The organism is Rhizobacter sp. Root404 (assembly GCF_001425865.1).
Taxonomy (GTDB): domain Bacteria; phylum Pseudomonadota; class Gammaproteobacteria; order Burkholderiales; family Burkholderiaceae_C; genus LMDS01.
Window position 1 is genome coordinate 1063423 of the sequence record NZ_LMDS01000005.1, and the last position, 55977, is coordinate 1119399.

Below are 55977 nucleotides of genomic sequence, written 5' to 3' on the forward strand. Positions count from 1 at the left end.
CACCTACGCAGCCACCATGAAAGAGCTGTGCGGCCTGCTGCCAGTGTCCGAGCAGACGAAGGCCATCTTCTTCGAGAACCGCGCCCTGACCATTTACGAGCGGCATGAGTACCTGTTGCAGGCTGGCTCGCCGGAGGTGCTCAAAGAAGTCTCCGGCCCAGGGCGCGCTGGCTGAATTATTTCAACGTTGAAATCTCCGGCGGCCGTGCGTACTTCTGAAGGCCCTTGTAGCCGCCCACGAAGAGAATCACCTTGTGACGGGCCAGGTAGTCCACCTGGGTTCTGCACTCTTCCAGTGAGACGCCGGCAGCTCGGGCAATGGCAGGAAAATCCAGCGCTACGAAGTCCTCTGTGTTTAGCAGCGGCCATACGGCTGCGTACACTGGCGACGCAAGAGCCTCTTGCATCCGCTGGGCCATCTTGCGTTGGTGCTGGTTGAGCGTGGTTGTTTCCATCAGTCCCTCCAAAAGAAGGCCTTATCGGCAGAGGGGGTCACAACTGAAGCGTCCGCTCCCCAAAACACCCACAACCGCCCGCCTCTGCGGGCTTTTTTACGTCTGCTCGATTGATTTTTTCTATCGGGTTGATAGCCTAAATACTGCCGAATATAAACCCTTATAAATCAAGGACTTGTCAGAGTAGACGTGTAAAGGTTGAACCCAGTTGAACCTGGACATCCTTGTATTAACCAAGAGAAAACCATGGTTAAACCAGGTTAGGAGGGGGCTGGAAATATAAAGACCCGGTTCACCGGTGACTACACGTGGAAACGCCTTCAAAGGCGCAACCACGAATCACCGGAGATGAACCATGAAAAACCCAACCACCCAAGTATGCAACGCTGTCGCCCTGGCCCTGGCAGATATTGGCCGCTACGAGCGCCAAGAGCAACGCGAGCAGCAAGGCATCGTCGACGGCGAAACTCGCTACAAGCGCGCCATGGCCAAGGCTGAAGAAGCTGGCCGTGCCGGCGCCATGCCTCCGGAAGTCGCCATGACCAAGCGCCTCGTGCAGCCGGTCGTCATCGCCCTGGAAGACTGGGTGAAGGACGTCGAATCGGGCCACGCCCGCCAGTTCGCCACGCACATTCTGATGATTAAGGCCCTTGGCATCTACAGCTGCGCCTACCTGGCCCTGACCATCATGATGAACGACGTCACCCGCCTGCAGACCAGCACGATGTGCCACAAGCTGGCCAACGCCCTGCGCCTGGAAATGGAAGCGCGCGCCATCAAGGCCAAGTTCGAATCGACCATTGATGAGGACGGCAAGAGCAAGGCAGGCCTGTGGGGCTGGCTGGCGCAAGAGAAGCTCCGGCAAATGGGCAACGCGCCACCATCGGCCAAGAAGCGCTTCCTGGCTGACTGGCACCTGAAAGCTGGACTGACCGAGGAGTTCCAGGAGAAGCAGCTGGGCGTCGCTCGTTTGCTCATCGACCTGGTAGTGGACTCGACCGAGATGTTCGAGCGCCGCGACGAAAACGAGATGGTCCAAGTCAGCAAGAACGGCGAAATCACCTACAAGCCGCTGGTGCGCTCGTACCTCGACTACACCGACGAGCTCGAGCAAATGCTGAAGGAAGGCCACGAGACCATGGCTCGCCTGCGTCCGATGTATCCGGCCATGGTCGTGCCACCTACGCCCTGGACCGACCCCTACACCGGCGGCTACTTGACCCCGCACTTGAAGCTCGAGCTCATCAAGCGCCCGCACAAGACCGCCTACATCCGCCAGATGGCTGAGCGCGAGGAGTTCGGCAGCGTGCTGGCCGCGGTCAACGGCTTGCAGAACACGGCCTGGCGCATCAACACCCGCGTGGCAGAAGTCGCAACCCTGTTTTTCAAGGACGGCGTGCGCATCGGCACCTTCCCTGACCTGCGTGACAAGCCGGCGCCGACCATGCCGCAGTCGCTGCACGACGAGAAGGCAGCCGCCCGCGCCAATGGCGTGAAGGTGGCCGACTGGAAGAAGGGTTCCGACGCCTACAAAGCCTGGTGCAAGAAAGCCATCCCGGTGTACGAGCACAACGACAGCCTGGAGCGCAAGAACAACATCAAGAAAACCGCGGACACCTTGGTCGAAGCCCGCAACCTGGCCGAGGAAGGCATCGTCTGGTTCCCGTGGAACCTGGACAACCGCGGCCGCATGTACAACGCGTCGAACTCGCTGTCGGACCAAGGCGACGACTTGAACAAGGGCATCCTCGAGTTCGCCCAGGGTGAACCAGTGGACAACGCAGACGCCGAGGAAGACCTGGCTGTCCAGGTTGCAACCGCCTGGTCGAACGACGGCGTCGAGAAGGGCACCTTCGAAGAACGGTTGGCCTGGACGTACGAGAACTCGGACAAGATTCTGGCCGTGGATGCTGACCCGGTCGGAACGGTCGACTGGTGGAGCAGTGCGGACTGGGACAAGACCGAGAAAATCGGCAACACGGCCTGGACGTTCCTGGCTGCGTGTTTCGAGTGGGCTGCGTTCCTGCGCGCCAAGACCGAAGGCCGCACCCACGTCAGCCACTTCGTCTACCGCGTCGACGGCTCGTGCAACGGCCTGCAGCATTACGGCGCCGCCCTCCGCTGCCGCACCACTGGCGCAGCCGTGAACCTGGTGCCTGGCGAGCGGCCTGCGGACGTGTACCGCGAAGTGGCAGCGAAGACGCAGCTGCTGGTGACCAAAGACCTGCTGAGCACCGACGAGTTCACCGCACGCGCCGCCCGCACGTTCAACGACAACGTCGGCCGCAGCTTCGTGAAGCGCCCGGTGATGACGACGCCTTACGCTGTGACTTCGCGCGGCATCGACAGCCAGATTCGCGAAGACGTGGAGAAGCTGCTGCCTGAACTGAAAAAGAAGGCCAAGGAGCTGATGAAGTTTGTCGTGTATGCCCGCACCCACATCCAGGCCGCGCTGGCCGATGCAGTGCAAGGCGCCCGCCTCGGCATGGACTTCCTGCAGCTGGTGGCCCGCTTCGCAGCGGACGAGCAAGTGCCGGTCAAATGGAGCATCGAAGGCTTCACCGTGCTGCAGGCTTACCAGCGCACCGAGCTCAAGCAGGTCCGCACGTTCCTCCACGGCAAAACCAAGGTGCTGAAGCTGAAGAAGGAAAAGACGACGAGCCTGGAAATCGACTGCGACAACGACGAACAGTTGGCCCAGGTCGAACAGCTGGCCGAGATGCTGCTGCTGCAAGCCAAGGCCGACGGCAAGAAGAATTACGGACTGCGCAAGTCGCAACAAGACGCAATGAAAGCGCTGAAGCTCGAAGGCAAGCACTCGACGCGCGAGACCATCAGCATCCAGCGTCCAACTGGCAAGCTCGATGTACGCCGCCAAGCCGCAGGAATTGGCCCTAACTTCATTCACGCCGCCGACGCAGCGCATGCCCGGAACACGATTGTTTCGCTGCTCAAGCATGGCGTGACTGCGTTCAGCTTCGTGCACGACAGCTACGGTGTTCCGCTGCGCCACGCTCGCTTGCTGGACCGGGTGCTGCGCGAAGAGTTCGTGAAGCTGCATAAGAAGCCACTGCTGCAGATGTTCTTCGACGAGGTCAAGGAAGTGATGACGGACGAACAGCTGGCCGGCCTGGACGCAGCACTGAAGGCGCACCCGACCCTGGGCAAGTTCAACGGCGGCGTGCCAATCATCGGCGACCTGGACCTGGACGATGTGATGAACAGCAAATACTTCTTCGCACCTTGAGATATTTATCCCTTACTGTATAAAAAGACGAGGCCTCCGCAAGGGGGTCTTGTCGCTTTTCAGGCTCACCTCGTCAGAGTAGACGCGTTATGAAGAAAAGCGCGGCCGGGCCGTTGTTTCGTTCTCCGTGGTTGGGTGTGTTTGCTGCCCATAAGACCGCGCTTTTCTTCCTCGTTCATGGGCCGCAAGGCAGAGGGGCACTCCTCCCCGCAGCAGGTGAAAGCCCTGCCCTAACAAATCACCTCGTCAGAGTAGACGCGTAATGAATTAACCCGGGCGCCACGCCCTCACCCAACCAACTCAAACGGATATCCAAATGACCAAAATCTTCTCCCCCGTAGTCACCTTCGACTATTGCTTCTTCAACAAACCCGCCACGAACCTCGAGCCCACCGGCATGTACGAGTCAACCTGTCTGCTCGACCCGTCCCTGCCTGGCGCTAAGGAATTCGTCCAGACGGTGCGTGCTGCATGGGAAGCCGCTGTAGCTGCCAACCCGAAGCTCAAGCCCGCTGCGCCGCCGCTGTCGAAAGACGCTGAGACTGGCTGGGTGAAGTTCAAAGTAAAGACGCGTGCCATGGTTCCCGACAGCAACAACAAAGGCCAGACGGTCCCTAACAAGCCGGGTGTCTGGGACCCCTTCAACAAGCCATGGGACATGTCGAAAATCATCTGCAAAGGCTCAGAAGGCATCGTCAACATCATGCTGGCGCCTTATACAAGCAAGGGCACCATCGGCCTCACGCTGCGTCTCTACCACGTGCAAGTCCTCAAGCACGTCGGCCCGGAGGACAAAGGAGCACCGTTCGTCCCAGCTGCGGACGACGAGCGCGTCGACCTGGCCGCCGGCAGCCCCTTCGGTGGCACCCCCGCCGCCAAGCCAGCTGCACCCGCCGCGAGTGACATGAGTGCGTGGGACTTCGCCTAAGAAGTCAGTCAAACGTTCCAAGTTCGAGGACCGCATTGACGCTTCACTAAAGGCACGCGGGGTCACTGCTCAATACGAGACGGTGACCCTTCACTTCGTGCCGGCGGTTCGCCGCTACAAACCCGATTTCCTGCTGCCCAACGGCATCCTGGTTGAAGCCAAGGGCTGGTTCAAGCCTGAGGACCGAACAAAAATGCTCGCCGTCCAGGCTCAACACCAGGACCGCGACATCCGCTTGCTGTTCCAGGACGCGACCAAGTTCCTGAGCAAGAAATCCCAAACCACATACGGTGACTGGGCGACCAAACACGGTTTCGTGTGGGCGTCCGGACACGACATACCTGACGACTGGCTGAATGAAAAACAATGAAAACAAAACTGTACTTGAAACTGGCGGGAACGACTCCGGATGAGCGCTTCGACAAGAAGACCTGCATCCGAGCGGCCCTCGCCGCGGGCTACATCGACACTGGCGCCCACTTAATCGTCAGCAACACCGGCGACATCCAGGCTGACCGCAGCGTGAACCGCAACGCCGAGAACTCAGACACCCCCTACACCGACGGCATCCTGGTTCTCGTGGCCGGCGGTGCGCCTGGGTCGGACCCGGTTGTGCCCCTGGACGCCCTGGTCACCATGGCCAAGTTCCTGATTGCCCATGGTGGCAAGTTCGACCTGGTTGGGTTGGACCCGGACATCTTCCAGTGGAAGGCCTGGTACGCCGAGACGGTGGTGCCGTTCCTGCCCAAGTAATACCGCAGCACCCGACGGGGTTTCGTCCTTCTATTCATAGAGGGATGGAACCCATTTTTTCGTCTATAGGCGACCGCACAGGTCAACCAACCAATAACGGAGACAACCATGAAAGCAACCGAATTAAATCAGACCCGATTGGCAGCCATCGCGCCAGGGTACGGGGTCAACACCATCATTCTCATTGACAAGAACTACAACGTTAAACGGATATCCGTCAGCGTTGACCTGCAAGAAGCAATAGCTTTCGAGAAATTGCCAGGAAGTAAGTTCTTCGCCTGCGTGAGTGACCCCCATGAGCAGCTCGGCCTGACCGTCGACCAGTACAGCGGAGCAACACCGCGCGTAAATAAGTTCCCTCCATGCGACCTCCAGCACTGGGCTGAAGTCGCCGTCCGCGCCGCTCGATTCGCTGTTGTAGAGCGCGAAGGCGAGGAGCGTGGCATTCCCCCAATACAAATGCTCGAAGAACTCGACGCGCTCTACCCCATCAACTGACCTCGTCAGAGTAGACGCGTAATGAAATAACCACGGGCATCCCGCCCAAAACCCAACGGAGACACACCATGAAAACCATCAAATCCCCCCGCGTTAAAACCCAGTTCCGCAACGCCCTGGAAACCAGCCTCATCGCCCACCTGGCGCGCGGCGGCAAGAAAACCAAGGTGACCGGCGGCGTCTACAACGCCATCAAGTCGCCCAACGGCTATTTCCACGACCAGCACTACGTCCAGGCTTAAGCAATGAGCGCCGCCGACATCAGCCCGCAGGGCTCAACGGATGTAGAAGAGCTCATTTATTCCATCGAGTGCGCAAAGGACGAGTACGTCCTGGGCAACCTGGAAAAGCACATCGGCAACAGCGCCGCGGCGCGCAACGCCTACGACGCACGCATGGCCTGGTTCCTCGAGGCCGACCTGGAGCTCAACGGTGCCTACAGCGTCGACGAGCCGGATGAGGATGAAACCACGTCCAACCCGGTCACCCCAGTTGCCGCCCCGGTTCCAACCAAGATGACAACGACGATGACGGAGGTGAACATGGATTCATCCTTCGACTTCATTCCAGGACAACTGCCGTTGGCCAACGTTCGCGGCATCACGCCCGCCACGTTCAAGCACTGGAGCTACATGTTCGGGTTCGACAAGTTCCGGAACCCCGTGCACCTGGCCCAGCACCTGAAGGACGGCCAGCTCGTCGGCCAGCACGTGCGCCAGAAGGACGGCCGCACATCGTTCCTGGGCTCAACGGCCAAGCTGCAGATGTATGGGCAGTGGCTGTGGCCCGCCGGCGGCAAGAAGGTTGTCGTGACCAGCAGCGAGCTCGGCGCCTTGAGCGTCAGCCAAGCGCAGGGCCACAAGTGGCCAGTGGTGGCACTGCCTACCGACCAACAGGGCGGCCTGGCGGCGTTCCGTCGCAACTTCGAGTGGCTGAACTCCTTCGAGGAAGTCATCCTGGCGTTTGAGTCGGACGAGCGCGAGCAAGCATTGGCGCAGCAATTCGCCGGTCTGTTCCGACCGGGCAAAGTTCGCCTGGCCAAGCTGACGGACAGCCTGACCGACATGCTGCAAGCTGGCCGCACCGAGGAAATCAAGTCGGCTCTCTGGCAAGCTGAAGTCTGGCGCCCGGGCGGCATCATCGAAGGCAGCGACATCACTATCGAATGGCTGGAGTCGGACGAAGGCGTGGTCGGCTACGAGCTGCCCTATCCCCGTCTGAACGACGCCCTGCGGGGGCTGCGTGCCAAGGAGCTCACGTTCCTCGTCGCCGGTTCCGGCATCGGTAAGTCAACTATCGCCCGCGAAATCGGCGCCCATCTGGTCATGCGTCACGGCCTCAAGGTCGCCAACGTGTTCCTGGAAGAAGGCCCTACCAAGTCCGCCAACGCCTACATGGCAATCGACTGCAACGTGCCCTTGGGTGAACTTCGGTTGAACCCGAAAATTCTGACGCGTGACCAGAAGCTGGCAAGCATGGCTAAGTGGGCTCCGCTGACCATGTTCTTCAACCACTTCGGTTCGCTGGATAGTGCCGACTTGTTGGCCAAGCTGGAGTACTTCGCAGCCGCCGGTTGCAAGTTCCTCATCCTGGACCACATCAGCATCGTTGTCTCCGGCATGGCCTCCTCAAAAGAGGGCGAGCGTAAAGACATCGACATCCTGGTCACTGCACTTCGTTCGCTCATCGAGCGCACTGGCATGGGAATTATCTGCATTTCGCACTTGACCAAGGCCGATGGCACCCCGCACGAAGAAGGCGGCCGCATCAACCTCGACGACCTGCGCGGCTCTGGCTCCCTCAAGCAGCTGGCCGACAACGTCATCGCTCTGGAGCGCAACAGCCAGGACGAAGAGGCGCCGAACGAAGCCGACATTCGCTTGCTCAAGAACCGCGAGTGGGGAGACCAAGGACTCATGGACCGCATCTCCTACAACAAGGAAACCGGCCGCCTCCTGCCTTGTCCACGCAAGCCGAAGGAAGCCAAGGAAAAGGACGGCAGCCCATTTGCCGCTCAGGACAAACTGCTTCGCTCCAAGGCGGGCGCCACCAGCAAGAAAAAGCCAGACCCGACGGACCTGCGCATGCAGCAGTACGCCGCCGGCCAGCAACAACTCCCTGTCGACCCCGACGCGGACATCCCATTTTAATCCCTTAGGGGATTCACCCGGAGAACACCATGCAAAACGAAAACCAAGTAATCGGCGCCGAAGTGGCCGCCCCACAGCTGGACGAGGCCGCCCCGGCCGTCACCCGCCCCGTGCGCAAGTACGTCGAGATGCGCCACATGAGCCGCGCCGAGCGTCGTGCCGCAGGCTTCAAGGTCGGCCACATCCTCAGCAACGAAACCACGGTCAACGCCCAGGGCGAACTGGTGCAGAACATCCTGAAGGTTGTCGACAACAGCCAGCTGGAAGGCAAGCACACCCCCGGCCCGCAACCAGCGCCAGCCAAGCAGGCCAAGCGCATCCTGTTGCCGAACATGTTGCTGGCGATGCTGTTCATGCGCGCCGGCATCCTCGGCTACGACTTCTCCCCAACCAACTACCTCGAGGTGCCAGATGCAATTGCCTAACTGCAAGGAATACGTCGTGACTGTCAGCGAATTGCAGGCCGCAGCCCAAGCGGGCGTTCGTGCCCACCTGCTCAACGTCTTCTGGGCTGGTCAGCCTAGTCCAGAAGGCCACTACTTGACCGATGCCCTGGTTGAGCAGGTTGCAGCCGCAGAACGATTCGTCGCTGCTGGCCAGCGTCACTTCACCCTGACCGTCGGGCTCAACGCCAGCGGTGTTGAAGCCCTGTTGAAGCAAGCCCAGGAGGGAAAGAAGAATGACTAAGCCAACCAAGTCCACCCTGGTCACCCAAGTTGCAGCCCTCACCCTGGTCATCCAGGAAATGGTTGCAACGAAGTACAACGTCGAGTCCACGGCCGTCAAGGTTGACTTCGATGAAACCGGGCGTGTCCTGGTCGACGTCCAAGGTGAGCCCTCGAGCGAACCAACCGAGGCCGACCTGGACCGCGCGCGTGCCGAGCGCACCAGCAAGGCACTGCGGTCGACCCTGGACATTCTCCAGGAGCCCCTGGTTGTCTCCGTGGGCTACGAGAGCGGCACGCTCGAGGTCCGCGACGCCAGCAACGACAAGACGCTGATTCGCCTGAAGCCGGATTTCTTCGCCAACCCGCCCATGAAGTCTGTGGTGTGGCGCTTCGGTTGCTCGAAGTATTCAGTAAGGGAAGCAACGCCCGAAACCCCGCAGTAAATCCAACAAAACAACCCAACCCCACGGAGAACCAAATGAACAGCCAAGTCAAAACCCGCACCGCTCACATGCGTGGCAAGGGGCGCTCGATGCGCCTGGACCCACCGACCCCGGCCGGCGCCGACATCTTGAGCCTCGAGCTCAACCCCAAGACCCGCACTGCGGTCATCACCTACGTCATGAAAGGCGTCAAATGAACCCGATTGAACAAACCCGCTTCCAGCAGCTGCGCATGCAGTTCGGCTGCTTCATGGCCCGCGTGCTGGCCCGCTGCGGCCTGGTGCACAAGTCGAGCTTCGACCTGCTCGGCGCCTACGTCGACAACCTCGAAGCTGAGCACGCTGCTCAACAAGAACGGCTGCACCGTCAAATTGACACGGCGCGTGAACATCGGGACATCTCCCACCGCGCCAGCCTCGCAAAGAACACCGCCCTCGAAGCCGCCCAGCGTTCCTTCGACAACAAGGTTCACGAGCTGGAAGCCACCCGCCGCAAGGTCATCGAGCTCGACCAGAAGCTGGTGCAGACGAAGTTCGACTACGACAGCGTGCTGCGCGCTCGCGCGAGTGACCCGCGCCCGGCCGAGCACCAGCAACTGCTCGACAGCTACCTGCAAATGACCACGGCCTTCGAAGGCTGCCTGCGCAAAACCAAGTACGAGGATGCAGACACCGGCGTGACGTTGCGCCGCGGCGACCTCGTCACTGTCAATGGCTGCGACGCCGAGTACCTCGGTCAAACCAAGACGCACCTGGCCCTGTTCAGCCCTGATACCCGTCGGTGGATTGTCGAGAAGAAGGAAGACTTCTACCCGGCGGCCGTCGCGGCACAACCAGTTCAGCTGATTGTCAGCCGTTCGGAGGACTAATGAAACTCGAAGAAGAAATCCTGTCGCTGGCCTGCGTGGAAGCACGCGCGGCAAAAGCAAAGGCGGACGCAATGGCTGATGACGTCACGCTCCACATCGTACAGACCGCAAAAGAGGCCTCCGCAAATCCATTGGGAGCGACCATCGAGCTGCTTACGAAGGTGGACTTCGACCGGCTCATCACCGCCGGCTTCAAGCCCGACGCCGATGGCACTCTGTGGGTGTTCAACGTAGCAATCAAGCTGGCAGGAGGCTACCAATGAACTACTTCGCAAACCTGGCCGCCCTCTCCAGCGAGATGCCGCGGCTGTTGCAACTGGGGGTGGGCCACGTGCTGCCCCTGTATGCAACCATCTGGGCCATCTGGTCCATGCGCGGCTCGCTGCGCTCCGAGGCGTTCGTCCGGTATGCGTTCGCGCTGCTGGCCGTGACGCTTGTCATGCTCCAGACGAGCCACTTTCAAATCAGCCGCACGGCATCCGGAGGCGCAAGCCTTGGCCTGCTCGTCTACTGGGGCATCAGTGTCCTGGCCGGCTGTGGCGTCGCGGTGGGAATGAAGCGCTGCGACTGGCGTGCCATCGTGCCCATGGCGTTCCTGCCAATCTGGTTCACGGACCTGGTGCAGGCCATTCCCCTGCTGGCGTACATGAACCCGCTCACGGGCATCGGCGGCGCCGGCCTGGCTGACGCGCTGGTGATTGCGCCGGTGGGCGCCATGCTGTTCGCACCCATCGTCATGTCGGTGTACAGCCGGGCAGTTCGCTGCTTCAAGCGGGGGGTGTGATGCGTCACTTCCTCCGCGAGCTCATCACCGATGCACGCACGGGGAAGCCTTCGCTCTCCAAGGTGTTCTCGCTGTGCACCTACACCATCGTCCTCACGTGCTACGCGCACGCTTCCTGGGTCGGCCCCATGTCATCGGAGCTGACCCTGGTTGTGCTGGGCATTGTCGCGGGCAACGGTGCTGCATCCAAGTTTCTCTCAATGAAATTCAACCCTCCCAAGGAGACGCAATGAAAAAGCAAAAGCAACACGACAAGTTCTCCGCGATTCTCGCAAACATCTACAACATGAGCCAGTTAGGAACGAGCTACTACAGCGCCGTACAGGGATGCGAGGTGTGGGTGGTAGGCGATACCGACGCACCGAAATGCATGCTTGTCCAAAAGGGCACCGAACTGGCCATCACCAAGCCGTTCAAGAACGTGTCCGAAGCCATCCTGTGGGCTCACCAATTCGGCATCAGGGTCTGGTCTGACGACATGCTCGATGGCGAGGCGGAGGACTAATGCTTGAAATCGCCCTGCTGTTCCTCAAGAAGCACTGGCAGGCTGCCTTTCTCATGGGCACCATTGTCTTCTTCACGGGCCTCAACGCCTACAACCGCTACCAAATCCACGGCCTGGAGAAACAGGTCACCACCCTCACCGCCGACAAGGCTCGCATCAACGCTGACCTGAACGGCAAGAACGCCCAGCTGTTCGACCTGGCCACCAAAACAACCAAGTTGAAGTCCGACCTGGTTGCAGCTGAAGAGCGCGCCGGCCAGGTTCGCGTCGTGACTGAAACCAAGGTCCGCCGCATCCTGGTCGCAGGCTTGCCGGCTGTGCCGGCTGAGTGCGCGAAGCAGGTGCAGCCCGTGGCCGACGCTGCGCGCGACACCCTCAACACTATCTGGAAGGAGCGGCAATGAACTACCTCTGGCTTTTACTGCTGCTCCCCCTGGCCTATTACGGGCTGAAGGGGTCGTGGTGGCTCGCCAAAACTGATGGCGAATACTGGATGCGCTATTACGCCTACCAACGAATCACCAGCTTCGAGAATCAGCTCATCCGCCAGGTAAGCCTCGGAGAGCCCATCACCAGCGAACAGCGTGAACAACTTGCGCAGCTTCGACAGGAACACAAGGAGATGCCATGAAACGCATCTACGCAACCATCGGAAATGAGTACGGCACTCCCTTCGTTTATGACGAGGACGGCCTGTTCGTCTTCATGCTGGAAGGCGCCATCGAAGACAGGGCCACCGAGGTCTCGAAAGAGTTCTACGACGCATTCGTGAAGGAGTTCGGCCATGACAAACGAAACCAATAAGGGCGGCTTCCTTCAGCGCGTGTTGCTCGGCGCACTGCACGACTTCTTCCTGGTGTGGCTGCCGGTGACCCTGGTGGTTGTGGCCCTCACCGGCTGCGCAACCACCCAGGTTCCACCCCCGGTTGTCTACGTCACCGAAGTCGCACCGAAGGTCGCACTTCCCGCCGAGCCCAACTGGGTTTCCAAGGGTATCCCGGAGCAAACGCCGGTCAACCAGGTGTTGAACTTGGTCCTGGCAGACCTCCAGGCGGCAGTCGGCTACATCGACGAGCTGAAAACCAAGTTCAAGCCGTTCACTGCAACCAAGGAGGTTAAATGACGTTATTTGAACTGAGGGCCGCTCGGGGCGCCGTGCACTTCCTCGAAGCGTATGCCCTGGGCGCCATCCCGGTCGATGAGAAGATGGCGAAGAAGGCGGTAGAACTGCTCCGTGAAGCACTCAAGCACATCCCCGTTGAAACCGAGGAGACCAAATGAAACCCGTCACCACTGCGCTGCACGTGGCGCACATCATCAAGCACCAGCAGGCCATGGAAGAGCAGCTGCAGCATGGTTGCCTGCTCCTGGTCACATCCGCGTTCCTGAAGGCCCTCGCGGCCGACCACAAGGACCCATGGCATCAACGCGGTCACGCCCCAACCGAGTTCTACGGGTTGAAGGTTGTCGAGTTTGACGAATCCATGGCTTACCCCCCGGGTCAACCATGGCGAATCGTCACGGCGACCGAGTTGGCCCGTGGCTTGGCCGTGGTTGACATGTACGGCTTGAACCGACTCTAAGGAGGACCAATGGCTAAGTTAAAAATCGGCGATTACGTCCTCGCAACCAAGTGGAGAGACGGGGACCCTGGCGACCCGTGGGCAGTTGGTATCTACGGCGGCATTGTTCACGGCGCCCACCTCGTCAACGACACCCAAGGCAAGCCCATTCGGTGCTTTCGCCATGCGTCGCGCATCTCTCATGAGCTCGGCCAATGGTTGCTCACTAACGCTGCTGCGTTGGAAGCGTCGCCAGGCTGCCTGCTCAATCTCTGGCGCATCGCGCGCCGTCGGCCCGTAACAGTCGAACGTACTCCGCTCTAGGCAACAACAAACCAAGGCGCCCCCGGTAGGACTCAGTTCTACCGGGGGCGCACCCATTTCAGGTCAGCGTTGCGCCTCGGCGCCATCTTTCTATCTGGTACAAAAACAATGAAAACCCTACTGATTGACGCCGACATCGCGGCATACGTCGCCGCCCTGAAGAAGCCCGACGAAGTTAAAACAGACGCACAAGTGGCCGCCTCCATTGATGGCCTGGTCAAGTTCTGCCGGGACTGGACGCAGTGCGAGGACGTGCGCATGTGCCTGTCGGACCCCCTGGTCAACTTCCGCAAGACCCTGGTGACTGCGACCTACAAGTGCGGCATTCCGGACGAGCACCGCGAACACCTCGACGTCGACTACAAGGCCGGCCGCGGGGACAAGCCGGAGCTCTACACCGTGGCGCTGCGCCACATCCACGACGCATACCCCGTCCTGCAGCTGCCAACCCTGGAAGCCGACGACGTGATGGGCATCATGGCCACCGCCGAGCCGGGCAAATACATCATCTGCTCTAGCGACAAGGACATGCGCTCGGTGCCGGGACCCATCTTCAACTTCCATGCGAAGCACTACAGCAAGGGTGTCGAAGAAATCAGCCTGGAAGAAGCGAACTACAACTTCTACCGCCAGGTGCTGACCGGTGACCCAGTGGACTCGTACCACGGCATCCCGGGCTGCGGCCCTGCCAAGGCCAACAACCTGCTCGGCCCCGTTGGCCAGGCCTCCGAAGCGGTCATGTGGGCTGCCATCGCGCGCGCCTACAAGGCTTATTTCAGCCTGAAGCTGGTGGCCGCGGAGGACTCGGACAAGTTCGCCATGGACTACGCCCTGACCCAAGCCCGCCTGGCGCGCATCCTGCGCTGCACGGACTACGACGTGGCCGACGACACCCTGACACTGTGGACGCCGCCGGCATGAAGTATCCCGTAGTGCATTGACCCCGACGCCGCCCTGGTGCCGGGGTCAATGCCATAGGCGTGTTCTATTGGTTTCCGTTTTTTCATAGCAAACTCAACAGAGTAGACGTGTATGGAAGAAAAGTGCGCGTCCCCCTTTTTCGATTCACTTCTAACTCGTCAGAGGAGACGCGTATATATGAAAACTTTCCCCCACAAATCCGAAGACCTCGTGAAAGAGCTGAACAAGCTCTACCCCGAACGTAGCCCCCGCATCCAGCAGTCCGAGCGTGAAATCTGGATGGAAGCCGGCCGGCGCGAGCTCATCAACCAACTCATCGTGCGCCTCGAGCGCGAGCAAAACGGAGGTTCCTGATGTGTCTTAGCTCCCCGGACGTGCCACCAGCACCGCCGCCACTGGCCCCTTCGGCCGCCCCGAAAATCAAGAATCCGACCCAGCAGGCCCTGAACGTGAACGCGTCCGGCCAGGCTGTGCGCCGCGTCAATGGGCTCAGCTCCCTGCGCGTTGACCGTATCGGCTCCAGCTTCAATATCCCTCAGTGAATGGAACGGGCCTAATGGAAATCAAAACTACCGCAAAGGCCCGCTACCAGGCTCTCGAAGCGCACCGCCGCCCGTATCTCGACCGTGGCCGCCGCAACGTGAAGCTCTGCATTCCGAGCCTGCTGCCCCCCGAGGGCTACAACGGCAGCACTGACCTGGACGAGCCGTACCAGTCCGTCGGTTCTACCGGCCACTCGCACCTCGCGTCCAAGCTGACGATGACGCTGCTGCCCGCCAACTCAGGCTTCTTCAAGCTGCAAGCCGACATCGCCGAGCTGCGCAAGGAAGGCCTGGACCAGGCCGGCATCACGGAAATCGACTCGAGCCTGGGCGAATCGGAACAGTACATCCAGACTGCGATGAGCTCCGGCACGCTGCGCGCCAAAGTCACTGAATCGCTGCTGCACATCTTCGCAGTCGGCTCGAACTTCATGCACGTGACCGACCCCGCGAACGTCGTGCTCTACCGCCTGGACCAGTACGTCGTGCGCCGCGCCCGCAAGGGCCGCCTGCTCGAGTTCGTGCTGTTCGAGGAACTGGACATCGAAGAGCTGACCGCCGAAGAGCGCGCCGCCACTGACCTCACCCAGCACAAGGGCGACCAGCCGCTGGAGATGTACACCTGGGGCAAGCTGCGTGACGGCAAGATGGAAGTGCACAAGGAAGTCAACGGCAAGCTGATTCCCGGCACCGAGGAAACCTTCCCGGAAGACGAGTGCCCCTACATCGCGCTTCGCTTCCGCAGCGTGGACGGCGAGCACTACAGCCGCAGCCTGATTGACGAAGTCTACGGCGACCTGAACGCGCTGGACGGCCTGAGCCAGGCCCTGCTAGAAGGCAGCCTGATGGCCTCGAAAGTCATCTGGCTGGTGAACCCGGGCGTGACGACGAAGCTGGAAGACCTGGTGCAGGCCCGCAACGGTTCCTTCATCTACGGCAACGCCGGCGAAGTCCAAGCCCTGCAGATGCAGAAGCACGCCGACTTCGCGACCGCAGCGCAGCACATGGCCAAGCTCGAACAGCGCCTTGCCATGGCATTCCTGATGTCCGCCGCAGTGCAGCGCGATGGCGAACGTGTCACGGCCGAAGAAATCCGGACCATGGCGCGCGAGCTGGAAGACGGCCTGGGTGGCCTCTATTCGCTGCTGAGCCAAGAGTTGCAGCTGCCGCTGGTGCGCATCGTGATGTCTCTGCTCAAGCGTGAGAAGCGCCTGCCGCAGTATCCGAAGCACGTGGTCAAGCCGCAAATCGTGACTGGCATCGAAGCACTGGGCCGCGGCCACGACGCCGACAAGCTGCGTGAGTTCCTCAGCGAAATCGTGCAATTGCCAGGTGCCGCCGAGCGTCTGAACATCGGTGAAATCATCACCCGCCTCGCTACGGCAGGAGGTGTCTCGACAGAGAACCTGGTTCGTTCGGACCAAGAAATCGCCGCTGAGCGCCAGAAGCAAATGATGGAACAAGCCGCGATGAACGTGGGCCAACAAGTCGGACCCGGTCTCATCCAGGGTGCGATGGCCCAGGCGCAAGCGCCGGCTGAACCACAAGCAGAACCCCAGGCCCAACCGGCCTAACCCCCTTACGGCAGCACCCGCTGATGCTGGTGCTGCCGTTCCCCCAACACGCATAAATGGAGACGACCATGAGCGACCAAATCGAGAACCAAGAAGCACCTGAAGCAAAGCCTGCGAAGACCAAGGCCAAGACGAACACGTCCACCTTCGTCATCAAGGAAGGCAAAGCGCCGACCAATCCCCCGCTGAAGCTGGGCGCGCCTACCTCGGTTGAAACCAAGGGCGGCATCAAGGTGAAGAACTACTAATGAGCGGCTTCGCCATCGAAGGCGGCACCGCCGCTGAAACCGACACCACGAGCACCGCAACGACCCCGGCAGCCGGCGCCCCCGCCGCAGCTGCCACGGGCACGCAAGCGCCAGCCGTGCTGTCGAACGCTGAAATCGCCAAGCTCGACAAGAACAGCGATGCCTACCGCGACGCCATCCTGGCCAAGACTGCGGCCACCCGCACGCGCCAGGGTGACAACGCAGGTGACGCCGAGACCAACCCGGACAACGCCGATGCCCCAGATGCACCCGCGCTCATCCTGGGCAAGTTCAAAACCCAGGCGGACCTGGAGAAGGCCTACCAGGCAGCCCAGGCTGAACTGACGAAGTCCAAGCAAGGCGCCAAGAAAGAAGCTCCTGCTGCTGGCGATGCTGCTGCTGACGAAGGCGGCGAAACCGCTGCTGCCGGCGACGCTCCCGACTTCGAAGCCCTCGGCCAGGAGTTCAGCCAGAACGGCATGGACCTGACCGAAGACAGCAAGGCGAAGCTCTACAAGCAATTCGGTCAAGGCGTGGTGGATTCCCACCTGGCTGGCCTGAAAGCCCAAGTCGAACTGGCGCAGTACAAGCTGCTGGAAACGGTCGGCATGTCCAAGCCTGAAGTCACGTCGCTGCTGCAGTGGGCGGGTTCGAACCTGCCAGCGGGTGACCGCGCCGTGTTCAACGCCTCGCAAAACGGTGGCCCTGAAGCCGCTGCTGCTGGCCTGAAGATGCTCAAAACGCAGTACGAAGCCGCCAACGGCAAGACTGCAACGCGCACCTTCGACGGCGGTGGCAACGGCAATGGCGGTCCTTCGGGCTTCACGTCCAAGGCTGACATGAAAGCGGCCATCAACGACCCACGCTACAAGACCGACCGTGCCTACGCTGCAAGCGTGGCCGCGCGCATTCGCGTCAGCAAGCTGTTGTCCTAAAGAGCACCTGGCCCCCGTCCTGTGCTTGTCGTCTCCCGGGGGCCAAAAGCGCAGCGGTGCAGTCCGCCAAAGGGGTGAAAAGCCCCTCCCGTCTGGCACCTGACCGTACAACGGAGAAGAAGAGTAACCGCTGTCGCTGGTGCCCAAGACTCTTCACCAATTCAAAGAGATTCATTACCTAGTTCCCGCGCCTCGCGGAGCCGTCTTGCCGACCTCACTGGTCGTCCGCAGGGAACTAGAGACAAAAAGCAGACATGCCCCCAAGGGGCGCACCAGACAGCCACCCGGCTCGAGGTTGCAGCGAACTACACAAGCGTGACTTGGCCCGGCTACGGTCGGACAACCCTGTGCCAGCGGTGTTGCTTCGGCAATCGAGACTGACTCATCAGTCTGGAAAACCAAACCAAACCCTCTACCTTTTACAGGTGAATAAATGACTACCGTAATCCGCACCGGCCAAGACAACAGCGCCGGCGACGTTCGTGCCAACGTCAAAGATATCGCGCAAGCCGAAGTGATGACTCGTTTCGAGACGAAGAACATCATGTCGACCCGCACCCGCAAGGAAACCATCACCGGCGGCGAGAGCGCATCGTTCCCGCACACCGGCGCCAGCGAAGCCGAATACCACACCATCGGCGCTGAAATCGAAGGCTCGACTTTCAACGCGTCGGAAACCAAAATCATGGTTGACGACGAGCTCATCGCTTCGCACTACACGTCGCGCGTCGACGAGAAGATGCTGTCGTACTCCATCCGTGGTCCGCTGACCGAAGCCATGGGCGATGCTCTGGCCAAGGCGTACGACCGCACCGCACTGGCTACTGGCGTTCTGGCTGCTCGCTCGGCGAACAAAATCGTTGGCCTGCCTGGTGGTTCGCAAGTCGAACTGGCTGGCGTGTCGACCGACCCGAAAATCCTGGCCAAGGCAATCTACAAGGCTGCTGAAATCCTGGAAAACAAGGGTGTTGGCCGCTCCGACGTCTGCGTGTTCGTGGACGCCGGCCAGTACTTCGCCCTGGTGCAGAACCTCGACGCCATCAACAAGGACTTCGGCGGCATGGGTTCGTACGCTGACGGTACCATCGTCCGCATCGCCGGCATGGAACTGGTCATGGTCGCGGGCAACGTGTTCCCGAACAAGGACCTGTCCACCGACGCCGCCATCACGGCCGCGCTCATCCCAGGTGTGAAGCCAGCGAACTACCTGGCTAAATACCGCGGCGACTTCAGCAAGACCGTTGCACTCGTGATGCACAAATACTGCATCGGCACCGTGCAACTGTTCGACCTGAACTACAGCCTGGACTGGATTGCCGACAAGCGCATCGACCTGCACGTGGCAGCGTACGTCATCGGTCACGGTGTCCTGCGTCCTGAGTGCGCAGTGGAAATCTGCGAAGAGTAATACAAGTATCCCTACGGGGATGCAACTAGGGGAATCCGGGTCTAAACCTGGGTTCCCCTTTTTTCACTTCCCGACAAGGAGCCCAAATGAGCCTTCCGCTCGACCTCACTTCCGAGCTGGACGTTGTGAACCTGATGCTATCCGCCATTGGCGAAGCTGACGTAGACGCCCTGCCCTCCGACCTGCCAGAAGCACAACGCGCCATGCGTGTTCTGGGGGTCATCAACCGCAGTGTCCAAGCCCGCGGCTGGCACTGGAACACCGACCTGGACGTACCCCTCACGCCCGACGGCGCCGGCGAAATCGTCCTGGCCGGCACCACCTTGAAGGTGGACCCGATGGACCAGAACCGCGACTTCGTGCAACGCGGCACCAAGCTCTACAACCCGCGCACCCAGACCTACACGTTCACCAGCGCCATCAAGTGCAAGGTGGTCGTGCTGCTGGACTTCGAGCTCCTGCCCGAGAACGCCCGCTACTACATCGCCGTCAAGGCCGCCCGCAGCTTCCAGACCACGGACCTCGGCTCGGCCACGCTGCATCAATTTACGGAAGCCGACGAACAGCTCGCCCTCATCAACCTGCTGCAGGCTGAAGGCGACACGCGCGGCGCAACCATGCTGAATGACTACAACCTGGCCTCGCGCCTTCGGAGGTCTTAATGAGTGAACTCGTATCGGGCGGCATTCCGTCCCTGCTGAATGGTGTTTCGCAGCAGACGCCAACCTACCGCCTGCCGTCGCAAGCTGCTGCGCAAGAGAACGCGCTGAGCTCGCCCGTGTATGGCCTGGCCAAGCGCCCTCCGACCGAGCACATCGCCCGCCTGGACTCGCGCCAGCTGGTCAAGCCCTACATCCACGCCATCAACCGCGACAACCGTGAGCGCAGCGTGGTGGTGGTCGAGAACGGCGACCTGAAGGCCTACGACATGGTCACGGGCGCGCCCAAAACCGTCAACTTCCAGGCCAGCAAGGACTACCTGAAATGCGCCTTCCCGCGCGACGACATGACGCTGCTGCAAGTGGCTGACAACACCATCGTGGTCAACAAGACCGTGGCGCCGTTGATGTCTGGCGAAGCCTTCGCGAGCGACCGCTCCACCGGCACCCTGTCCATCCCGCGTGACTACCGCGCCTCCGACCAGAAATACACCTACTGGTATTCGGACTGGGCGAACGGCATGGCCATGCGCGAGAGCGCCACCGTGTACGACACCTTCGCCGCAGCCGAGGCCGCGCTGTATGCCCTGCTGCTGGGCCACTACCCCGACCTGGCTGCGCCAGCGGCCGCCGTGGTCGCGCACGACGTGTTCCCCTTCTTCGCGCAGACGACCGCCCGCAGGTTCAACCGCGTTGACAACGTGACCATCAACCCGGGTGGCACTTATGTGGTTGCACCAAATGGAAAAGTCCTGGTCGGAACCGGGACGCCCTACGTTCACCGGACGACCCGGTTGTTCCGGGATGAACGCGAGGCCTCCTCGGGTCACACCCAGGGTTCCCTGGCAAACGTCGGTTGGCCCGGGGCGCTGTACTACAGCTCCACGGCCGCGGCGACCATCGGGGGCACGTTCCAAACGTTGCTCTCGGGTGGTCAAAAGTGTGGCGTGGGTGTCTACCGCAAGGACATCACCACGGTCGAATGGACGACGCTGACCCCGTCGCGGTGGGCAGCAGCCTGCCTGCCTGATTGCCCGGTTGGCAACTTCGACCGTATCCGCACGTCGTTCAAGGTGTTCGACAAGGCCGGCAACTTCTTCGTCGGTTCCGATGAGCGCTGGTTCCCAGGTGGCACTTACGCTGTACCGGCCACGGGCTACCCCGCGGGAACGTCGGTGGCAACCATGCTGGCCGATATGAAGGCCACGGTGCTGGCGCTTTACCCAACGGTCGTGCCGGTCATCGTGGGCAACCAGCTCATCATTGATTCGCCGATTGCCTTGAATCGCCAGTTCTACATCTACTCAGGTTTCTATTCTGGTGCGCTGTCGCAGCCGGCCTTGCGCTGGTTCGCCGGCACCACCGAGCAGGTTCTGGCGCCGACGGTGAACGAGTTCTCCAATGGCTACGCGATGTCGACCACGTCGCTGTATGACGCAGTGCAAATTGCGCCGCCGGCGCTCTACAGCGCTTCCACCATGCGCTTCACCTACTTCACCAAGGACGCCACCGGCGCCTGGGTGGAGAGCGACGACAGCTACGACACGTTCGGCCATGCAGTTGTGGCCCTGAACAGCGCCAAGAGCCTGGCGCTCACCCTGGTGGCGTCGAGCTGGACCGTGGCCGCCGTGCCAGACGTCATCCGCAGCAGCCGCTTGGACCACTCCGAGCTCAACGGTGCGGGCGTGCAAACGCAGACGATTGGCTGGCCGGGCCTGGCCGCGACCCTGGCCGGCAGTCCCGACGTCTACATTGGCGTGTTCCGGACCGACGTTGACCTGGTAGGCAGCAGCACGATGGGCACCCCCATGCGCAGCTACTTCTGGGACAACGCCACCGGACCCGTTCAACCGGACGGACTGGCTGGCGACGGTGTGACCTACACGGTGTCCTACGGCACCACGAACGTCACGCGCACCGATGCGGCCGGCACCACGCCCACGACAGTGGCTGGCGCACTGGCAACGTCGTTCACGGCAGCTGGTGTGCCAGCAACGGCGGTTGACTCGTGGACGCGCTCGCGCAGCAATGGCGCCGGGACGTTCTCGGTCACCGTTGGCAGCTACTCGCGCACCTACCCACGTTCGACCCGGGCGCCTTACGGCCTGGCGTTCACTACGGTGGATGCAGTCGGCGGCGCGGTGGTGGAAGGGCTCCGCAAGGACCGGCTCTTCATCGTCGTCAAGGCCGGCGTGGCGGAACAGACTTACAAGGTCAGCATCAACGGGCGCCAGGCGTCCTACACCGCAGGCAAATCGGACAACGCACCTTCCTACCGCCTGGACTACGTGGCGGCCAAGCTGGCGCAGCAAATCGCGGGCTGGAATCTGTATGACGTGCAGCGCTTCGGCAGCTTCATCATGGTCGAAGCGCGCACGGCCGGCAGCGTTCTGTACTTCGACTACTCGGACACCTGGAACAACCAGGCCCTGTATGCGATGAAGAATCGCGTGCAGACGTTCACCGACCTGCCCCTGAACTTCGTGCCGGACACCCCGGTCGAGGTCGTGGGCGAAGGCGGTGCCGAGGGCTACTTCGTGCGCTTCAGCCGGGACGGTGAGGTGCGCAAGACGAAGTACACGGGAGACACGGTCGGTCTGTCGGGCGGGTTCCTCCTGCACACCACGAGCTTCGGTTCAGACTGGACCGCACTGGAAGGCCAGGAGAGCGGCCAATGGGAAGAGTGTCCATCGCTCGATGTATTCCTGAAGTTCATTCCGGAGCTGATGCCGCACGTTCTCGTCAGCGAGGCCGATGGCACGTTCACCTTCAAGGTGGCGGACTGGTCCCAGCGCAAGGCCGGCAACGAGGTCAGTGTTCCGCGCCCGAGTTTCGTGGGCCGACAAATCAAGGATGTGTTCTACCACCGCAACCGCCTGGGGTTCCTCACGGAGTCCTCGGTCAGCATGACCAAAGCAGGTGAGTTCTTCGACTTCTGGCCCGAAAGCGCCAAGGATGTCCTGGACTCCGACCCAGTGGACGTCGAGCTGGCCACGACGCGCGTGGTGAGCCTGAAACACGCAGTGGAACTCAACGACGCCATGGTGCTGATGAGCGACGGCGCGCAGTTCAGCATCACCAGCAATGGTGTGTTGACCCCGCGCACGGCAAACATCCAGCAGCGCACGGCTTACGACAGCGCAGGCAATGCACGCCCGGCCAACGCCGGCAAGCGGCTGTTCTTCCTGCACGAGCGCAGCGGCTACACCAGCGGCTACGAGTACGTGAGCGTGGACAACGCGCAGAACTACGAGGCCAATGAAGTGACGGGGCACGTGCCCAACTACATCCCGGGCGGCGTCTGGCTGCTCAAGGCGACGACCGGCGAGAACATGGCCGTGGCGGTGAGCGACCAGGAACCAACCGCGCTCTACGTCTACAAGTTCTTGCACGGCTCGGCCGAACAAGGAAAACTGCAGGAGAGCTGGAGCCGCTGGAGCTTCGATGCAACCGTGTTGGGCCTGGATTTCAACCAGGGTCTCATGAACATCGTGGTTCAACGCGCGGACGGCGTTTATCTGGAGGTCGTTGACCTGCAGGAAAACAAGGTGGATGAGCCAGGTTTCCGTGTTCATCTCGACAGGAAAACCAAGGTCACCGGCGTCACAACCGGGTTGACCACCAGGTTCGTCCTGCCGTATCCGGCCACGTTGGACCCGGTGTTTGTTTCACTGGGTGGGACCAGGTTGGACGCGGTTCGCGTGGATAGCACGACGTTCGATGTCAGCACGACCACGGCATCGGCACTGGTGGGCTTCGGCTACCGGATGCGCTACCAGCTGAGCCCGATTTACCTGCGCAACGACAAGGGCCAGGCCCAGACCGATGCCGTGTTGAAGCTGCGCAATCTGGCAGTGACTTACGCGAGCACCGGTGAGTTCCGCAGCGAGGTCACGCCGGTGTTCCGCAACACCCAGGTCAAGCAGTTCGCGCCCGCGGGCGTGGAGGAGGTCGGCCAGTTCCGATTCCAGGTCATGACAGATGCAGCCACCGTTAAGGTGGAGCTGGTGAGCGATGGGTTCGCACCAGTTCGGCTGCAAAGCATTCTGTGGGAAGGCGTGTACGTTCAGCGCGCCCGCAGGATTAACTAAACCCATGTGGGCGGGGTCGTTTCACAGGGCGGCCCCGCCCACTTTATCCCTTAATGTATCGGAGACGACAATGAAAAAAGCAATCCGCATGACCCATCCGAACATTCGGCCGGCCATGTTGAAAGACGCACGCAGCATGGCCGAGAACATCCGCCAGCAGGACGTGCTGGAAATCGTGGCCCTGTACGGCTACAACCGCAGCTGCACCACCCTGCTCGAGAACAGCATCCGGGACAGCCGCGACGCCTACGCCTACGTCGTTGATGGACGTGTGCTGGCGCTGGCCGGCTGCGCCTACGACTTCAAGCGCTGCGGCGGCGTTCCCTGGCTCATCTGCTCCGACGAATTCGTAGACGAGCACGCCAAGATTATTCTCAAGTTCGCACCCCTCATGGTCGCCCGCTGGCTCAAACGCTACGGCCACCTCGAGAACATCGTGCACGCCGACAACACCGTCGCGCAACGCTGGCTCAAGCACCTCGGGTTCGACATCCAGGTGCAGTACGGCGCCACCTCCTACCGCTTCGTGAAGGACCAATAATGTGCATCCCCCTCGCCGTTGGCGGCATGGCGCTCAGCGCCTTCCAGGCTGGCAGTCTCGCGCTGACCGCGGCCACCACCGCCTACTCTGCCTACGCGCAGAACCAGAACGCCCAGCACCAGGCTGACGCCATCAGCAACAACTACAAGGCGCAGCTGGGCCAGCAAGCCGTCGCACAAAAGCAGATGGCCGACCAGGCCGCCCAGCAGGAGAGCCAGGTGGCGCGCGAAGCGACGCAGGAGCGCGCCAAGCTGACCACCACCGCCGGCGAGATGGGCATGACCGGCGGCGTGCTCGACCGCCTCAACTCCGAGCTGTCGTTCCGTGAGTCCGACGCCCTGCAAACCATCGCGACCAACCGCGGCAACGCCCTGCTCCAGTCCGGCCTCGAAGGCCAGGCCATGCGCGCCCGCGCCGTCGGCCAAATCAACAGCCTCTCTGCTCCAACGTGGCTCGGCACCGGCCTGCAGCTCGCCGGCCTGGCTGGCGACAAGTTCGGCGCCGGCAAGAAGATTCCGAACTCGACTTACACCGGCCTCATTGGCTAAGGAAGGAAACAATGCCAACCAACACCAACCTGAGCGAACGCCAGTTCGGCTTCGGCGAGCAACAGCTCAATGTGGCCGCACGCCCGGTCGACGTCGTCGCGGCGCCCAGCGCCAGCAAGACCCAGGACCTCCTGCAGTCCATCCGCGTGTTCAACCAGGGCGCCAACACCGTTGCCGACAACCTGCACCAGGAGTTCGTCAAGGCCGAGCAGGCCCGCGCGCAAGCCGACGCCTTGAAGAACCCGGACGGCGCCGAGCCGGTCTACACCACCGACCAGACCCCCTGGTACACCGAAGCGCGCGTAAACACGTGGGCCAAGGTCAAGGGCATGCAGGTGGCCGGCGACATGAATGCGCAGTACGAGGCCCTGAAGAAGAAGCCCGAAGAGTTTGCCAACACCGACTTCAAGAAGTGGACGGCCGACTTCATTGCCAAGAACACGGCGGGCCTGAAGGACCCCTCGGCAATCGCCGGCGTCATGCCGCACCTGATGCAGCAAGCCATGACCATCAACGGCGACGCGCCGGGCCTGCAGGAAACGGTCCGGCACAACCAGCTGGTGAGCACGTTCAGCAACGGCGCCGAAGCGGAAACCATTAAGGACAACTACAACTTTTCCACCATCGAGACGCAGTTGGCAGACGCCAAGGCCAAGGGCATTCCGATGTCCGAAATCGTGCCGGCCTATCTGTCGGCGGCGCGCTACGGCATGGAAAAGGGCAACTACCGCGCGGCCCAAATCCTGGACCAGCCGATGAAGGCCCTGGGCGGGCTGACGCTGCGCATGGTGTCGGCGCCGAAGGACCGGGACAACATCGACGCGCTGCTCGGCAAATCGACCAAGGAAGGCAACACCGCCAAGGCCGAGCTGCTCAGTTCCGAGGCGTCCGACCTGTTCTCCAAAAGCGGAGTGACCGAGGCGTCGATTTCGCAAGTGCTGGCCAAGGCTGACGAGATGGGCGTCAAGCGCTCGGAAGCGGCCGCCATGGTGGCTTCGGCTGTCAATGGTATTCAGGAAACGACGGGCGACCCGAGCATTGCAAAAATCCTCAACGCCCCGCTGGCAGCCCTGAACGGCAAGAGCATTCGCAGCGTGTCGGCCATCGAGAAGCAAGGCGGCATCGACAACATGCTGGGCAAGGTCACGCAAGAGCAGAAGAAGCAGATGGAGGACGAGCGCAAGCGCGTCGAAACCCTGACGCAGACGCAGCTCGAAGACGCGATGGAAACCAACCCGGACGACCCGATGTTCCAGGACGCCGACGCGTGGGCCAACAAGACTGTGCTGAACCCTGCTTTCGACCTGACCAAAACCAAGGCCGGCATGGAGCTCTACATCAAGGGCCGCAAGCTCGCCGCCAAGGCCAACAAGGACGCAGCTATTCAGGAAGCTTATAACTCTGGCACGTTCCGCAACCTGCCGGACGTCACCGCCGAAGACAAGCGCAACGCGCAAATCAAGGCGGAGAAGGCGATGCGCTCGAGCGGTCTGAGCGAGACGGACCAGGTTCGCCGGATGATTGACCTGGGCGTCAAGAACGACATGCCGAGCCCGACGCTGTTGGCCAAGTTCGAGAACATCGAGCAGATGCCTGGCAAGGTGAAGGATGACCAGGGCAAGGAGGTCGTGAACCCCGCGCTGGTCCAAGCCATCGTCACCATGGACGCGATGCGCAAATCGGGCAACCCGCAGGCGGCCGCGCAGTACCTGAAGGGCGCTGGCTTGGCGTACATGAACGCGCTTGACGTGCAGGTGAACCTGATGGGTCGCTCGCTGGAGAGCGCAGTCGACAACGCCAAGGTCTGGTCCTCGCCCGAAAAGGTGGAACAGCTGAAGGAAATGGTCAACAACACCAAGCAGGAAGTCCTGGACGGCATCGCTTCAAGCATGTCCAGCACGGCCAACAACACCAGCACCATCTTCAACACCAACATCCACAACACGGAAGCGGTGCGGGCGTATGCGTCGCAGCTCTACCCCCAGTATCTGGCGGCGGCGGGCGGTGACCCGAAGGCGGCGCAGGAAGCCATGACGAAAGAGCTTCAGAGCCGCTTCGTTGGTGTGTCCAACACGCATGACTGGCTCAGCCGCGATGAGGGCTACGCGGTCATGCTGCCAGTTGGCGCCACCGCGTCCCCTGCAGTTGCCAAGGCGTTCCAGAAGGTGCAAGCCGACCTGGACGTGAAGTACAAAGCTTCGGGTCCAGTCAAAATCGTGCCCGCTTCCGAGCGCCGCGGTGAGACGACCTACCTGGTCTATTCCGGGATGCAGCTGATGCCCGAGCGGCTGAGCTACCAGGACATCATGGCGGCCGATTCCAATGCTGCTGCACAGAAGGCGCTCGACGCCGGCTTGCAGTCAAAAGGTGTGGACAAGGACACCCGGGCCTACGCCACCGGCAAGATGACCCCACAGGCTCTCGAGAAGCAGCAGCAACTCAAGACGCAGGCGGAGGTGGCCAACCTCAATGCGCTGATGAGCAAGACCACCGATGCCAACCAGGCGATGCAGGCCAACCCGGCTGCACCGGTTGCAAAGGGCACCGGCCCCCGGTCGAACTACCAGTACGCTCAAGAGGCTGCGCACACCGACCCCGCCTGGGCTATTGGTGTCGCCAGCGAAGGCATTCCGAAGCGTCCCTACAAGGACAACGACGGCGGCATCACGATTGGCCTGGGCTACAACACCAAGCACCAGTCGCCCGAGCAGATTGCCAAGGACTTCAGCAAGGCTGGCATCCCGAACACCCCTCAGTTCATCGAGATGGTCAAGGGTGGCCAGGTCAAGCTGACGGTGCCGCAGATGCAGGCCCTGCACAGCGTGGCGTTCACGCGCTACCAGGACAAGGCCAAAGAGGCCTTCGACACCTCCTACCCCGGCGCATGGGATGGGCTGAACCAGTACCAGAAGGCGGCCATCGGCCAGCTTGCCTACAACACCGGCTGGAAGTCGAAGGTGTTGAAGGATTTCCTGGGCAAGGTTGGCGCCGGCAAGGAAGAGGACGCGCTGCGCGAACTGAAGGTGGTGTGGCACGACGACAAGGGCAACCCCCACGTCAACACCGACCTGATGCGCAACGTGCGCGCGATGTGGCAAGGCCCTGACGCCTTCAAAAAAGCCCTGACGCTGGGTTGAGCGTACACGCGGGGGACGGCTTCGGCCGGGCTCCCGCCCCTATTCAAAACGACAAGCACAGAAGGATTCCAATGACTGACCTTATTTTCAACCCGGCCATCACGCAGGACTCCGTGAAGACGGTCGTGCAGCAGGAAGCGGCCAAAGAGGCTGCAACCCCTGGCGCGTTCGACCACTATTTCGCACGTGCACGTCAGAACGACCTGGACACTGGCCGAACCACGCTGACGACTCGCATGGCCATCAATGGCGTGGAGCGCTTACTGGCAGCTAGTCCGACCGGAGATGATGCCGTAGGTGGCGTCCTGCGGATGTACGGCGTGCAGCAGTTCCAGCCGGACCCCGATTCCCTGCCGCAAACGGCGGATGAGCTGGAGACCTACTTCAAGTCCAAAGGCATCCCGCAAGACCGCTGGGAAGGCATTTCGAAGCGAGCTGTGTCGCAAGCACACCTGGACTTTATTATTTCCAATCAGCAGAACGAGTTTGCTGCAACGGACCGTATGCAGAAAAACGGCTGGCTCGGAAGCGCCGGTGAAGCCACTGCCATGTTTTTTGACCCGGCCGCCACAGCACTGACGCTGGGGTCTGCAGGGGTTGTGCGCGGTGTCACCGGTATGGGTGTGAAGGCGTTCTCTCAAGGCGTCAAAGAAGTCACTAAGGCGGGTAAGTTTGCAGCCGGCGTAGGCGGCTCTGCCGTTGGTGGGTATGGCGTTGCCGCCCTCGAGGCCGATGCCAATGACCAGGAGCTCACGTTCAGCCACGGCACTTCCCTGGCCGCTCAGTTCGTGGCCATGCACCTTGGTATGGAGGGTATCGGCTACGCCGGCAAGCGCTACATCCAGCGCAAGAAGTCCGAAACCGAAGTGGGCATGGTCAAGGATACGGGCGTCGAAGTTCACCAAGACAAGGCTGACGCCGCCATCCACGGTGAAGGCCACCCTGTCAGCCCGGAGTTCAAGGACTCCGACATCCCGAACGGCAAGGGCAAACGCCCGTCCGACCCGGACCTCCAGGTCGAACCAAAGGCCGAGAGCGAGCTAGCCGACGCCGTCAAGCAGGCGAAGGGTGAACCAGCGCCAGCCAAGGCCGAGCCGAAAGCCAAGGACACCGAAATTTCAACGGTGAAATCTGCGGCAAAGGATGAGCACCTGGCTGAGATGGAAGCCGGAGCAGGTATTCAGGAACCGCATAACTCTAAGTTGCCAGAAGGCAAGCTTTATACGACCAAGTGGGGCCGGACCGACAGCGCGCCCATCAACCTGCGCTTCGAGAGCCAGCTGGACGCCGACATGTTCAAGTTGTCGTTCGAGAAGCAGGCCACCGACCACGCTGAAGTGCTCTCGCGCGTCAAGGCTGCCATGCCGGAGCTTACCGAGAAGGAAATCCTGGACGTGGCGCGCGACTTCAAGGCCACCAGCCTGCGTCACATGGTCGAGAACCACCCAACCGTGGACAGCTTCGACATCCCGGCTCACTTCGAGCAGGCGCTGGAGCACGTCCGCGGCACCGCCGTCGAGAAACCGAGCATGTTTGCCAGCAAAGCTGCGCGGGCAGGCCTGGTAGCCGTCGGTGTGGGGGCTGTGGTGACTGCTGCTGACAACGCCAACGCCTCCGTCGGTGGTGTGGCCGGCGCCGCGGGTGCCGTTCTGCAGGGCGCTGCTGGCGCTGCCGCAGTTATCGCAGGCAAGGGCAAGAAACTGTTTGTGCCGAAGACGGCGCGGCCGCAACACGGCTCGCTGGGCGACCTCCCGTTCGGCTCACGCCTGTCGGAGCGCCTGCAAAACGTCCCGCTGGGCTCGGAATACGCGCTCATCCCGGGGCTGTCGAAGTCCGAGACCGCACGCTTCCTGAGCGACATGTCCCTGACGCCCCTGGGCGGCAAAACCGGCCGTGCAGTGCAGGCCAACGGCGCCGACATCCTGAAGGACAACATCGTTGAGAGCTTCATGGGCACCGTCAAGCTCGAGCGCAGCAATGCACTGGAAGCCTGGGCCAAGTCGCGTGGCATTGCCAAAGTCGGGCTGGACTACCGCAACGACCTCATCGAACAGTTTGAAACGGAGGCCACGCTTTACAAGAAAAACCCGGCCATGAACGCCGACCCGGCGCTGCGCAAGTACGCCAACGAGGTCGCCAAGCGCGAAGCCCAGGCCCTCCAGGAATTCCAGGCCGTTGTAGAGGCCCACAAGGCCGCCGGCACGAAGTTTGAAGCTGACAGCCCCGCCCTGGCGCTGGCAGCCCTGCAGGCCGACCCGGCCTACGTACGTTTGATGCACAACTACGAGCGCGCGCGAGACATCGCCTCCACGCACGGGCAGGACCGCATGGTCGAGGGCATTGGCGAAGCCATCCGGCTCAAACAACCCACCCTCACGGTGGAACAGGCCAACGCCAAGGCAGCCGTCTTTACCGATATCGTCATGCGCATGGAAGCGGACCCGACGCTCAGCCGCATGGCGCGGATGGACGTGACGGAAACGCTGAAGGAACTGGTGGCCCGCGGTTGGGCTGACAAGAACAAGTCCGAGGACATCCTGTCCATCTTGCAAATGATGCAACCCGAGGGCAAGCCAGGGGTCACGCAGCAGCGTCTGAAACTGGACCGCGACTACGTGCACCGCTGGACCGACGACGCCGGCAAGCCGCAGCAGTTCGCCATCAACGACCTGTATGTGAACGACCTGAGCATCACGTCGGGCGACTGGATTGAGCAACTGGCGGGAAATCGCGCGTTTCTCGAGGCATCTCTGCCACACAAGATTGACATGTCGAGCCAGACGGTATTCGAGGCCTACATCCACCAGGCATTGCAGGAAGGCGCCACGGCGCGCCAAATCGAAGTGCTGCGTGCGGCCCGGATGAAAATCAAGGGCGACGCCGGCCACACCACCGTGTTCGGAGAACCCACCGCGTTCGGCGCCACGCTGCGCCTGGTGACGGCCATCCAGATGGGCAAGCTCTTCGTCGCCAGCACGATTCCGGAAGGTATTGCCGGCCTGGCGGGTGCCAAGTTCGCGGCCAGCCACCGGCGCTCGATGCCGGGCCTGATGGACACGTTCCGCACCATCGCAGGCATGCAGCCCCACGACCCAATGACGCGCTCCATCATGGCGGCCATGGGTATCGGGGCGGAGGGCGTCGGCAGTGTTGCAAGGCACCAGATTGAGCATGGCATCGAGCAGCGCGTGATGCGGCCAGTCCAGGTAGCCGCGAGCAAGGTGTTCCGCTTCAACGGCCTGGTGGGTGCGTCCAACTTCTTCAAGGCGTTCCACGCCCGCGGCGTTGCGCAGTTCATTGCTGACATCACCCGCAACGGTGTGAAGGTGACGGACGAATACATCGCCAAGCAGCTGCACCCTCTGGGCATCACGCGCGAGATGGCAACTGAGCTGGGCAAGCTGTTCGAGAAGCACGCCAAGTTTGACAGCAAGGGCATTTTGCAGGACATGAACTTCAACGCCATCCAGGGTGAGAACCCGTGGCTGTCGGCGCAGTTCGAAGGGGCCATGCGCAAGCACGCCAAGCTGAACGCCTCCGAGGTGCCAAGCCTGGGTGGCGGAACGCCGTTGATGCGCACGGAGCTCTCCAAGGTCGCGTTGCAGTTCCTGCAGCCGGTCATGGTGGCGACGGGCCGCACGCGTCGGGACCTGGGCAACTTCGGTGCCGACCAGGCCGCCCGCTGGGCGCTGAGCTTCGTGGGTGCCACCGGTGCCTACATGGCGCGGACCTACCTGATGTACTACGACGACCCGGCAGAGCTCGAAAAGCGCCTGAAGACGTCGGAGCTCATGAAGGCAGGCTTCCGCAATTCGGTGTTCAGTGGCTTCCTGCCGCAGCTCATCGACACGGCGTTCGCAGTCACGGGCAACCGCCCCTACTTCTCGAACCAGACCGCATCGGGCCGTCCAGGCACCATCGCGCCGCCGGCGTTCTCACTCGGCTCCCAGCTCATCGGGGCGGTGTCGACCACGGCCAAGGTGGCCACCGGCCGGCCAGTCAGCAAAGGCGACGTGCGCTCCGCACTGAGCACCGTGCAATTAGGTCAATGGTGGACGCAGCCGGTTGTCAACATGCTGGCCAACGAGTTCCCCAAGCGTCTTCCACGCCCGCCCAAGGCTGAAGACTAACAACACGCCCCTTGTATCCCCTAGTGCATGCAGGGGGCGTTGTTCCATCCATTCCATTACGAAAGACCGTAAATGACCACAATCAATTTCCTCGGTGACGGCGTGACCCGCGGGTTCGACCTGCCCGGCCTGGTGACCACCGTTGCCTCGGCCACCGTCGACGGCGTCGTCCAGCCCTACTTCGCGCTGACCCCGTCCTGGGACCTCCTGTTTGAAACGGCGCCGGCGCAGGGAGCCAACATCACCGTGGCCTACAGCGACGTCGATGCCACCGCGTCCGATGAGGGCAGCGACGGCTCCAGCCGCGTGTATCAGTTCAAGTCCATCACGCCGGCCTCGCGCCTGAGTCTGCAGAAGGTCAACTTCACCGATGTTGCCGCGCAGAACGTCGCGCTGTTCGACCTGGTCGGCGCCAAAACGGGTGACCACATCACCATCTACATCGAGACCAAGCCAACCGCCACGCCGCACATCGCGTTCGTGCTGCCGGTCGAGTTCGCCTACGGCCGCATCTCGGTCATCAACCTGGCCACCCCTGTGCCGGCCGATGGCGGCGTGCCTTCGACCTCGCAGCAGTTCGTCATGACGGCCGACATGGTGGGCACGGCCCTGGTGGGCGCCCCGAGCGCGCCGGGCATCCGCACCGTGGCCTCCGGCACGACCGAGTTGCTGCTGGCGCCGCTGGCGCTGTCCAACGGCAGCAAGCTGACGTCGCTGAACCTGTTCTCGCGTTCAGGCTACTTCACCACCGTGACCGAAGCCAAAGACTTCCCGTCGGCGGACATCGGCACCCAGGTCACGTTCTACGTTCCGGGCCACCATGGCCGGGCGCTGTACCTCGAGGACATCATCGCCAACAGCGTGCAGATGTATGCCGACCAGCGCATCTCGGTCTCGCTCGAAGTCAGTGCACGCACGGGCACCCTGGGCTGGGGCACGCGCGGCACCGTCAGCTGGTCGACCAACGCCAACGGCAGTGTGGACACCACCACCATCACCGGCACCACCTCCCTGACGCGCACGGCCGGCACCAACGGCTTCTTCCGTCAGCTGGTGCCCGGCGCCATCAACGTGCCCAACTCGTTCCTGAGCGCGGTGCGCTTGCGCCTGACCATCACCGGCTATCCGGGAACCCCAGCGACCTCGGTTGCAGCTGCTGTCGCCTACAAAGACGCTGTGCTGTTCACCTAAACCTTTTACGTTTTCCCATTCGCGGCCCCCTGGAGCAATCCGGGGGGCCGCTTCCGTTTACGGAGCACAAATGTCTACCCCCGATATCACCGAAATCAAGCAAGAACTGCGAGACGTCGTCAAGGTTTCGCAAGCCACCCAGCTCACGCTCGTCGAAATCCTGTCAGAGCTGCGCGTCGTCAAGCCCCGCGTGGAAAAGCTCGAGGCCCGCGTCGAAACGCTGCACGAATCGAACCTGAAGATGCGCGGCATCCTGGCCCTCATCACCTTCCTGGGCGCCCCGGCCACCGCTGGCATCGTCCTGTTCATCGCCAAGCACTAAGGAGAGCGCCATGAGCGAAAAAGCAAGCAAATCAGCCATGGACGGCCTGCACGGCACCGTCGCCAACATCCTGGCCAAGGAAGTCCAGACCAAGAAGCCCATCGTCGACTGCGACGGCAAGGTCATCGGCGAGATGTACGACAAGCAGATGCTGAGCCTCGCCATCAAGTTTCTGAAGGACAACAACATCACCGGTGTGGCGAAGGAAGGCAACGCCCTCCAAGCGCTGCGCGACGCAGCAGCCAGCACCCCGTTCGGCGCCGAAGAACTCGGCCAGACCCTCCCACCCCAGTTCAACCATTAACGGAGGGCAACCATGGTCACCTACCCCACCCGCGACACATCCTTGCTCGACCCCGAGTTGAAACGGCTGTGTGAAGCATTCCTTAGTGAATGCAAGCTCGCCGGCCTGGACATCCGCGTCACTCAGACCCACCGCTCCGCTGAATACCAGAACTCCCTGTTCGCGCAGGGCAGAACCCAGGCCCAACTGGACGCCAAGGGCATCCGGGCCAAGGCCCGCCCTGACCTGCCCCAGGTCACCAAGGCCACCGCAGGAAACAGCCCCCACGAATGGACCAAGAACGGCCAACCGTGGGCCCGGGCCTTCGACATCGTCGTCATCAACCCGGACGGCAAGGCCAACTGGGACGCAGCCACGAAACCCTGGAAAACCGCCGGTGCCATCGGCGTGAAGCTGGGGTTGGACTGGGGTGGCGCCTGGACTGGCTTCCAGGACCCACCGCACTTCCAGCTGCCGAACTGGCGCACCCGCCCTTAAACCCCCTGCAGGCCCCTTCGGCCCCTCGTCCGACACCAGGTAGCCCCTGGTCCGCGCGGGGGGCCCTAGCGGCCGGCAGAACCCCCTGAAGACCGGAGACAAATGAAGCTCTACAACAAAGAACTCGGCAAGCTCAATGACTTCCGGAACTGCCTGATTCTCGTCTGGGCGTTCCTGAAGATGGACATGCCCGATTTGGTCCAACTGGACATGTCCAAGTACCTGCAGCAAGGCCCTGACAAGCTCATCATCCAAGCGTTCCGTGGTGTTGGCAAAACTTGGATTACGGCAACGTTCGTTTGCTGGTGCCTGCTGATGAATCCGGACCTGAAAATCCTTATCGTCAGTAAGAACGCGGGCAAGGCCATCGAGATTTCGACCTTTATCCGCAAGCTGATGCGCGAATGCTCCCTGTTCCAGCACCTGAACCCTGACTCGCCGGCCAACATGGGCCAGAACACGATGCAGAAGTTCGACGTGGTGGGCTGCAACATTGCCGTGGCCCCTTCCGTCAAGGCCGTGGGTATCACCGGCGACGTGGTGGGCTCGCGCGCGAACATCATCATCCCCGACGACATCGAGACGGTCACCAATTCGCTGACGCAGAACATGCGCGACGACCTCTTGCGCCTGGCGTCCGAGTTCGGCGCCGTGCTGTCCCCTGGCGGGCGCATTATCTACCTGGGAACGCCCCAAACGGAGCAGACCATCTACTCGAAAATCGAGAAAAAGGGCTACGAAATCCGCGTCTGGCCGATTCAATACCCCTCCGAAGAGCAGATGGCGAACCCGACCTATTGCTCACGCCTGGCGCCGCTCATTAAGGACGCCTGGCTGCCCTCCAAGGCCAACAAGAGCGTCGGCATTCCCCGCTTCGATGCCGCTTTCATCCTCGCCAAGCAGGCCGAAGGCTATTCCTGGTTCATGCTGCAGTACATGCTGGACCCGACGCTGTCGGACGAGACGCGCTACCCCCTGAAGCTGCGCGACCTGATGTTCATGCACCTGAACCCGGACAAGGCACCGATACAGGTGGACTACGCGGCCGTCAAAGAGTGCGTCATCCAGGAGGAAGGCATCCCGAACATCGGCTTCGAAGGCGACCGCCTGTACAAGCCCTTCAAGCTGCATGACAGTTCCTTCGTGCCCTACGACTTCAAGGTGCTGGCCATCGACCCATCGGGCCGGGGCTCCGACGAAACCGGCTACGCCGTCATTGGCTGCCTCAAAGGCCGGCTGTTCCTGCTCGATTCAGGCGGCTTCCAGGAAGGCTACGACGACGAAGTGCTGCAGGAAATCGCCAACAAGGCGCGCGACTACCGCGTCACGAAAATCGTCTACGAGTCCAACATGGGCGACGGTATGTTCGGCAAATTGCTGTTCCCGTTCGTGGCTGCCACGCACCCAACCAGCATCGAGGAAATCAACGTGCAGGGCCAGAAGGAGCGCCGCATTCTCGACATGCTCGAGCCCGTCCTGAACCAGCACCGCCTCGTGGTCGACATCGGCGTGCTGCAGCGCGACTGCGGAAAAGCGATGCGCGGCGACCAGGAAAACATCTACAGCCTCTTCTACCAGCTCACCAGGCTGACGAAGGACCGCCAGAGTTTGAAGAACGACGACCGTATCGACGCTCTTTATTTGGCCGTGCGCTACTGCATCAATTCGATGAGCCAGGACGTCAACAAATCGGCGGAAGAGCACGTCGCCAAGATGCGCAAGGAGCACTTCGAGAAGTTCGGCCAGACCTTCAGGAAGTCCCTGCTGGGCCGCCACGCCAAACCCGCCGGAGGGGGCATGCTGCGTCGGTAATGACGCGTAGCGTCAGCTTGGCCGGCTGGAATCTGGTTGGCCAAAGTTGCTACACGGTTGTTCCTGGGGGGTCCTTTTCATCAAGAAATAGACCCCCTTGGTTCAACCAAGTTGCCTGCGGCTCGTCAGAGTAGACGTGTATGGAATAGAACTAAGAACCCCCCAGGTTGAACCATGGTTGTTCATGGTTGATACAAAGATGAAACTAGGTTGAACCTGGTTGAACCCAGTTGAACCTGGTCCGCGCGCGAGGCGCCGGCACGGGGTGGCACGGGGTAGCCCACGGAGTTGCTACGGGGTCGAAACCGGGTTGCCATCAACGGTGCCTTACCCCTGGATGGACTCCAGGTTGAAACCAAGGCCAGACGGTGTTGACCGAGGTTGAGGAGTCCGGGTTGGAACCAGGGTGGTTCTTCCGTTGCTGCTCAGTTGCCGAGCGAAGCGAGGTGGTTGGACAGGGTTGGACTTGGGTGTGGGTTCGGAAATTTTGCCAAAAATCTGTGACAGGGCATCGTGTGTGGCCCCCAGTTCTTCCCCCCGTAGCCCTCCGCTTCGCTCGGTCTACGCGGGGGAAGGCAACACTCCTCTCGATTGCAGTAGGGGGGCCACACTCGCGAGGCTAACTGTTGCAACCCTTTTTCGAATGCAGGACTCACGCCCATTGCAAGGCGAGACCAGGTCCACCCTTGAACGGCGATACCAGGGGCCACTCGCTTCGCTCGGACCCAACGCACGTTCGAACTGCGATACCAGGCACCCAACCAAGGCCAACGCAACGCAGGCTCAACACCCTCGCTTCGCTCGGTCAGGTCCGACGATGAATCGACCGGTCAGGTCAACGATGAATCAACCAACCAACCCACGTCGCAACGCAGACCCAACCAAGACCCAACGCAGTCGTACCTCCGTTGCAACCCAGCTCGCTTCGCTCGCAACAACCCAGGTTCAACCACCTCGCTGCGCTCGGTAGGGCACCACGGTCAACGCAGACGGACCAGGTTGTGACCAAGAGAGCAACAGAGTTCAACCAGGGCCAACAGGCTCGCTGCGCTCGGAAGCCCACCCAAGTTGCAACCAGGGCAACTGAAGACAACGGGGATTGACGCCGTCCGACCGGGTTAAGAGCACCAGGTTGGAACCAGGACAACTTGCGCCGTCGCCGGCGGTCCGGGTTGGAACCAAGGCTGTTGGAGTTGATTGAAGGATAACAACCAGGAAGCACCCAAGATGACAACAAAGGAACGTTCGGCCAAGGAAAAGGCTGTGGGCTTGGAGTGCTCGCCGTGGGTCAAGTTTGGCCGTAGTGGGCTGCGCACGAATTGAAGAAGCGCCGGGGATTGCGAAACGGCTGCGCGCCAGTGCTGGTGCGGGTTGCGCGAGGTTGTGCGAGTTGAAAGGCCTGTTGGATGAGATATCAACAGGGGTGATAACAGGGTCGATAGGCTTTTACTATTGGATTGCGATTTCTCGATAGAAACAAATCATCGGTCAAAAGGACGAAAAAGAGGTGTTTTGAGCATGTTGGCGAGTTGGCGTTGCCTATACGTTGCATAGCAGTAGAAAACAACCCAACCACAACGGAGCACACCATGAACATCAACCAAGCCAACACCATCGCCAACACTCTGAACAGCCGCGGCTGGACTGCCAGCGCAGGCGCCGACTCGAATGGCACCTTCATCAACGCAGAGACGGAAGACACCACAGTCCAAGCGTACGAATTCGACGACGCCATCGAAGTCCAGTGCATCACCGGCGGCATCGTGTTTGACTTCCGCTTCCAAGACGCTGACGACCTCGCTGCTGCACTGCCAGGCATCGTGAGCCGCTGCCACTAACTCAAGCAGTGCCCTGCCAGTAGCCCACCAAGGTGGGCCTCTGAGAGGACATTCCTTACAAGCTCTGTGATGAGAGAACCGGACCAGGCGCAGGTGTCCGTAATAACAGCGACCTACGACACTTCGGATAGACGAAGGCTTTCAGAAAGATGCGGCCACGGTTGATTCCGCGGTTGCATCCCTCAAGCACGATTCGGAGCACTGACCGGTGCACTCGAGTGTGTTTCAGGGATGCAATCCGGCATCCACAACAACCACACGAAAGCTTCTTATGAACTCCATCATCTCCGCAATTGGTTATACCGCCGCCCTCATCGTCGTGTTCTACGAAGTGAAGGCACTCTCATCGGCAGCGCTCTGGGCTTATTTCTGGCCCTCGAACGTACGCAGGATGAAGGACGGCGCCTTGGTCGCGAACGGACACGCTCCGCTCACGAATGCAGAACGGTCCCAGATGTTTGTCCGTCGTTGGCTCACCAGCTCGCTGATGCTCCACGAGGCCTACATGTGCAGAACCCAGCAGAAGCCGATGTTCTACATCAGCCCTGCACTGCTCTTCAGCATCAGTTCGTTCGGCCTCATGCTTATGCTCGGCATGACTGCACCGAACGCTGTTGCTCTCGGCGTCACGGGCCTGGTGGTGATGTTTGTGAGTTCGCAGGTGCGTGAGTTCCTTCACGCGCTCGACTTCACTGACTACTGCCTCGGCACCCTGGCGGACGCACGCAAACTGGCCACTGTCACCGCTTGATTCAGCACTGATTCAACCTTGATTCATCGCAGCCCTCGGATAACCTCCCTGGGCTGCTTTTTTTCGTCTTCAGGGCTTCTGCAGCTGCCCGAACCGGAACACCCCAGGAAACAACCATGGAAGAACCGCGCACAACACCAGGTAGCACACCACAGCACCCACGTTTACTTCGTCCATCGTTGTCTCCTTCGTTGCACAAGTATGCACATGGGGATATAGTAGCCCAAGTTTATCTGAGGTGCAACCATGTTAGACCTAGATGCAACAGCGTCCGTCCTCGATGCAGCCTTGCACCGGGACACCAAGATGACCGTGCTGATGCTGCGCACGCTAGTGCTGCTGGCGCAGCGCGGGGAGTTCGGGGCAACGCAGGAGGACCTGCAACGAACCCTGCGGATATCCCAGGCAGCGGCGTCACGCCTGATGTCCCGGTTGAGCAACCACGGCTCACCCAGTCCATGTGTTGGGACGCCGTTGGACCTGGCCTCGTTGACCTTGTCGCCCACGGATGCCCGCGTTCGTGTGTTGAAGTTGAACGCGCGCGGTCGCCGGTTGCTACACCTTTAAACCACCGAAGGCGCAAGCCGGGTGGGACGGGGTACGACCCGCTAATCTTGGCGAGATATAACCCTGATGAATAACACCAACAATACAACGGAGAACATCATGGGACGACGTGACCTGGGCAAAAGCCCACTGGACCGCACTTATCAATACAGCACCGCCGAAGGCATCAACATCACCGTGCCGGCCTTTTCGACCACCATTGCCGGCCGCGTTGCGCGAGACGTAGCGAAGCTCCGGGGCCTGACCCTGGTAGGCGAGCCGGTCTACATGGCGTTCAAGCCGAAGCAGCCACGGCGCCTGAAAGACAACGAGACGTGCACCGAGCCGGTCGACACTGGCACACGCACCCTTCCAGTGTTCTCGCCCTGCGGCTAATCCGCGAGCAAGTACGCCATGCTGGCCTCATCCACGAACATCCAGTCGTTGGGCCAGCCCTCCTCGCTTGGCAGCGGCTCAGGCATGAGGTCGTGCTGAAGCAGGAAGACCGCCAGCGCGTAGACGTCCACGAATGCATAGCTCCGGCCGACGAGCGCCTGCCCTGTTTCATCGGGCACCGGCAGCACGGGCGCGAAGGGGTCCACCTCATCGGCCGCCGCCATCACATAGCAGAGGTATGGCCCGAACGAGACGCCGTTGACGAGGGCCGTGGGCTTCTTGCAGTAGACAATGGCGCGGTGTTGAGTGTGGTTCACCGCAGCAAGTGTATAGGCGCCCTCGAGGGGTATGCTGTCGCGATGGAACCCCGCAAGCTCCCGCCCTGGCTGCCAGCTGACTGGCCTGACTACGCCGAGATTCCGACCTGGGAAGAATGGCAAGTGGCCATGGAAGAGGACCGCACGGCGGAGGCATTCCTTGCCGCCCTCGCCGCCATCGACAAAGCGAGCGAGCCGCGCAAATAGCGTTGGTGCCCCGGGTCGGACTCGAACCGACACTTCCTTGCGGAAACAGCGTCCTAAGCGCTGCGCTTCTACCGATTTAGCCACCGGGGCCGACCAGAAAAACTTGTTCGTCTGCCGTTTTAAACGCTCTCGGGCGGTAGACGACCCGGTAGACGCGGAGAAATTGTCTCTTGCCAATCTACCGGAGCGCTGCAACCCGCGCCAGGCCTAGCGCTCCTGGGTTGTTGCTTTATCGCACTGGTAGAGACGACCTGACCTAAACCTGGTGCGTCTACCAATTTCGCCACCCGCGCGAGGGGCATCCCTCGGCGAAAGGCGGATTTTAGCCGTTCTCGGCGGGCGTTCGGGCCGGCTCGTCGCGCCGGACGCGGAACCATGCCGCATACATCGCCGGCAGCGACAGCAGCGTGAGCACGGTGGCGACGATCAGTCCGCCTATGATCGCGACCGCCATCGGCCCCCAGAACACGCTGCGCGACAGCGGGATCATCGCCAGCACCGCGGCCGCCGCGGTCAGGATGATCGGGCGGAAGCGGCGCACCGCCGCCTCGACGATCGCGTCCCAGGTCGGCACGCCACGCGCCCGGTCCTGCTCGATCTGGTCGATCAGGATCACCGAGTTGCGCATGATCATCCCCATCAACGCGATCACGCCCAGCAGCGCGACGAAGCCGAACGGCCGGTTCAGCACCAGCAGCGCGGCGGCGATGCCGGCGATGCCCAGCGGTGCGGTCAGGAACACGAGCGCCGAGCGGCTGAAACTGTGCAGCTGCAGCATCAGCAGCGTGAACATGATGAACAGCATCAGCGGCGCACCGGCCGCGATCGAGCCCTGGCCCTTGCTGCTCTCCTCCACCGCGCCTGCCACCTCGATGCGGTAGCCGGGCAGCATCTTGTCGCGCACCGGCTTGAACAGCGGGTCGAGCTGCGCGGTCACCGTGGCACCCTGCAGCCCCTCAATGATGTCGCCCTGCACCGTGGCGGCGTAGTCACGCCCTTCCCGCCACAGCACGCCCGGCTCCCAGACGAAGCTGGCGCGGGCGATCTGACCGAGCGGGATGCTGCGGCCGCTGGTGGTCGGCACGTAGCCGTTGGCGAGATCCGTGATCGCGTCACGCTCGTCCAGCGGCTGGCGCAGCACGATGTCGACCAGCTTGTCGTCCTCGCGGTACTGGCCGATCGTGGTGCCGGTATTGATGGTGCGCGCGGCCTGCGCGATCGACTGGCTGGTCACGCCGAGGGCTCGGGCCTTGTCCTGGTCGATGTCCAGGCGCAGCACCTTGACCGACTCGTTCCAGTTGTCGTTGATGCCGCGCAGATTCGGGTTCTGCCGCATGATGGCCTTGACCTCGTCGGCGTATCCGCGCACCTTCGCGGCGTCGGGCCCGACCACGCGGAATTGCACCGGATACGCCACCGGCGGCCCGTTCGGCAGCAGCTTGGCGCGACCGCGGACCTCCGGGAACTCGGTCGCCAGCAGCTCCGGCAGCGCCTGACGCAGCTTTTCGCGCGCCTTCAGGTTCTTCGGCAGCACGACCATCTGGCTGACGTTGCTCTGCGGGAAGATCTGGTCGAGCACCAGCACGAAGCGTTCGACGCCGCTGCCGACCCAGGTCGTCACGTGGTCGACGCCATCGAGCTTCATGACCCGCGCTTCGACGCGCTTGGTCACTGCCTCGTTGGCCGCGTAGGAGGTGCCTTCCGGGAACCACAGGTCGACGATGATCTCGGGCCGGCTCGAATCCGGGAAGAACTGGTTCTGCACCTTGCCCATGCCGGCGATCCCGAGCACCAGCGTGCCGATCGTCAGGCCGATCGTGAGCCAGCGGTGCTGCACGCACCAGCCCACCGTGCGCCGGAAGCGCCCGTAGAACGGCGTGTCGAACATCTCGTGCGGCTGGCCCGCATGCGGGCGGGTCTTCAGCAGCCACACGCCGAGGTAGGGCACGAAGTAGACCGACACGAACCACGAGATCAGCAGCGCCGCGGCCGTGACAGCGAAGATCGCGAAGGTGTATTCGCCGACCGTCGATTGCGCCAGCCCGATCGGCAGGAAGCCGACCGCGGTGATCAGCGTGCCGGTGAGCATCGGCATCGCGGTGGCGTCGTAGGCGAAGGTCGCGGCGCGCACCTTGTCGTAGCCCTCTTCGAGCTTGCGCACCATCATCTCGACCGAGATGATCGCGTCGTCGACCAGCAGCCCGAGCGCGATGATCAGCGAGCCGAGCGAGATCTTGTGCAGCCCGACGCCCCAGTAGTACATCGTCACGAACGTGATCGCCAGCACCAGCGGGATCGTGATGCCCACGACCAGCCCCGGCCGCCAGTCGAGCCGGAACGGCTTGAAATGCAGCCCGAGGCTGATGAAGCTGACCGCCAGCACGATCACGACCGCCTCGATCAGCACGCCGACGAACTCGTTGACCGAACCCGAGACGACCTTCGACTGGTTCTGGAACTGATGCAGCTCGATGCCGGCCGGCAGCTCGGCGCGGATCTGCGCGATCGTGGTGTCCAGCGAATGCCCCATGCGGATGATGTCGCCGCCCTTGGCCATCGAGATGCCGAGCGCGATGACCTCGTGGCCCTGATGCCGCACCTTGACCTGCGGCGGATCGACATAGGCGCGTTTGATCTCGGCGATGTCGCCGAGCTTGAAGTTGGCGCCGTTCGCGCGGATCGGGAACTGGCGCAGTTCCTCGACGGTGTTGAACTGGCCGCCCACCCGCACCTGCAGGTAATCGGTCGGCGCGTTGACGGTGCCGGCCGATTCGACCGCGTTCTGCTGCCCCAGCTGCGCCAGCACCTGGTTGAAGTCGAGCCCGAGCTGCGCGAGGCGCTTCTGCGGGATCTCGACGAACAGCTTCTCGTCCTGCGCGCCGAAGATGCCGACCTTGTTGACGTCCTGCACCTTCAGCAGGCGCTGGCGCACGCGGTCCGCCTGGTCCTTCAGTTCCTGGTAGCTGAAGCCGTCGGCCGACAGCGCGTAGATCGAGCCGTAGACATCGCCGAACTCGTCGTTGAAATACGGGCCGGTCACGCCACCCGGCAGCGTCGCGCGCATGTCGCCGATCTTCTTGCGCACCGTGTACCAGATCTGCGGCATCTCCTTCGGCGGCGACGAGTCGCGCACCTGGAAGATGATCAGCGCCTCGCCGGGCTTGGAGTAGCTGCGGATCTTGTCGGCGTACGGCACTTCCTGCAGCGTCTTCTCGAGCTTGTCGGTGACCTGCTCGGCGACCTGTTGCGCGGTGGCGCCGGGCCAGAACACGCGCAGCGCCATCGCGCGGAACGTGAACGGCGGATCCTCGTCCTGCCCGAGCTGGAAGTACGCGGCCGCGCCCAGCGCCAGCAGCACGATCAGCAGGTAGCGGGTCAGCGCCGAATGATCGAGCGCCCACTTCGAGATGTTGAAGCGCGACGGCGCGTCCTGATCCCCCACGGCCGGCTCGCTCACTTGACGCTGACCGGTGTGCCCGACGCCGCGGGCGCGGTCGTCGCGCCGGGATCGACATAGAACTTGACCTTCTGCCCCGGGCTCAGCACGTGCACCCCCGCGGTCACGACGATCTGCCCGGGAGACAGGCCACCGGTGATCACGGCCTCGTTGCCGTCGGCGCCGGCAAGCTTCACCTCCTGCGACTTGACGGTCATGCTGGCGCGGTCGACCAACCAGACCGCACTGCGCCCCTGCTCTTCCCGCAGTGCCGACAGCGGCAGCTTGTTGACGCCTGCCACCTGGGGCAGCTCCATCGACACGGTGGCGGTCTGGCCGAGGCGCGCCCCTGCGGCGGCGGTGCCGATGTCGGCCTTGACGAGGAAGGTGCGGGTGGCCGGATCAGCGGCAGCCGAGATCTCGCGGATGGTCGCCGGCAGTGGCGCGTCGGTGCCCCAGACCTTGACGGTGAAAGACCCGGGCTGCCCGGCGAGCGCCTTGACGGTCGCGACCTTGTCTTCCGGCACCGAGAAAACCACGTCACGCGGGCCGTCGTGCGCCAGCCGCAGCACCGGCGTGCCGGCGGACGCGACCATGCCGGGCTCGAGATCGACGCCGGTGATCACGCCGCTGACATCCGCGACCAAGGTGGCATAGCCCGCCTGGTTGCCCTGCACGTTGGACTGCGCGCGCGCCTGGTCCAGCTGCGCGCTCGCCGTCTTCATCGCCATCTCGCGGCGATCGAGTTCGGCCGGGCCGATGAAGCCCTTGTCGCTCAGTTCCTTGTAGCGCTTGTAGTCGGCGGCGCTTTGCTCGTAGGAGGCCTGCGCCGCCGCCATGCTGGCGCGGGCCGCGTCCTGCCCGAGGCGAAGGTCGCGCGCATCGAGTTGCGCCAGCACTTGCCCGACCTTCACGGTGTCGCCGAGGTCGACCAGCCGCTTCACCATCTTGCCCCCGACCCGGAAGCTCAGGCGCGACTCGGTGCGCGCCTTGACCTCGCCGGCGTAGTCGAAACTGCCGCCGGCGGTCTGCGGCGAGACGGTCAGGGTCCGAACCGCGCGGATCGGATCGGGCGCGGTCTCGGTGCGGGAGCAGGCGGCGAGCGCTGCGATTGCCGCGACGGCGGCCAGCTTGACGATCAGCGCAGGGCGCATGGGATTCCTCGGCTTTAAATGACTGACCGGTCAGTAATATATTCGGCCACCCCGGCCAGTGTCAAACACTACCGCCCGGCGCGGCCGCCGCCCCGCCGCACAACGTGGACAATCGTGCCGTGAGCGTCGAACACTACGAGAACTTTCCGGTCGCATCGATCCTGTGCCCGCCCCGCCTGCGGCCGGCGGTCAGTGCGATCTACCACTTCGCCCGCACGGCCGACGATATCGCCGACGAGGGCGACGCGCCGGCCGACCAGCGCCTGGCCGAGTTGAGCAGTTACCGTGCCGACCTGGCCGCCGCCTGCCGGGGCGACGCGCCATCGTCGCGATGGCCGCACGTCTTCGGGCCGCTGCGCGCGGCCCTCGTCGCCCACGCGCTGCCGGGCGATCTGCTGGCCGATCTGCTGAGCGCGTTCGAGCAGGACGTGGTCAAGACGCGCTACGCCGATCGCGCCGAGCTGCTGGACTACTGCCGGCGTTCGGCCAATCCCGTGGGCCGGCTGCTGCTGCACCTGTATGGCGTCGACGACGCGCAGGCGCTGCGCCAGTCGGATTCGATCTGCACGGCGCTGCAGCTGGCCAACTTCTGGCAGGACCTGGGCGTCGACACCCGCCGTGGACGCATCTACCCGCCCGCCAGCGATTGCGTCCGCCATGGCGTCACGGCGTCCGCGCTGCTCGGGCAGCACGACGCGCCGAACGTGCGCGCGCTGGTGGCCGATCTCGTCGGCTGGGCGCGCGACCTGATGCATGCCGGCGCACCGCTGGTGCACGCGGTCCCCGGCCGCGCCGGCTGGGAGCTGCGTCTGGTGGTGCAAGGGGGCCTGCGCATCCTGGAGAAAATCGAGGCGATGGACTTCGCGACGCTGAATGCGCGGCCGACCGTCAAGGCGCTCGACGCACCCGTGCTGCTGTGGCGCGCGCTGTGGATGCGCGCGCCGCGCGCGCTCGTCGCGAGCCGCTCCGCATGACGCCCGAACAGTACGTGCAGGACAAGGCGGCCAAGAGCGGCTCGAGCTTCTACTACGCCTTCCTGTTCCTGCCGCCGCCGCGCCGCGCCGCGATCACCGCGTTCTACGCGTTCTGCCGCGAGGTCGACGACGTGGTCGACGAGGTCAGCGATCCGGGCGTCGCGGCGACCAAGCTCGCCTGGTGGCGCAAGGAGGTGGCGTCCGCGTTCGGCGGTCAGCCGAGCCACCCGGTCACCAAAGCGTTGATGCCGCACGCGGCCGAGTTCGATATCCGCGCCGAGCACCTGCTCGCGGTGGTCGACGGCTGCCAGATGGACCTCGAGCAGTCGCGCTACCTCGACTTCCCGGGGCTGGCGCGCTACTGTCATCTGGTCGCCGGCGTGGTCGGTGAGGTGGCCGCGAGCATCTTCGGCCGCACCGACCCGCACACCACCGACTACGCGCATCGCCTCGGCCTGGCGATGCAGCTGACCAACATCATCCGCGATGTCGGCGACGACGCGCGTCGCGGCCGCATCTACCTGCCCGTCTCCGAACTGAAGCAGTTCGAGGTCAAGGCGCAGGAAGTCCTGAACCGGGGCTACAGCGATCGCTTCACCGCGCTGATGAAGTTCCAGGCCGACCGCGCGCACCGCTTGTACGACGAAGCTTTCGCGCTGCTGCCCGCTGCGGACCGCGCGGCCCAGAAGCCCGGCGTGATGATGGCCAACATCTACCGCACCCTGTTGCGCGAGATCGAGGCCGGCGGCTTCCAGGTGCTGCACCAGCGCACGTCGCTGACGCCGCTGCGCAAGCTCTGGATTGCGATGCGCACGAACTGGCGCGGCCGGTGAACCCGCTCGCCGCGCCGCGCCGACCGGGCGCGACCCGGATCGCGGTGGTGGGCGGCGGCTGGGCCGGGCTGGCGGCAGCCGTCGAGGCGACGCGCCGCGGCGACCACGTCACGCTGTTCGAGATGGCCCCCCAGCTCGGTGGCCGGGCACGGGATGTCGACCGCGACGGGCAGTTGCTGGACAACGGTCAGCACATCCTGATTGGCGCGTACGTGCAGACGCTCGCGCTGCTGCGCACGCTCGGCGTCGAGCCGGCCGATGCCTTCGTGCGCACGCCGTTGCGCGTGACCTACCCGGACGGCATCGGCCTCCAATTGCGCCCGGGTGCGCCGGTGCAGGCGTTCGGTGCGGCGGTGCTGCGCCAGCGCGGCTGGCCGCTGGGCGCGCGCCTGGCCCTGCTGGTCGCCGCCGCGGGTTGGGCGGTGCGCGGGTTTCGCTGCGATCCTGCGCTGAGCGTCGGCACGCTGACCCGCCGCCTGCCCGCCGCCATCCGCGACGACCTGATCGATCCGCTGTGCGTGGCCGCGTTGAACACGCCGGCCGACGAGGCGAGTGCGCGCGTGTTCCTGCGCGTGCTGAAGGACGCGCTCTTCTCGGGCCCGGGCTCCGCGGACCTGCTGCTGCCGAAGGTCGGCCTCAGCGCGCTGGTGCCCGACCCGGCGCTGCGTTGGCTGGCGCAGGCCGGCGCGAATGTGCGCATGACCCATCGCGTCGGATCGTTGGCCGCCGCTGGCGGCGGGTGGTCGATCGATGGCGAGCCGTTCGAACGCGTCGTGCTGGCGACGACGCCGACGGAAGCGGCGCGGCTGGTCCGCGAGATTGCACCGGCGTGGGCCGCGCGCGCCGCCGCTCTGCACTACGAGCCCATCGTCACCGTCTACCTCCGCGCCGAGGGTGTGCGCCTGGACGAACCGATGCTGGCGCTCCGCGCGGGCGTCGACGCGCCGGCGCAGTTCGTGTTCGACCGCGGGCAGTTGGGTGGACCGCAAGGCCTGCTGGCGTTCGTCGTCAGCGGCGCGCAAGCGTGGGTCGATCGCGGCATGGCGGCGACCACCGAGGCCACGCTGCAGCAGGCCCGCGTCGCCCTGCGCCATCAGCTCGGGAGTGCGCGGCTCGCGGCCGTGCGGACACTGACCGAGAAGCGCGCCACGTTCCGCTGCACGCCGGGCTTGCCTCGCCCGGCGATGCGGATCGTGCCCGGGCTGGTGGCGGCCGGCGACCATGTCGACGGGCCGTACCCGGCGACGCTGGAGGGCGCGGTACGCAGCGGCCTGGCCGCAGCGCGTCAGCCGCGATGATCAGCGCCGCGCGAACGGCGCGGCCAGCGGCTCGCCGATGAACACGCCCTGCTGCGGCCAGGCGACGCTCTTCCAGTACGCCTCGAGCGCGCTGGCCCCTTGCAGGTACTGCAGCAACAGGACCTGAGGGTTCGGGAACTTGGGCGGGTGGGCACACGGCTCGGAGACGGTGCCGTAGCTGGCGGTTGCACCCGAAGCGATCCAGTCGAGGATGGACATCTGGCCGGTCTCGCGCTCCAGCTGACCACCGAATGACGTGAGGTGATCGGCCAGGGCCCCCGGCACCCAGCCGATCGTGTCGAGCTTGGGCACGCTCACCAGGCCCGTCTCGTAGATCAGCACGCGCTGTGCCTTCTCGATCGCCTCCTTGGCTTCGACATGCACGTCGACCCCCGGGCGACGCAGCAGGCCCGGCGGCGGGAACAGCGGCGCCCGGGCGCTGCGGGCGCTGTCGCTCGTCTTGACGAAATAGGCATGGACCGGCGGGCTGCCGCGCAGCCCGAGCGTGCCGTCGGACGCGACCCCGCGTTCGATCATTGCCTTGGCCATCGCCGTGTCGCGCGCCGCCAGCAGCATCGCGGGCCGCAGCTTCAGATCGGAGTACGGGCGCGCGGTCGCGCTGTTGAAATACGGCGAGCGGGCCGACGGCGCGCACGTGTGGTTGCACAGCGCCGCGTCGAAGCCGAGCGCGAGCGCGCCGGTGATGGAGTTGCAGGCCACGGCGTAGGGCTGCGTCCAGGCCAGCGCGAGCGCCTGTACGGGCACATCGAAGAACGAATCGATCGCGGCGGCGAACTGCCTGAATTCGTCCGGTGTCAGCACGCCGCGCACCGGCAGTTGGAGGCGCAGCACCTGCGCGCGCGTCAGGCCCCGCGCCTGGATGTAGAACTCGCCGACTTCCACCGAATACGGGTCGGCGGTGTTGATCACCAACCCGAGTTCACGGCTCGTGATGCGGCCTGTGATTCGCGGGACGGGCGTCCACCGGTTCGCGCTTGCGGCGGGCGCCGGCGGCGCGGTGAAGTCGTACTGACGTTTCAGGTAGTCCGTCTCGCGGGTTTGCGCCCCTGCGGCCAGCGTCACCGCGAAGGCGACGAGCGCGACCGCGGTGCGCAAGATGCCAGGTCCCGGATTACAGCCGACGTTTTCGCCATACAAAAATTTGACGATCTGAGGGAGAATCGAGGTCATGGTCAAAAGTGAAAGCAAGACGCCGACGATACAGGTGCTGGAGCGCGCTTTCGGGCTGCTCGACGTGCTCGCCAGCTACCCCGATCCGGTGTCGTTGAAACAGATCAGCGAACAGACCGGCCTGCACCCGTCGACCGCGCACCGCATCCTGAACGACCTGACGATCGGCCGCTACGTCGATCGCCCCGAGGCCGGCAGTTACCGGCTCGGCATGCGTCTGCTGGAACTGGGCAACCTGGTCAAGGCACGGCTCGACGTGCGCGATGCCGCGCTCGGCCCGATGCGGGAACTGCACAAGCTGACCCATCAGCCGGTGAACCTGTCGATGCGTCAGGGCGACGAGATCGTCTATATCGAACGCACCTACAGCGAGCGTTCCGGCATGCAGGTCGTGCGTGCGATCGGCGGGCGCGCGCCGCTGCACCTGACGTCGGTCGGCAAGCTGTTCCTGGCCCAGGACGACGCGACCCGCGTGCGCGCCTACGCGACGCGCACCGGCCTGGCCGGACATACCCGCAACAGCATCACCGAGCTCGCGCAGCTCGAACGCGAGCTGGCGCGCGTCAACCGCGTCGGAACGGCGCGGGACGACGAGGAACTGGAACTCGGCGTGCGCTGCATGGCGGCGAGCATCCTCGACGACCAGGGCAAGCTGGTGGCGGGCCTGTCGATCTCGGCACCAGCCGACCGGCTGGAGGAAAGCTGGCTGGAGCGCCTGAAGGAAACGGCCGCGCAGATCTCGTCGGCGCTCGGGCACCGCGCGGCGTGACCCAGGCCCGGCGCGCCTGAAGGCGCACCGCCCGCCATCAGGAGATGGGCTTGGCGATGGTGGCCGTCTCGATGGCCGCGGCAGGCGCGGCGTGGACGGCATGGGCCGGCAAATCGGCGACCCAGCGGCGAACGCGCTCGGCGTCACCGATCCGCGAGTACTTGCCGGCCGAATCCAGGAACACCATGATCAGCTTGCGACCCGCCATGCGCGCCTGCATCACCAGGCAGCGACCCGCTTCGGTGATGTAGCCGGTCTTCTGCAGCGCGATGTCCCAGGACGGGCTGCGCACCAGCGCGTTGGTGGTGCGGAATTGCGTCGGGCGGTTGCCGACTTCGACCTCGTATTCCGACGAGGTCGAGAACTCGCGAATGATGGGATGCGCCTGCGCCGCCTGCACCAGCGTGGCGAGATCGCGCGCGCTCGATTGGTTGCGGCTGGACAGGCCCGTGGGTTCGACGTAGCGCGTGTCCTTCATGCCCAGTTCCTGCGCCTTGCGATTCATCGCGGCGACAAACGCCTCCAGGCCTCCCGGATAAGCGCGTCCGAGGGCGTGCGCAGCGCGGTTCTCCGACGACATCAGCGCGAGATGCAGCATCTCCTCGCGGCTGAGGCTCGTGCCCACGCGCAGGCGGGAGCGGCTGTTCTTCTCGGTGTCGACGTCGTCGTCGGTGATCGTCAGCGTCTCGTTCAACGGCAGCTTGGCTTCGGTGACGACGAGCGCGGTCATCAACTTCGTCAGCGAGGCGATCGGCAGCACCGCGCCCGGGTTCTTGCTGAACAGCACCTCGTTGGTGTCCGAGTCGAGCACCAGCGCGACGCTGGACTTCAGATCGAGCGAATCAGCTGTGTTGTGCAACCCGTACATCTGACCGAATGACGGACGGGCGGGCTCCACTCGCATCAGGGTCGAGACGCGCCGGACATTGCCGGAGCCGACCAGCGTCGCTTGGCGGGCACTCTTGCCGCGCGACTTGACGGCGGCCTTGGGCTTCACGGATGCGACGGCGTGGGTCTTCTTCTTGGCGGTCCGCTGTGCCGCGTCTGAATGCGTCGGCATCGCGAGCGAAAAAGTCGCGATCAGCGCCCAAATGCCACCCAGAACCAGCTTGTTGATCGATGCCACGGACGTCCCTTTTCGCTCAGTGCCGGGAGTGTAGGTGAAAGAAAAAAAGCGCGCAAGATCAAAAACTTACGCGCTCTTCCTCAAGTCCAGACTCGCCGGCCGTCCGCTGGGCCGTCCTCAGCCCTGGGCGGCGACCCGTTCGGTCTTGCTGTGCAGCTTGTTCAACGCCGACAGGTAGGCTTTGGCCGACGCGACGACGATGTCCGGGTCGGCGCCCACGCCGTTGACGACCCGCCCGCCATGCTGCAGTCGCACCGTGACCTCGCCTTGGGATTCGGTGCTGCCCGAGGTGATGGCGTTGACCGAGTAGAGCAGCATCTCCGCACCACTTTGGAGCTTCGACTCGATCGCCTTCAGGCTCGCGTCGACCGGGCCGTTGCCGTCGCTTTCGGCATGGTGCTCGATGTCGCCGGCCGCAAAGGCCACGCTGGCGTGCGGCTTCTCGCCCATCTCTGAGCGCTGTGACAGCGCGAGCAGGCGGTAGTGCTCCTGCTCGGCGGTCACGGATTCGTCCATCACCAGCGCGATGATGTCCTCGTCGAAGATGTCGCTCTTGCGGTCGGCCAGTTCCTTGAACCGCACGAAGCCGGCGTTGATCTCGGCTTCGCTCTCCATCTCGATGCCCAGTTCCTTCAGCCGCTGCTTGAACGCGTTGCGCCCCGAGAGCTTGCCGAGCACGATCTTGTTGGCGGCCCAGCCCACGTCTTCGGCTCGCATGATCTCGTAGGTGTCGCGGGCCTTGAGCACGCCGTCCTGGTGGATCCCCGACGCGTGCGCGAAGGCGTTGGCGCCGACCACCGCCTTGTTCGGCTGCACGACGAAGCCCGTCGTCTGCGAAACGAGGCGCGACGCCGGCACGATCTGCGTCGCGTCGATGTTCAGATCCAGCTTGAAGTAGTCGCGGCGCGTCTTGACCGCCATCACGATCTCCTCGAGCGAACAGTTGCCCGCGCGTTCGCCCAGGCCGTTGATCGTGCACTCGACCTGGCGGCAGCCGCCGATCATCACGCCCGCCAGCGAGTTGGCCACGGCCATGCCGAGGTCGTTGTGGCAGTGCACCGACCAGACGGCCTTGTCCGAGTTCGGGATGCGTGTGCGCAGGTCGAGCAGGAACTGGCCGTACAGCTCGGGGATCGCGTAGCCGACGGTGTCGGGCACGTTGATCGTGGTGGCACCTTCGGCGATTACGGCCTCGAGCACACGACACAGGAAGTCCGGGTCCGAGCGGTAGCCGTCCTCGGGCGAGAACTCGACATCGCCGTTCAGGTTGCGCGCGAAGCGGGTCGCGAGTCTCGCCTGCTCGAACACCTGGTCGGGCGTCATGCGCAGCTTCTTCTCCATGTGCAGCGCGCTGGTGGCCAGGAACAGGTGGATGCGGGTCGACGCGCCACCGGCCAGCGCCTCGGCGGCGCGGGCGATGTCGCGGTCGTTGGCACGCGCGAGCGAGCAGACGGTGCTGTCCTTGATCGCGTGCGCGATGGCCTTCACGCATTCGAAGTCGCCGTTCGACGAAGCGGCGAAACCGGCCTCGATCACGTCGACCTTCAGACGTTCCAGCTGGCGCGCGATGCGCAGCTTCTCGTCCTTGGTCATCGAGGCGCCGGGCGATTGCTCGCCGTCGCGCAGCGTGGTGTCGAAAATGATCAGCTTGTCGGCCATGATGAACTTGCTCCTGTGTTCTTCGGTGGATGTTAGGCGAGCGCCGGCTGCGCTTGCGCGCCGACCGTGACACCGCGCGCTCGCGCCAGCCCGGAGGCGATGGCTTTCAGCGACGCCGAGACGATGTTGGTGTCGATGCCGACGCCGAACAGCGTCTGCGCGCTGCCCGCCTCGGCGCCGATGCGCAGCTCGAGGTAGGCGACGGCGCGTGCATCGGCCCCGCTGCCGATCGAATGCTCGTGGTAATCCAGCACGCGCAGCGGCAGGCCGACATGCGCGGCCAGGCCGCTCACGAACGCGTCGATCGGGCCGGTGCCGTGGCCGTCGACACGCACCTGCCGCCGCGCGATCGTCACGTCGGCGGTCAGCTGCACCGTGCCGTCATGACGATCGACGATCGTCGGATGCTCGACCCGCGCGCGGCTCGCATCGGCGATCGCGTATTCGCGTTCGAAGATCTGCCAGATGTCGGCCGCCGAGAGCTCCTTGCCCTCGCCGTCCATCACACCCTGCACGACCTGGCTGAACTCGATCTGCAGTCGCCGCGGCAATTCGAGCCCGTATTCGCTCTCGAGCAGGTAGGTGATGCCGCCCTTGCCCGACTGGCTGTTGACGCGGATCACCGCGTCGTAGCTCCGCCCCAGGTCCTTCGGGTCGATCGGCAGGTAGGGCATGTCCCAGATGTCGCCCTCGCGGCGCGCGGCGAAGGCCTTCTTGATCGCGTCCTGGTGCGAGCCGGAGAACGAGGTGTAGACCAGATCGCCCACGTACGGATGGCGCGGGTGCACCGGCAGCTGGTTGCAATGCTCGACACAGCGGCGCACGTCGTCGATCTCGGAGAAGTCGAGCCCCGGCGCAACGCCCTGCGTGTAGAGGTTCAACGCGATGTTGACCAGATCGACATTGCCGGTGCGCTCGCCGTTTCCGAACAGGCAGCCTTCGATGCGATCGGCGCCGGCCATCAGCGCGAACTCGCCGGCCGCCGTGCCGGTGCCGCGATCGTTGTGCGGATGCACCGAGAGCACGATGCCGTCACGACGGGCCAGGTGGCGGTGCATCCACTCGATCATGTCGGCGAACACGTTCGGCGTCGAATGCTCGACGGTCGACGGCAGGTTGACGATGCACTTCCGCTCGGGCGAGGCTTGCCAGACCTCCGTCACCGCATCGACCACGCGCTTGCTGAAGGCGAGCTCGGTGCCGGAGAACATCTCGGGCGAGTACTCGAAGCGCCAGTCGGTCTCCGGCATGCGCGCCGCGCAGTCGCGGATCATCCGCGCGTGGCTGGCGGCGAGTTCGACGATGCCGTCCTCGTCCATGCCGAGCACCACGCGGCGCATCACCGGCGCCACCGCGTTGTACAGGTGCACGATCGCGCGCTTCGCGCCCACCAGCGACTCGAAGGTGCGCTCGATCAGGTGCGGCCGCGCCTGCGTCAGCACCTGGATCGTCACGTCGTCGGGGATGCGGTTCTCGTCGATCAGCAGGCGCAGGAAGTCGAACTCGGTCTGCGACGCGGACGGAAAACCGACCTCGATCTCCTTGAACCCGATCTTCACCAGCATCTCGAACATCCGCAGCTTGCGCTGCGGGTCCATCGGTTCGATCAGCGCCTGGTTGCCGTCGCGCAGGTCGGTGCTCAGCCAGATCGGAGCCGCGCTCAGCACGGCGTCGGGCCAGGTGCGGTCGGTCAAGGCGATCGGGGCGAAGGCGCGGTACTTCTGCTGCGGTTGCTTCAACATGGTTTGGTTCCGGTGGAGTTCAAACCTGCAGCACAGAAATGACGAACGGCCCGCTGCAGGTTGCATACGGGCCGTTGAGATCAGGACGTGTGGACGTGCGTGACTAGCGAACCCGTGGTTCCTCTAGGAGTAGCAGCAGCGACAGTGCGGACACGAACGTCATAGGCTTCGAATGTAGCACGGGACGGCGCGCTGCGGTCAGCGATGCAACCCTTGTTCGTCCGGATCGTCGGTGGACGTGGCGATCACGCTCGCGCGCTTGCCCTTCATCCGCCGCCACGCATAGATCGCGTAGCCCGACAGCCCGTAGGCGCAGAAGATCGCGAACAGCACCTTCGGCGGGTCGAGCGCAACCAGCGCGATGGCGATGGCGATCGCGACGATCACGATGAACGGAACCGTGCGCCGCGAACCCACGACCTTGAAGCTGTAGAACGGCGCGTTGGTGACCATCGACAGGCCGGCGAACAACGTGAGCGCGAACGCGGTGTAGGCGAGCGCCGGGATCTGCGAGACGCCCTTGAAACCGGCGTCGTCGACCACCCACACCAGGCCGATCACGATCGCCGCCGCCGCCGGGCTCGGCAAGCCCTGGAAGAAGCGCTTGTCGACCACGCCGATGTTGACGTTGAAACGCGCCAGCCGCAGCGCCGCCCCCGCGATGTAGACGAACGCCGGGATCCAGCCCGCCTTGCCCAGGTCCTTCAGGCCCCAGATGTAGACGATGAGCGCCGGCGCGGCGCCGAAGCTCACCATGTCGGACAGGCTGTCCATCTGCTCGCCGAACGCGCTCTGCGAGTTCGTCATGCGGGCGACGCGGCCGTCGAGGCTGTCGAGCACCGCGGCGCAGAACACCGCGATGCAGGACAGCTCGAAGCGGCCGTTGATCGCCATCACGATCGCGTAGAAGCCCGAGAACAGCGCCGCCAGCGTGATCGCGTTCGGCAGCATGTACAGGCCCTTGCGCCGCGGCCGGACGGTGTCGGCCGGGGGCGAGGTGTCCTCGTCAGGCAATGGGGATGCGTCGTTCATCCGCGCGAGGATACCCTGCGATCAATTCTTCGACTGGTCGACCAGGCGATTCTTCTTGATCCACGGCATCATCGCGCGCAGCTGCTCGCCGACCACCTCGATCGGGTGCTCGGCCGTGATGCGGCGGCGGCTCATCAACGTGGGCGCGCCGGCGCGGTTCTCGACGATGAAGCTCTTCGCGTACTCGCCGGTCTGGATGTCCTTGAGCACCTGCTTCATCACCTTCTTGGTCTCGTCGGTGACGATCTTCGGCCCGGTCACGTACTCGCCGTACTCGGCGTTGTTCGAGATCGAGTAGTTCATGTTGGCGATGCCGCCTTCATAGATCAGGTCGACGATCAGCTTCAGCTCGTGCAGGCACTCGAAGTAGGCCATCTCCGGCGCGTAGCCGGCTTCGGTCAAGGTCTCGAAGCCCGCCTTGATCAGCTCGACCGCGCCGCCACACAGCACGGCCTGCTCGCCGAACAGGTCGGTCTCGGTTTCTTCGCGGAAGTTGGTCTCGATCACGCCGGCCTTGCCGCCACCGTTGGCCGCCGCGTAGCTCAGTGCGAGATCGCGGGCCTTGCCGGTCTTGTCGGCATGCACGGCGATCAGGTGCGGCACGCCGCCGCCTTGCGTGTAGGTCGAACGCACGGTGTGGCCCGGGGCCTTCGGCGCGACCATCCAGACGTCGAGGTCGGCGC

General features: G+C 63.3%; 58 protein-coding genes and 1 tRNA gene (2 of these 59 cut by a window edge). 48 read left to right on the top strand and 11 right to left on the bottom strand.

Annotated elements, in window-relative coordinates:
- Window positions 1–175, top strand: the 3' end of a protein-coding gene (locus ASC76_RS19050; protein ID WP_082549282.1) for a tyrosine-type recombinase/integrase. It extends 1259 nt beyond the left edge of the window; 175 of the gene's 1434 nt are visible here — the last part of the coding sequence; its start codon lies off the left edge, out of view; its stop codon occupies window positions 173–175.
- A gap of 1 nt (window position 176) precedes the next feature.
- Here the strand turns inward: ASC76_RS19050 and ASC76_RS19055 are convergent, their stop codons facing one another.
- A complete protein-coding gene (locus ASC76_RS19055; protein ID WP_157615833.1) occupies window positions 177–455 on the bottom strand; it encodes a hypothetical protein in 279 nt (92 codons plus the stop codon).
- 355 nt (window positions 456–810) lie between these two features.
- Between ASC76_RS19055 and ASC76_RS19060 the strand changes: the two genes are divergently transcribed.
- The 42 genes from ASC76_RS19060 (at window position 811) to ASC76_RS19235 (ending at window position 39556) form a co-directional block, all read left to right on the top strand.
- Window positions 811–3702 carry a DNA-directed RNA polymerase gene (locus ASC76_RS19060; protein WP_082549283.1) on the top strand — a complete coding sequence of 964 codons (2892 nt, stop codon included), beginning with the start codon at window positions 811–813 and terminating at the stop codon, window positions 3700–3702.
- 316 nt (window positions 3703–4018) lie between these two features.
- Entirely contained in the window at window positions 4019–4630 is a 612-nt protein-coding gene (locus ASC76_RS19065) for a hypothetical protein (RefSeq protein ID WP_056470027.1), read from the top strand.
- Window positions 4611–5000: a hypothetical protein gene (locus tag ASC76_RS19070; protein ID WP_082549284.1), complete on the top strand. Its 390-nt coding sequence runs from the start codon at window positions 4611–4613 to the stop codon at window positions 4998–5000. The genes ASC76_RS19065 and ASC76_RS19070 overlap by 20 nt, the downstream gene beginning before the upstream one ends.
- On the top strand, window positions 4997–5383 hold the full coding sequence (locus ASC76_RS19075; protein WP_056470032.1) for a hypothetical protein: 387 nt from the start codon (window positions 4997–4999) through the stop codon (window positions 5381–5383). The genes ASC76_RS19070 and ASC76_RS19075 overlap by 4 nt, the downstream gene beginning before the upstream one ends.
- Before the next feature lie 108 nt (window positions 5384–5491).
- The gene (locus ASC76_RS25515; protein WP_157615836.1) at window positions 5492–5881 is read left to right on the top strand and encodes a hypothetical protein; all 390 of its coding nucleotides are present in this window, start codon (window positions 5492–5494) and stop codon (window positions 5879–5881) included.
- Window positions 5882–5949: 68 nt separating this feature from the next.
- A complete protein-coding gene (locus ASC76_RS25520) occupies window positions 5950–6123 on the top strand; it encodes a hypothetical protein (RefSeq protein WP_157615838.1) in 174 nt (57 codons plus the stop codon).
- A 3-nt stretch (window positions 6124–6126) separates the two neighbouring features.
- The gene (locus ASC76_RS19080) at window positions 6127–8031 is read left to right on the top strand and encodes a DnaB-like helicase C-terminal domain-containing protein (RefSeq protein WP_056470036.1); all 1905 of its coding nucleotides are present in this window, start codon (window positions 6127–6129) and stop codon (window positions 8029–8031) included.
- Between the two features lie 29 nt (window positions 8032–8060).
- Entirely contained in the window at window positions 8061–8456 is a 396-nt protein-coding gene (locus ASC76_RS19085; RefSeq protein WP_056470041.1) for a hypothetical protein, read from the top strand.
- A complete protein-coding gene (locus ASC76_RS25525) occupies window positions 8443–8718 on the top strand; it encodes a hypothetical protein (protein ID WP_157615839.1) in 276 nt (91 codons plus the stop codon). Before ASC76_RS19085 ends, ASC76_RS25525 begins: the two co-directional genes overlap by 14 nt.
- A complete protein-coding gene (locus ASC76_RS19090) occupies window positions 8711–9142 on the top strand; it encodes a hypothetical protein (protein WP_056470044.1) in 432 nt (143 codons plus the stop codon). Before ASC76_RS25525 ends, ASC76_RS19090 begins: the two co-directional genes overlap by 8 nt.
- 35 nt (window positions 9143–9177) lie before the next feature.
- Window positions 9178–9339, top strand: a complete 162-nt coding sequence (locus ASC76_RS25530; RefSeq protein ID WP_157615842.1) for a hypothetical protein — start codon at window positions 9178–9180, stop codon at window positions 9337–9339.
- Entirely contained in the window at window positions 9336–10010 is a 675-nt protein-coding gene (locus tag ASC76_RS19095) for a hypothetical protein (protein WP_056470047.1), read from the top strand. The genes ASC76_RS25530 and ASC76_RS19095 overlap by 4 nt, the downstream gene beginning before the upstream one ends.
- Entirely contained in the window at window positions 10010–10273 is a 264-nt protein-coding gene (locus ASC76_RS19100) for a hypothetical protein (protein WP_056470050.1), read from the top strand. Before ASC76_RS19095 ends, ASC76_RS19100 begins: the two co-directional genes overlap by 1 nt.
- Window positions 10270–10794, top strand: a complete 525-nt coding sequence (locus ASC76_RS19105) for a hypothetical protein (RefSeq protein ID WP_056470053.1) — start codon at window positions 10270–10272, stop codon at window positions 10792–10794. The genes ASC76_RS19100 and ASC76_RS19105 overlap by 4 nt, the downstream gene beginning before the upstream one ends.
- Window positions 10794–11027, top strand: a complete 234-nt coding sequence (locus tag ASC76_RS19110; protein ID WP_056470056.1) for a hypothetical protein — start codon at window positions 10794–10796, stop codon at window positions 11025–11027. The genes ASC76_RS19105 and ASC76_RS19110 overlap by 1 nt, the downstream gene beginning before the upstream one ends.
- Window positions 11024–11299, top strand: a complete 276-nt coding sequence (locus ASC76_RS19115; RefSeq protein WP_056470058.1) for a hypothetical protein — start codon at window positions 11024–11026, stop codon at window positions 11297–11299. Before ASC76_RS19110 ends, ASC76_RS19115 begins: the two co-directional genes overlap by 4 nt.
- Window positions 11299–11703: a hypothetical protein gene (locus ASC76_RS19120; protein ID WP_056470062.1), complete on the top strand. Its 405-nt coding sequence runs from the start codon at window positions 11299–11301 to the stop codon at window positions 11701–11703. The genes ASC76_RS19115 and ASC76_RS19120 overlap by 1 nt, the downstream gene beginning before the upstream one ends.
- The gene (locus ASC76_RS19125; protein ID WP_056470064.1) at window positions 11700–11930 is read left to right on the top strand and encodes a hypothetical protein; all 231 of its coding nucleotides are present in this window, start codon (window positions 11700–11702) and stop codon (window positions 11928–11930) included. The genes ASC76_RS19120 and ASC76_RS19125 overlap by 4 nt, the downstream gene beginning before the upstream one ends.
- Window positions 11927–12103, top strand: a complete 177-nt coding sequence (locus ASC76_RS25535; RefSeq protein ID WP_157615844.1) for a hypothetical protein — start codon at window positions 11927–11929, stop codon at window positions 12101–12103. Before ASC76_RS19125 ends, ASC76_RS25535 begins: the two co-directional genes overlap by 4 nt.
- On the top strand, window positions 12084–12422 hold the full coding sequence (locus ASC76_RS19130; protein ID WP_157615846.1) for a hypothetical protein: 339 nt from the start codon (window positions 12084–12086) through the stop codon (window positions 12420–12422). The genes ASC76_RS25535 and ASC76_RS19130 overlap by 20 nt, the downstream gene beginning before the upstream one ends.
- Window positions 12419–12580 (top strand): hypothetical protein, encoded by a 162-nt coding sequence (locus ASC76_RS25540; protein ID WP_157615847.1) that lies wholly within the window; start codon window positions 12419–12421, stop codon window positions 12578–12580. Before ASC76_RS19130 ends, ASC76_RS25540 begins: the two co-directional genes overlap by 4 nt.
- Window positions 12577–12882, top strand: a complete 306-nt coding sequence (locus ASC76_RS19135) for a hypothetical protein (RefSeq protein WP_056470071.1) — start codon at window positions 12577–12579, stop codon at window positions 12880–12882. The genes ASC76_RS25540 and ASC76_RS19135 overlap by 4 nt, the downstream gene beginning before the upstream one ends.
- Window positions 12883–13293: 411 nt before the next feature.
- Window positions 13294–14106, top strand: a complete 813-nt coding sequence (locus tag ASC76_RS19140; RefSeq protein ID WP_082549285.1) for a hypothetical protein — start codon at window positions 13294–13296, stop codon at window positions 14104–14106.
- A 177-nt stretch (window positions 14107–14283) separates the two neighbouring features.
- Complete coding sequence (locus tag ASC76_RS25545; protein WP_157615849.1) at window positions 14284–14460, top strand: hypothetical protein; 177 nt, start codon at window positions 14284–14286, stop codon at window positions 14458–14460.
- Window positions 14461–14662: 202 nt separating this feature from the next.
- Window positions 14663–16222, top strand: a complete 1560-nt coding sequence (locus tag ASC76_RS19145) for a portal protein (RefSeq protein WP_056470076.1) — start codon at window positions 14663–14665, stop codon at window positions 16220–16222.
- 68 nt (window positions 16223–16290) lie between these two features.
- Entirely contained in the window at window positions 16291–16470 is a 180-nt protein-coding gene (locus ASC76_RS19150) for a hypothetical protein (protein WP_157615851.1), read from the top strand.
- The gene (locus tag ASC76_RS19155) at window positions 16470–17405 is read left to right on the top strand and encodes a hypothetical protein (RefSeq protein WP_056470081.1); all 936 of its coding nucleotides are present in this window, start codon (window positions 16470–16472) and stop codon (window positions 17403–17405) included. The genes ASC76_RS19150 and ASC76_RS19155 overlap by 1 nt, the downstream gene beginning before the upstream one ends.
- A 433-nt stretch (window positions 17406–17838) precedes the next feature.
- Window positions 17839–18813 carry a phage capsid protein gene (locus ASC76_RS19160; RefSeq protein ID WP_056470084.1) on the top strand — a complete coding sequence of 325 codons (975 nt, stop codon included), beginning with the start codon at window positions 17839–17841 and terminating at the stop codon, window positions 18811–18813.
- Between the two features lie 86 nt (window positions 18814–18899).
- Window positions 18900–19475 carry a hypothetical protein gene (locus ASC76_RS19165; protein ID WP_056470088.1) on the top strand — a complete coding sequence of 192 codons (576 nt, stop codon included), beginning with the start codon at window positions 18900–18902 and terminating at the stop codon, window positions 19473–19475.
- A complete protein-coding gene (locus ASC76_RS19170; RefSeq protein ID WP_056470091.1) occupies window positions 19475–23563 on the top strand; it encodes a hypothetical protein in 4089 nt (1362 codons plus the stop codon). Before ASC76_RS19165 ends, ASC76_RS19170 begins: the two co-directional genes overlap by 1 nt.
- Before the next feature lie 70 nt (window positions 23564–23633).
- A complete protein-coding gene (locus ASC76_RS19175) occupies window positions 23634–24104 on the top strand; it encodes a hypothetical protein (RefSeq protein WP_157615853.1) in 471 nt (156 codons plus the stop codon).
- The gene (locus tag ASC76_RS19180) at window positions 24104–24652 is read left to right on the top strand and encodes a hypothetical protein (protein ID WP_157615855.1); all 549 of its coding nucleotides are present in this window, start codon (window positions 24104–24106) and stop codon (window positions 24650–24652) included. The genes ASC76_RS19175 and ASC76_RS19180 overlap by 1 nt, the downstream gene beginning before the upstream one ends.
- Before the next feature lie 11 nt (window positions 24653–24663).
- On the top strand, window positions 24664–27789 hold the full coding sequence (locus ASC76_RS19185) for a hypothetical protein (protein WP_056470101.1): 3126 nt from the start codon (window positions 24664–24666) through the stop codon (window positions 27787–27789).
- Between the two features lie 71 nt (window positions 27790–27860).
- Entirely contained in the window at window positions 27861–31919 is a 4059-nt protein-coding gene (locus ASC76_RS19190) for a hypothetical protein (protein WP_056470104.1), read from the top strand.
- 72 nt (window positions 31920–31991) lie between these two features.
- On the top strand, window positions 31992–33110 hold the full coding sequence (locus ASC76_RS19195; protein WP_056470107.1) for a hypothetical protein: 1119 nt from the start codon (window positions 31992–31994) through the stop codon (window positions 33108–33110).
- Between the two features lie 70 nt (window positions 33111–33180).
- Entirely contained in the window at window positions 33181–33432 is a 252-nt protein-coding gene (locus tag ASC76_RS19200) for a hypothetical protein (protein ID WP_056470109.1), read from the top strand.
- Between the two features lie 10 nt (window positions 33433–33442).
- On the top strand, window positions 33443–33736 hold the full coding sequence (locus ASC76_RS19205; RefSeq protein ID WP_157615857.1) for a hypothetical protein: 294 nt from the start codon (window positions 33443–33445) through the stop codon (window positions 33734–33736).
- A gap of 12 nt (window positions 33737–33748) precedes the next feature.
- Window positions 33749–34213 carry a M15 family metallopeptidase gene (locus tag ASC76_RS19210; protein ID WP_056470114.1) on the top strand — a complete coding sequence of 155 codons (465 nt, stop codon included), beginning with the start codon at window positions 33749–33751 and terminating at the stop codon, window positions 34211–34213.
- 102 nt (window positions 34214–34315) lie between these two features.
- Window positions 34316–36025 carry a phage terminase large subunit gene (terL, locus tag ASC76_RS19215; RefSeq protein ID WP_056470118.1) on the top strand — a complete coding sequence of 570 codons (1710 nt, stop codon included), beginning with the start codon at window positions 34316–34318 and terminating at the stop codon, window positions 36023–36025.
- Between the two features lie 1589 nt (window positions 36026–37614).
- Window positions 37615–37863, top strand: coding sequence for a hypothetical protein (locus ASC76_RS19220; protein WP_056470121.1), 249 nt, complete (start codon window positions 37615–37617; stop codon window positions 37861–37863).
- A 271-nt stretch (window positions 37864–38134) separates the two neighbouring features.
- On the top strand, window positions 38135–38614 hold the full coding sequence (locus ASC76_RS19225; RefSeq protein ID WP_056470124.1) for a hypothetical protein: 480 nt from the start codon (window positions 38135–38137) through the stop codon (window positions 38612–38614).
- A gap of 633 nt (window positions 38615–39247) precedes the next feature.
- Window positions 39248–39556, top strand: a complete 309-nt coding sequence (locus ASC76_RS19235; RefSeq protein ID WP_157615859.1) for a hypothetical protein — start codon at window positions 39248–39250, stop codon at window positions 39554–39556.
- Here ASC76_RS19235 and ASC76_RS19240 read toward each other — a convergent pair.
- Entirely contained in the window at window positions 39553–39873 is a 321-nt protein-coding gene (locus ASC76_RS19240) for a hypothetical protein (protein ID WP_056470133.1), read from the bottom strand. The two genes, ASC76_RS19235 and ASC76_RS19240, sit on opposite strands and share 4 nt — an antisense overlap.
- 42 nt (window positions 39874–39915) lie before the next feature.
- Between ASC76_RS19240 and ASC76_RS25550 the strand changes: the two genes are divergently transcribed.
- Complete coding sequence (locus tag ASC76_RS25550) at window positions 39916–40080, top strand: hypothetical protein (RefSeq protein WP_157615861.1); 165 nt, start codon at window positions 39916–39918, stop codon at window positions 40078–40080.
- Between the two features lie 3 nt (window positions 40081–40083).
- On the opposite strand, the gene ASC76_RS19245 is transcribed toward ASC76_RS25550, so the two are convergent.
- From ASC76_RS19245 to ASC76_RS19255, 3 genes are all read right to left on the bottom strand, one after another.
- Window positions 40084–40170, bottom strand: a tRNA-Leu gene (locus tag ASC76_RS19245).
- Between the two features lie 232 nt (window positions 40171–40402).
- On the bottom strand, window positions 40403–43537 hold the full coding sequence (locus tag ASC76_RS19250) for an efflux RND transporter permease subunit (RefSeq protein WP_082549286.1): 3135 nt from the start codon (window positions 43535–43537) through the stop codon (window positions 40403–40405).
- Window positions 43534–44670, bottom strand: a complete 1137-nt coding sequence (locus tag ASC76_RS19255; RefSeq protein WP_056470136.1) for an efflux RND transporter periplasmic adaptor subunit — start codon at window positions 44668–44670, stop codon at window positions 43534–43536. The genes ASC76_RS19250 and ASC76_RS19255 overlap by 4 nt, the downstream gene beginning before the upstream one ends.
- Before the next feature lie 119 nt (window positions 44671–44789).
- On the opposite strand from ASC76_RS19255, the gene hpnC reads away from it, so the two are divergent.
- From hpnC to hpnE, 3 genes are read left to right on the top strand one after another with little or no spacing between them, the layout of a single operon-like run.
- Window positions 44790–45644, top strand: coding sequence for a squalene synthase HpnC (gene hpnC, locus ASC76_RS19260; RefSeq protein ID WP_056470139.1), 855 nt, complete (start codon window positions 44790–44792; stop codon window positions 45642–45644).
- The gene (gene hpnD / locus ASC76_RS19265) at window positions 45641–46477 is read left to right on the top strand and encodes a presqualene diphosphate synthase HpnD (RefSeq protein WP_056471138.1); all 837 of its coding nucleotides are present in this window, start codon (window positions 45641–45643) and stop codon (window positions 46475–46477) included. Before hpnC ends, hpnD begins: the two co-directional genes overlap by 4 nt.
- The gene (gene hpnE, locus ASC76_RS19270; protein ID WP_235580517.1) at window positions 46474–47775 is read left to right on the top strand and encodes a hydroxysqualene dehydroxylase HpnE; all 1302 of its coding nucleotides are present in this window, start codon (window positions 46474–46476) and stop codon (window positions 47773–47775) included. The genes hpnD and hpnE overlap by 4 nt, the downstream gene beginning before the upstream one ends.
- Here hpnE and ASC76_RS19275 read toward each other — a convergent pair whose 3' ends face one another.
- A complete protein-coding gene (locus ASC76_RS19275) occupies window positions 47776–48891 on the bottom strand; it encodes a TIGR03790 family protein (RefSeq protein WP_235580518.1) in 1116 nt (371 codons plus the stop codon).
- Between the two features lie 73 nt (window positions 48892–48964).
- Here ASC76_RS19275 and ASC76_RS19280 point away from each other — a divergent pair, with 73 nt between their 5' ends.
- Entirely contained in the window at window positions 48965–49735 is a 771-nt protein-coding gene (locus ASC76_RS19280) for an IclR family transcriptional regulator (protein WP_056470141.1), read from the top strand.
- A gap of 37 nt (window positions 49736–49772) precedes the next feature.
- On the opposite strand, the gene pbpG is transcribed toward ASC76_RS19280, so the two are convergent.
- From pbpG to ilvC, 5 genes are all read right to left on the bottom strand, one after another.
- Complete coding sequence (gene pbpG, locus ASC76_RS19285; RefSeq protein WP_082549349.1) at window positions 49773–50795, bottom strand: D-alanyl-D-alanine endopeptidase; 1023 nt, start codon at window positions 50793–50795, stop codon at window positions 49773–49775.
- A gap of 183 nt (window positions 50796–50978) precedes the next feature.
- Complete coding sequence (locus ASC76_RS19290) at window positions 50979–52520, bottom strand: 2-isopropylmalate synthase (protein WP_056470146.1); 1542 nt, start codon at window positions 52518–52520, stop codon at window positions 50979–50981.
- Window positions 52521–52552: 32 nt separating this feature from the next.
- Window positions 52553–54262, bottom strand: a complete 1710-nt coding sequence (gene leuA / locus ASC76_RS19295) for a 2-isopropylmalate synthase (RefSeq protein ID WP_056470149.1) — start codon at window positions 54260–54262, stop codon at window positions 52553–52555.
- A 198-nt stretch (window positions 54263–54460) separates the two neighbouring features.
- Window positions 54461–55294, bottom strand: coding sequence for a CDP-diacylglycerol--serine O-phosphatidyltransferase (gene pssA / locus ASC76_RS19300; protein WP_056470152.1), 834 nt, complete (start codon window positions 55292–55294; stop codon window positions 54461–54463).
- Between the two features lie 21 nt (window positions 55295–55315).
- A protein-coding gene (gene ilvC, locus ASC76_RS19305) for a ketol-acid reductoisomerase (RefSeq protein WP_056470155.1) crosses the window boundary here: on the bottom strand, window positions 55316–55977 show its 3' portion. 355 nt of this gene lie beyond the right edge of the window; only the last 662 of its 1017 coding nucleotides appear in the window; its start codon lies beyond the right edge, outside the window; it ends in the stop codon at window positions 55316–55318.

Coding starts and splice junctions, on each gene's coding strand:
- ASC76_RS19055 (WP_157615833.1), bottom strand. CDS start 455: ATGGAAACAACCACGCTCAACCAGCACCAACGCAAGATGGCCCAGCGG.
- ASC76_RS19060 (WP_082549283.1), top strand. CDS start 811: ATGAAAAACCCAACCACCCAAGTATGCAACGCTGTCGCCCTGGCCCTG.
- ASC76_RS19065 (WP_056470027.1), top strand. CDS start 4,019: ATGACCAAAATCTTCTCCCCCGTAGTCACCTTCGACTATTGCTTCTTC.
- ASC76_RS19075 (WP_056470032.1), top strand. CDS start 4,997: ATGAAAACAAAACTGTACTTGAAACTGGCGGGAACGACTCCGGATGAG.
- ASC76_RS25515 (WP_157615836.1), top strand. CDS start 5,492: ATGAAAGCAACCGAATTAAATCAGACCCGATTGGCAGCCATCGCGCCA.
- ASC76_RS25520 (WP_157615838.1), top strand. CDS start 5,950: ATGAAAACCATCAAATCCCCCCGCGTTAAAACCCAGTTCCGCAACGCC.
- ASC76_RS19080 (WP_056470036.1), top strand. CDS start 6,127: ATGAGCGCCGCCGACATCAGCCCGCAGGGCTCAACGGATGTAGAAGAG.
- ASC76_RS19085 (WP_056470041.1), top strand. CDS start 8,061: ATGCAAAACGAAAACCAAGTAATCGGCGCCGAAGTGGCCGCCCCACAG.
- ASC76_RS25525 (WP_157615839.1), top strand. CDS start 8,443: ATGCAATTGCCTAACTGCAAGGAATACGTCGTGACTGTCAGCGAATTG.
- ASC76_RS19090 (WP_056470044.1), top strand. CDS start 8,711: ATGACTAAGCCAACCAAGTCCACCCTGGTCACCCAAGTTGCAGCCCTC.
- ASC76_RS25530 (WP_157615842.1), top strand. CDS start 9,178: ATGAACAGCCAAGTCAAAACCCGCACCGCTCACATGCGTGGCAAGGGG.
- ASC76_RS19095 (WP_056470047.1), top strand. CDS start 9,336: ATGAACCCGATTGAACAAACCCGCTTCCAGCAGCTGCGCATGCAGTTC.
- ASC76_RS19100 (WP_056470050.1), top strand. CDS start 10,010: ATGAAACTCGAAGAAGAAATCCTGTCGCTGGCCTGCGTGGAAGCACGC.
- ASC76_RS19105 (WP_056470053.1), top strand. CDS start 10,270: ATGAACTACTTCGCAAACCTGGCCGCCCTCTCCAGCGAGATGCCGCGG.
- ASC76_RS19110 (WP_056470056.1), top strand. CDS start 10,794: ATGCGTCACTTCCTCCGCGAGCTCATCACCGATGCACGCACGGGGAAG.
- ASC76_RS19115 (WP_056470058.1), top strand. CDS start 11,024: ATGAAAAAGCAAAAGCAACACGACAAGTTCTCCGCGATTCTCGCAAAC.
- ASC76_RS19120 (WP_056470062.1), top strand. CDS start 11,299: ATGCTTGAAATCGCCCTGCTGTTCCTCAAGAAGCACTGGCAGGCTGCC.
- ASC76_RS19125 (WP_056470064.1), top strand. CDS start 11,700: ATGAACTACCTCTGGCTTTTACTGCTGCTCCCCCTGGCCTATTACGGG.
- ASC76_RS25535 (WP_157615844.1), top strand. CDS start 11,927: ATGAAACGCATCTACGCAACCATCGGAAATGAGTACGGCACTCCCTTC.
- ASC76_RS19130 (WP_157615846.1), top strand. CDS start 12,084: ATGACAAACGAAACCAATAAGGGCGGCTTCCTTCAGCGCGTGTTGCTC.
- ASC76_RS25540 (WP_157615847.1), top strand. CDS start 12,419: ATGACGTTATTTGAACTGAGGGCCGCTCGGGGCGCCGTGCACTTCCTC.
- ASC76_RS19135 (WP_056470071.1), top strand. CDS start 12,577: ATGAAACCCGTCACCACTGCGCTGCACGTGGCGCACATCATCAAGCAC.
- ASC76_RS19140 (WP_082549285.1), top strand. CDS start 13,294: ATGAAAACCCTACTGATTGACGCCGACATCGCGGCATACGTCGCCGCC.
- ASC76_RS25545 (WP_157615849.1), top strand. CDS start 14,284: ATGAAAACTTTCCCCCACAAATCCGAAGACCTCGTGAAAGAGCTGAAC.
- ASC76_RS19145 (WP_056470076.1), top strand. CDS start 14,663: ATGGAAATCAAAACTACCGCAAAGGCCCGCTACCAGGCTCTCGAAGCG.
- ASC76_RS19150 (WP_157615851.1), top strand. CDS start 16,291: ATGAGCGACCAAATCGAGAACCAAGAAGCACCTGAAGCAAAGCCTGCG.
- ASC76_RS19155 (WP_056470081.1), top strand. CDS start 16,470: ATGAGCGGCTTCGCCATCGAAGGCGGCACCGCCGCTGAAACCGACACC.
- ASC76_RS19160 (WP_056470084.1), top strand. CDS start 17,839: ATGACTACCGTAATCCGCACCGGCCAAGACAACAGCGCCGGCGACGTT.
- ASC76_RS19165 (WP_056470088.1), top strand. CDS start 18,900: ATGAGCCTTCCGCTCGACCTCACTTCCGAGCTGGACGTTGTGAACCTG.
- ASC76_RS19170 (WP_056470091.1), top strand. CDS start 19,475: ATGAGTGAACTCGTATCGGGCGGCATTCCGTCCCTGCTGAATGGTGTT.
- ASC76_RS19175 (WP_157615853.1), top strand. CDS start 23,634: ATGAAAAAAGCAATCCGCATGACCCATCCGAACATTCGGCCGGCCATG.
- ASC76_RS19180 (WP_157615855.1), top strand. CDS start 24,104: ATGTGCATCCCCCTCGCCGTTGGCGGCATGGCGCTCAGCGCCTTCCAG.
- ASC76_RS19185 (WP_056470101.1), top strand. CDS start 24,664: ATGCCAACCAACACCAACCTGAGCGAACGCCAGTTCGGCTTCGGCGAG.
- ASC76_RS19190 (WP_056470104.1), top strand. CDS start 27,861: ATGACTGACCTTATTTTCAACCCGGCCATCACGCAGGACTCCGTGAAG.
- ASC76_RS19195 (WP_056470107.1), top strand. CDS start 31,992: ATGACCACAATCAATTTCCTCGGTGACGGCGTGACCCGCGGGTTCGAC.
- ASC76_RS19200 (WP_056470109.1), top strand. CDS start 33,181: ATGTCTACCCCCGATATCACCGAAATCAAGCAAGAACTGCGAGACGTC.
- ASC76_RS19205 (WP_157615857.1), top strand. CDS start 33,443: ATGAGCGAAAAAGCAAGCAAATCAGCCATGGACGGCCTGCACGGCACC.
- ASC76_RS19210 (WP_056470114.1), top strand. CDS start 33,749: ATGGTCACCTACCCCACCCGCGACACATCCTTGCTCGACCCCGAGTTG.
- terL (WP_056470118.1), top strand. CDS start 34,316: ATGAAGCTCTACAACAAAGAACTCGGCAAGCTCAATGACTTCCGGAAC.
- ASC76_RS19220 (WP_056470121.1), top strand. CDS start 37,615: ATGAACATCAACCAAGCCAACACCATCGCCAACACTCTGAACAGCCGC.
- ASC76_RS19225 (WP_056470124.1), top strand. CDS start 38,135: ATGAACTCCATCATCTCCGCAATTGGTTATACCGCCGCCCTCATCGTC.
- ASC76_RS19235 (WP_157615859.1), top strand. CDS start 39,248: ATGAATAACACCAACAATACAACGGAGAACATCATGGGACGACGTGAC.
- ASC76_RS25550 (WP_157615861.1), top strand. CDS start 39,916: ATGGAACCCCGCAAGCTCCCGCCCTGGCTGCCAGCTGACTGGCCTGAC.
- ASC76_RS19255 (WP_056470136.1), bottom strand. CDS start 44,670: ATGCGCCCTGCGCTGATCGTCAAGCTGGCCGCCGTCGCGGCAATCGCA.
- hpnD (WP_056471138.1), top strand. CDS start 45,641: ATGACGCCCGAACAGTACGTGCAGGACAAGGCGGCCAAGAGCGGCTCG.
- ASC76_RS19280 (WP_056470141.1), top strand. CDS start 48,965: ATGGTCAAAAGTGAAAGCAAGACGCCGACGATACAGGTGCTGGAGCGC.
- pbpG (WP_082549349.1), bottom strand. CDS start 50,795: ATGCCGACGCATTCAGACGCGGCACAGCGGACCGCCAAGAAGAAGACC.
- ASC76_RS19290 (WP_056470146.1), bottom strand. CDS start 52,520: ATGGCCGACAAGCTGATCATTTTCGACACCACGCTGCGCGACGGCGAG.
- leuA (WP_056470149.1), bottom strand. CDS start 54,262: ATGTTGAAGCAACCGCAGCAGAAGTACCGCGCCTTCGCCCCGATCGCC.
- pssA (WP_056470152.1), bottom strand. CDS start 55,294: ATGAACGACGCATCCCCATTGCCTGACGAGGACACCTCGCCCCCGGCC.